The 57,671-nt window shown below is 55.1% G+C and carries 55 protein-coding genes and 2 pseudogenes (1 of these 57 running past the window's edge); 14 read left to right on the forward strand and 43 right to left on the reverse strand.

Annotation, left to right across the window (positions count from 1 at the left end; all coding sequences use genetic code 11):
* The 3 genes and pseudogenes from H5T67_08140 to H5T67_08150 form a co-directional block, all read right to left on the reverse strand.
* Positions 1–455 (reverse strand): annotated as a pseudogene (locus H5T67_08140) (transposase).
* A 61-nt stretch (positions 456–516) separates the two neighbouring features.
* The gene (locus tag H5T67_08145) at positions 517–936 is read right to left on the reverse strand and encodes a hypothetical protein (protein MBC7245289.1); all 420 of its coding nucleotides are present in this window, start codon (positions 934–936) and stop codon (positions 517–519) included.
* Positions 937–1,074: 138 nt separating this feature from the next.
* On the reverse strand, positions 1,075–1,251 hold the full coding sequence (locus H5T67_08150; GenBank protein MBC7245290.1) for a hypothetical protein: 177 nt from the start codon (positions 1,249–1,251) through the stop codon (positions 1,075–1,077).
* 347 nt (positions 1,252–1,598) lie between these two features.
* Here H5T67_08150 and H5T67_08155 point away from each other — a divergent pair, with 347 nt between their 5' ends.
* The 6 genes from H5T67_08155 (at position 1,599) to H5T67_08180 (ending at position 9,604) form a co-directional block, all read left to right on the forward strand.
* A complete protein-coding gene (locus H5T67_08155; protein ID MBC7245291.1) occupies positions 1,599–2,840 on the forward strand; it encodes an acyl-CoA/acyl-ACP dehydrogenase in 1,242 nt (413 codons plus the stop codon).
* A gap of 2 nt (positions 2,841–2,842) precedes the next feature.
* Positions 2,843–5,104, forward strand: coding sequence for a S8 family serine peptidase (locus H5T67_08160; GenBank protein ID MBC7245292.1), 2,262 nt, complete (start codon positions 2,843–2,845; stop codon positions 5,102–5,104).
* Positions 5,105–5,170: 66 nt separating this feature from the next.
* A complete protein-coding gene (locus H5T67_08165) occupies positions 5,171–6,277 on the forward strand; it encodes a hypothetical protein (GenBank protein ID MBC7245293.1) in 1,107 nt (368 codons plus the stop codon).
* A gap of 77 nt (positions 6,278–6,354) precedes the next feature.
* Entirely contained in the window at positions 6,355–7,383 is a 1,029-nt protein-coding gene (locus H5T67_08170) for a LysM peptidoglycan-binding domain-containing protein (GenBank protein MBC7245294.1), read from the forward strand.
* Between the two features lie 46 nt (positions 7,384–7,429).
* Positions 7,430–8,395 (forward strand): hypothetical protein, encoded by a 966-nt coding sequence (locus H5T67_08175; GenBank protein ID MBC7245295.1) that lies wholly within the window; start codon positions 7,430–7,432, stop codon positions 8,393–8,395.
* Between the two features lie 120 nt (positions 8,396–8,515).
* On the forward strand, positions 8,516–9,604 hold the full coding sequence (locus H5T67_08180) for a DUF763 domain-containing protein (GenBank protein MBC7245296.1): 1,089 nt from the start codon (positions 8,516–8,518) through the stop codon (positions 9,602–9,604).
* 86 nt (positions 9,605–9,690) lie between these two features.
* Here the strand turns inward: H5T67_08180 and H5T67_08185 are convergent, their stop codons facing one another.
* From H5T67_08185 to H5T67_08225, 9 genes are all read right to left on the reverse strand, one after another.
* Positions 9,691–10,299 (reverse strand): sugar transferase, encoded by a 609-nt coding sequence (locus H5T67_08185; protein MBC7245297.1) that lies wholly within the window; start codon positions 10,297–10,299, stop codon positions 9,691–9,693.
* Between the two features lie 350 nt (positions 10,300–10,649).
* Positions 10,650–11,165 carry a hypothetical protein gene (locus H5T67_08190; protein MBC7245298.1) on the reverse strand — a complete coding sequence of 172 codons (516 nt, stop codon included), beginning with the start codon at positions 11,163–11,165 and terminating at the stop codon, positions 10,650–10,652.
* Positions 11,141–13,174: a DUF11 domain-containing protein gene (locus H5T67_08195; protein ID MBC7245299.1), complete on the reverse strand. Its 2,034-nt coding sequence runs from the start codon at positions 13,172–13,174 to the stop codon at positions 11,141–11,143. The genes H5T67_08190 and H5T67_08195 overlap by 25 nt, the downstream gene beginning before the upstream one ends.
* A 142-nt stretch (positions 13,175–13,316) precedes the next feature.
* Complete coding sequence (locus H5T67_08200) at positions 13,317–14,054, reverse strand: HesA/MoeB/ThiF family protein (protein MBC7245300.1); 738 nt, start codon at positions 14,052–14,054, stop codon at positions 13,317–13,319.
* Positions 14,055–14,203: 149 nt separating this feature from the next.
* Complete coding sequence (locus H5T67_08205; protein ID MBC7245301.1) at positions 14,204–14,443, reverse strand: MoaD/ThiS family protein; 240 nt, start codon at positions 14,441–14,443, stop codon at positions 14,204–14,206.
* Positions 14,443–15,522 carry a butyrate kinase gene (buk, locus tag H5T67_08210; GenBank protein ID MBC7245302.1) on the reverse strand — a complete coding sequence of 360 codons (1,080 nt, stop codon included), beginning with the start codon at positions 15,520–15,522 and terminating at the stop codon, positions 14,443–14,445. Before buk ends, H5T67_08205 begins: the two co-directional genes overlap by 1 nt.
* Before the next feature lie 73 nt (positions 15,523–15,595).
* Positions 15,596–16,414 carry a bifunctional DNA-formamidopyrimidine glycosylase/DNA-(apurinic or apyrimidinic site) lyase gene (gene mutM, locus H5T67_08215; GenBank protein ID MBC7245303.1) on the reverse strand — a complete coding sequence of 273 codons (819 nt, stop codon included), beginning with the start codon at positions 16,412–16,414 and terminating at the stop codon, positions 15,596–15,598.
* The gene (locus H5T67_08220; protein ID MBC7245304.1) at positions 16,398–17,651 is read right to left on the reverse strand and encodes a hypothetical protein; all 1,254 of its coding nucleotides are present in this window, start codon (positions 17,649–17,651) and stop codon (positions 16,398–16,400) included. The genes mutM and H5T67_08220 overlap by 17 nt, the downstream gene beginning before the upstream one ends.
* Before the next feature lie 2 nt (positions 17,652–17,653).
* Complete coding sequence (locus tag H5T67_08225; GenBank protein ID MBC7245305.1) at positions 17,654–17,869, reverse strand: Trm112 family protein; 216 nt, start codon at positions 17,867–17,869, stop codon at positions 17,654–17,656.
* Between the two features lie 349 nt (positions 17,870–18,218).
* Here H5T67_08225 and H5T67_08230 point away from each other — a divergent pair, with 349 nt between their 5' ends.
* Entirely contained in the window at positions 18,219–19,412 is a 1,194-nt protein-coding gene (locus H5T67_08230) for an MFS transporter (protein MBC7245306.1), read from the forward strand.
* Between the two features lie 41 nt (positions 19,413–19,453).
* Here H5T67_08230 and H5T67_08235 read toward each other — a convergent pair whose 3' ends face one another.
* Positions 19,454–20,008, reverse strand: a complete 555-nt coding sequence (locus H5T67_08235; protein ID MBC7245307.1) for a hypothetical protein — start codon at positions 20,006–20,008, stop codon at positions 19,454–19,456.
* 2 nt (positions 20,009–20,010) lie between these two features.
* Positions 20,011–21,021, reverse strand: a complete 1,011-nt coding sequence (locus H5T67_08240; protein MBC7245308.1) for a radical SAM protein — start codon at positions 21,019–21,021, stop codon at positions 20,011–20,013.
* A 217-nt stretch (positions 21,022–21,238) separates the two neighbouring features.
* Between H5T67_08240 and H5T67_08245 the strand changes: the two genes are divergently transcribed.
* Positions 21,239–21,637 carry a hypothetical protein gene (locus H5T67_08245; GenBank protein ID MBC7245309.1) on the forward strand — a complete coding sequence of 133 codons (399 nt, stop codon included), beginning with the start codon at positions 21,239–21,241 and terminating at the stop codon, positions 21,635–21,637.
* A gap of 134 nt (positions 21,638–21,771) precedes the next feature.
* Here H5T67_08245 and H5T67_08250 read toward each other — a convergent pair whose 3' ends face one another.
* From H5T67_08250 to H5T67_08390, 29 genes and pseudogenes are all read right to left on the reverse strand, one after another.
* The gene (locus H5T67_08250) at positions 21,772–22,614 is read right to left on the reverse strand and encodes an MBL fold metallo-hydrolase (protein ID MBC7245310.1); all 843 of its coding nucleotides are present in this window, start codon (positions 22,612–22,614) and stop codon (positions 21,772–21,774) included.
* Between the two features lie 15 nt (positions 22,615–22,629).
* Positions 22,630–23,541 carry a pyruvate synthase subunit beta gene (locus H5T67_08255; GenBank protein ID MBC7245311.1) on the reverse strand — a complete coding sequence of 304 codons (912 nt, stop codon included), beginning with the start codon at positions 23,539–23,541 and terminating at the stop codon, positions 22,630–22,632.
* Positions 23,538–24,692 carry a pyruvate ferredoxin oxidoreductase gene (gene porA, locus H5T67_08260; GenBank protein ID MBC7245312.1) on the reverse strand — a complete coding sequence of 385 codons (1,155 nt, stop codon included), beginning with the start codon at positions 24,690–24,692 and terminating at the stop codon, positions 23,538–23,540. The genes H5T67_08255 and porA overlap by 4 nt, the downstream gene beginning before the upstream one ends.
* On the reverse strand, positions 24,680–26,440 hold the full coding sequence (locus H5T67_08265; protein ID MBC7245313.1) for an FAD-dependent oxidoreductase: 1,761 nt from the start codon (positions 26,438–26,440) through the stop codon (positions 24,680–24,682). Before H5T67_08265 ends, porA begins: the two co-directional genes overlap by 13 nt.
* 5 nt (positions 26,441–26,445) lie before the next feature.
* The gene (locus H5T67_08270) at positions 26,446–27,000 is read right to left on the reverse strand and encodes a pyruvate ferredoxin oxidoreductase subunit gamma (protein MBC7245314.1); all 555 of its coding nucleotides are present in this window, start codon (positions 26,998–27,000) and stop codon (positions 26,446–26,448) included.
* A gap of 85 nt (positions 27,001–27,085) precedes the next feature.
* A pseudogene (locus tag H5T67_08275) lies at positions 27,086–27,428 on the reverse strand (GxxExxY protein).
* A 137-nt stretch (positions 27,429–27,565) separates the two neighbouring features.
* Positions 27,566–28,468, reverse strand: coding sequence for a bifunctional enoyl-CoA hydratase/phosphate acetyltransferase (locus H5T67_08280; protein ID MBC7245315.1), 903 nt, complete (start codon positions 28,466–28,468; stop codon positions 27,566–27,568).
* 21 nt (positions 28,469–28,489) lie between these two features.
* Positions 28,490–31,432: a preprotein translocase subunit SecA gene (secA, locus tag H5T67_08285; protein MBC7245316.1), complete on the reverse strand. Its 2,943-nt coding sequence runs from the start codon at positions 31,430–31,432 to the stop codon at positions 28,490–28,492.
* A gap of 162 nt (positions 31,433–31,594) precedes the next feature.
* Positions 31,595–32,596 carry a ribose-phosphate pyrophosphokinase gene (locus H5T67_08290; GenBank protein MBC7245317.1) on the reverse strand — a complete coding sequence of 334 codons (1,002 nt, stop codon included), beginning with the start codon at positions 32,594–32,596 and terminating at the stop codon, positions 31,595–31,597.
* Between the two features lie 15 nt (positions 32,597–32,611).
* Positions 32,612–33,145, reverse strand: a complete 534-nt coding sequence (locus H5T67_08295; protein ID MBC7245318.1) for a GNAT family N-acetyltransferase — start codon at positions 33,143–33,145, stop codon at positions 32,612–32,614.
* 10 nt (positions 33,146–33,155) lie between these two features.
* Positions 33,156–33,770, reverse strand: a complete 615-nt coding sequence (locus H5T67_08300) for a histidine phosphatase family protein (protein ID MBC7245319.1) — start codon at positions 33,768–33,770, stop codon at positions 33,156–33,158.
* 14 nt (positions 33,771–33,784) lie between these two features.
* Positions 33,785–34,795, reverse strand: coding sequence for a methylmalonyl Co-A mutase-associated GTPase MeaB (meaB, locus tag H5T67_08305; protein ID MBC7245320.1), 1,011 nt, complete (start codon positions 34,793–34,795; stop codon positions 33,785–33,787).
* Positions 34,796–34,876: 81 nt separating this feature from the next.
* Positions 34,877–35,374, reverse strand: a complete 498-nt coding sequence (locus H5T67_08310) for a cobalamin B12-binding domain-containing protein (GenBank protein MBC7245321.1) — start codon at positions 35,372–35,374, stop codon at positions 34,877–34,879.
* Positions 35,375–35,392: 18 nt separating this feature from the next.
* Positions 35,393–37,072, reverse strand: a complete 1,680-nt coding sequence (locus tag H5T67_08315; GenBank protein ID MBC7245322.1) for a methylmalonyl-CoA mutase family protein — start codon at positions 37,070–37,072, stop codon at positions 35,393–35,395.
* 66 nt (positions 37,073–37,138) lie between these two features.
* Positions 37,139–38,206, reverse strand: coding sequence for a hypothetical protein (locus H5T67_08320; protein MBC7245323.1), 1,068 nt, complete (start codon positions 38,204–38,206; stop codon positions 37,139–37,141).
* A 33-nt stretch (positions 38,207–38,239) separates the two neighbouring features.
* The gene (gene cobO / locus H5T67_08325) at positions 38,240–38,767 is read right to left on the reverse strand and encodes a cob(I)yrinic acid a,c-diamide adenosyltransferase (protein MBC7245324.1); all 528 of its coding nucleotides are present in this window, start codon (positions 38,765–38,767) and stop codon (positions 38,240–38,242) included.
* Positions 38,746–39,273, reverse strand: coding sequence for a biotin/lipoyl-binding protein (locus H5T67_08330; GenBank protein MBC7245325.1), 528 nt, complete (start codon positions 39,271–39,273; stop codon positions 38,746–38,748). Before H5T67_08330 ends, cobO begins: the two co-directional genes overlap by 22 nt.
* A gap of 21 nt (positions 39,274–39,294) precedes the next feature.
* Positions 39,295–40,770 carry a pyruvate/oxaloacetate carboxyltransferase gene (locus H5T67_08335; GenBank protein ID MBC7245326.1) on the reverse strand — a complete coding sequence of 492 codons (1,476 nt, stop codon included), beginning with the start codon at positions 40,768–40,770 and terminating at the stop codon, positions 39,295–39,297.
* Positions 40,771–40,785: 15 nt separating this feature from the next.
* On the reverse strand, positions 40,786–42,336 hold the full coding sequence (locus tag H5T67_08340; GenBank protein ID MBC7245327.1) for a methylmalonyl-CoA carboxyltransferase: 1,551 nt from the start codon (positions 42,334–42,336) through the stop codon (positions 40,786–40,788).
* 51 nt (positions 42,337–42,387) lie between these two features.
* On the reverse strand, positions 42,388–43,476 hold the full coding sequence (locus H5T67_08345; GenBank protein ID MBC7245328.1) for a tetratricopeptide repeat protein: 1,089 nt from the start codon (positions 43,474–43,476) through the stop codon (positions 42,388–42,390).
* A 33-nt stretch (positions 43,477–43,509) separates the two neighbouring features.
* A complete protein-coding gene (locus tag H5T67_08350) occupies positions 43,510–43,974 on the reverse strand; it encodes a dCMP deaminase family protein (protein MBC7245329.1) in 465 nt (154 codons plus the stop codon).
* Complete coding sequence (locus H5T67_08355; protein ID MBC7245330.1) at positions 43,974–44,591, reverse strand: FAD-dependent thymidylate synthase; 618 nt, start codon at positions 44,589–44,591, stop codon at positions 43,974–43,976. The genes H5T67_08350 and H5T67_08355 overlap by 1 nt, the downstream gene beginning before the upstream one ends.
* 52 nt (positions 44,592–44,643) lie before the next feature.
* The gene (locus tag H5T67_08360; protein MBC7245331.1) at positions 44,644–45,783 is read right to left on the reverse strand and encodes an acyl-CoA dehydrogenase; all 1,140 of its coding nucleotides are present in this window, start codon (positions 45,781–45,783) and stop codon (positions 44,644–44,646) included.
* Positions 45,784–45,894: 111 nt separating this feature from the next.
* Complete coding sequence (locus tag H5T67_08365; protein ID MBC7245332.1) at positions 45,895–47,100, reverse strand: acetyl-CoA C-acetyltransferase; 1,206 nt, start codon at positions 47,098–47,100, stop codon at positions 45,895–45,897.
* A gap of 90 nt (positions 47,101–47,190) precedes the next feature.
* The gene (locus tag H5T67_08370) at positions 47,191–48,513 is read right to left on the reverse strand and encodes an MFS transporter (GenBank protein MBC7245333.1); all 1,323 of its coding nucleotides are present in this window, start codon (positions 48,511–48,513) and stop codon (positions 47,191–47,193) included.
* Positions 48,510–49,019, reverse strand: a complete 510-nt coding sequence (locus tag H5T67_08375) for an HIT domain-containing protein (GenBank protein MBC7245334.1) — start codon at positions 49,017–49,019, stop codon at positions 48,510–48,512. The genes H5T67_08370 and H5T67_08375 overlap by 4 nt, the downstream gene beginning before the upstream one ends.
* Before the next feature lie 78 nt (positions 49,020–49,097).
* Positions 49,098–49,745 carry a DUF2344 domain-containing protein gene (locus H5T67_08380; GenBank protein MBC7245335.1) on the reverse strand — a complete coding sequence of 216 codons (648 nt, stop codon included), beginning with the start codon at positions 49,743–49,745 and terminating at the stop codon, positions 49,098–49,100.
* A 9-nt stretch (positions 49,746–49,754) separates the two neighbouring features.
* Complete coding sequence (locus tag H5T67_08385) at positions 49,755–51,683, reverse strand: TIGR03960 family B12-binding radical SAM protein (GenBank protein MBC7245336.1); 1,929 nt, start codon at positions 51,681–51,683, stop codon at positions 49,755–49,757.
* Positions 51,680–52,090: a YjbQ family protein gene (locus H5T67_08390; GenBank protein MBC7245337.1), complete on the reverse strand. Its 411-nt coding sequence runs from the start codon at positions 52,088–52,090 to the stop codon at positions 51,680–51,682. Before H5T67_08390 ends, H5T67_08385 begins: the two co-directional genes overlap by 4 nt.
* A gap of 599 nt (positions 52,091–52,689) precedes the next feature.
* On the opposite strand from H5T67_08390, the gene H5T67_08395 reads away from it, so the two are divergent.
* The 6 genes from H5T67_08395 to H5T67_08420 all read left to right on the forward strand — a co-directional run.
* Positions 52,690–52,866: a hypothetical protein gene (locus H5T67_08395; GenBank protein ID MBC7245338.1), complete on the forward strand. Its 177-nt coding sequence runs from the start codon at positions 52,690–52,692 to the stop codon at positions 52,864–52,866.
* 77 nt (positions 52,867–52,943) lie between these two features.
* Positions 52,944–53,192, forward strand: a complete 249-nt coding sequence (locus tag H5T67_08400; protein MBC7245339.1) for a hypothetical protein — start codon at positions 52,944–52,946, stop codon at positions 53,190–53,192.
* Between the two features lie 154 nt (positions 53,193–53,346).
* A complete protein-coding gene (locus H5T67_08405) occupies positions 53,347–56,040 on the forward strand; it encodes an N-6 DNA methylase (protein ID MBC7245340.1) in 2,694 nt (897 codons plus the stop codon).
* Between the two features lie 139 nt (positions 56,041–56,179).
* Positions 56,180–56,989: a DUF559 domain-containing protein gene (locus H5T67_08410; GenBank protein MBC7245341.1), complete on the forward strand. Its 810-nt coding sequence runs from the start codon at positions 56,180–56,182 to the stop codon at positions 56,987–56,989.
* Positions 56,990–57,252: 263 nt separating this feature from the next.
* A complete protein-coding gene (locus tag H5T67_08415; protein MBC7245342.1) occupies positions 57,253–57,552 on the forward strand; it encodes a nucleotidyltransferase family protein in 300 nt (99 codons plus the stop codon).
* A gap of 49 nt (positions 57,553–57,601) precedes the next feature.
* On the forward strand, positions 57,602–57,671 hold the 5' portion of the coding sequence (locus H5T67_08420) for a DUF262 domain-containing protein (protein MBC7245343.1). Its footprint extends 1,592 nt past the window's final position; 70 of the gene's 1,662 nt are visible here — the first part of the coding sequence; its start codon is at positions 57,602–57,604; its stop codon lies off the right edge, out of view.

Consider the following 57,671-nt stretch of genomic DNA (forward strand, 5'->3'; position numbering starts at 1 on the left):
ATTCCGGCTCAAAACCCCTCTGCTTCGCCGTCTTCAGCATCGCTTGAAAGTGTTCGTTCTTGCTCTGCCCGCCTTGCGGCTGGTCGTAAACCCGAAAGTCGCAAGGGATGAGCGCTTTCCCGTCCAAAGCAAAGTCAAAAGAGCGATGCCTTTGACGACCCTTTGGTGTTCGCCACTCCAGTGATAGGTCACCAGTTCCATCTTCTTGGCATAGGGCTTGTCCAAGGTGGTGTCGTCCAAGACCAAAAGCCCCTCTTTTTGTCTACGAGCGCCTTCGCTTCCTGCCACAACGTCTCTGTGTCTAAAGGCTGTCTTGAAAGCAGTCGGGTAAAGGCATCGTGGGCGGGGGCTTTTTGCCCTGCGGGCTGGCATCTCGCCGCTTCCGTGCAGGTGAAGATCTTCTGGGCAGCGATGAGGAAGTGGATGTAGTCCAAGTCATCGCCTCCTCTTGACAGACTGCGTCTTTATATTAGTATTGTGTTGCAAGAAGGGGTTGCGCAGTCAACTGCGTAACTCCTAAAAAAGCAAAGTAGGTATGGACGGAAAAAGTTCTTGAAAATCCGTTTCTTTGCCTACTTTTATTGCGAAGAATGAATCAGCAATTTCTTCTCGGTATGATTTAAGAGCCTCGGCTGAAGAATCTAATCTCAAATTTGATATAGTGCCATCTTCGTCAAGCGGTTGCAAAAAGTATTGCTCGGATTTTTGGAGGCCTTGTTGCAAAAGGGTCAATCTCATGGTACAGTATAGGGAGACAACCCCTACTGTCCATGAAGTGATGGCCCATGAATATTTATCGAACAAGCCAAGGATTTTGTCAACCGCCTGCATGATCACCACGTAGGGGCCGTACTGCTCGATTATTCTCTTCATTGCCTGTACGTATTCTGGCTCTATCGCACCTGTTCGGAGCAAGAGACGTCCAGCTTCGTACACTACGTCAACCCAGCTTCTGGCATCCACCTGTAACCTGTAATGCTATAGTCTGAGCCTGAAGGAGCTCCGCCAGAGAGTATCCAACTACATCTCGTAAACGCGCCGGGGCCTTAGGAGTAGACACGCGAGGAGCAATCCTTATGGTTCAGGCCTAGAGCACAGCGCCAGCAATCGTTTTTGGTCAAGCGCCTCTAGGATAAGCTGCAGGAAAGAATTGCGCCAATCTGCTTCCGTGCCAACAACCATAAAGCCAAAGTGTGGTTTCTTGATTAAATGAAGCTTGCGCCGCTCAAACCATCTCTCTACAGTGCTCATGTCCTTCGTTTGTTTGACATTTATGAGAGCACGACTATACTTACTTTGTATCATCAAACGGAGTTCGCTGCTCCTGGCACCTGCATGGGAGATCGGCATTCCCAGAAAACTAACACCCACAAAGGCAACACGGAAGGATGAAATCCGATGCGCGAAGTGAGCATAGTACGATCACCTGGCTGATCCACAGGACGGCAATTGCGCCTTGTGTAAAGTGCGTTGCCGTCCTGATCTTATCCGACGAGAAATGTGGTGCTGGTCGGCACTACTACCTTTTGCAGAAAAGCCATAGCGGCCATAGAAAAGGCTATCAATACCAAGTGCAGCTTTGCTGAAAGGAGCCCAGAGTGCTAGAACCATTGTTGACAGAGCAACAACGCGCATTGCGCGATGAGGTGCGCGACTTTGTGAAGAGCGTGCCCCGGCAGTTGCTGCTGGATATGGACGCCGATCGCGTGCGCTACCCACGTGAGTACCTGCAAGAAGCCGCGCGGCGCAAATTGCTCGGACTACGCTTTGACTCGCAGTGGGGCGGGCGCGGTTTGCCTTGGACATCCGAAGTCGTAGCCATCGAAGAAGTGGGGATGTTGGGCACCAGCCTGGCTTGCCTGTACTGCCTCCCCAGCATCGTCGGCGAGGCAATCTCCGTCTTTGGCACTCCGGAACAGAAAGAGAAATACTTGCGTCCGACCTTGGAGGGCAAACTGACTTGCGCCGAGGCGCTTACCGAGCCGCGTGGAGGATCCGATTTCTTCGGCACGACCACGCAGGCACGCCGCGATGGCAACTGCTATGTCCTCAAGGGACAGAAACGCTTCGTCGTTGGGGCAGAAGGAGCGGATTACTTCCTGGTATATGCGCGCACTGACCCGCAGGCTCCACCCCATCGCGGCATCAGCGCATTTCTGGTGGATCGTGGCCCTGGCGTAGATGTGGAACATGTCTACGGTCTGATGGGCACGCGCGGTGGGGGCACTGGACGCATCTATTTCCGCGATGCACGCGTGCCGGCAGAGAACTTGGTGGGCGGCGAGAATGGCGGCGCGAGCGTATTCTACCGCATGATGGTCCCGGAACGGCTGACCAGCGCGGCTGGTGCAGTGGGGCTTGCCCGAGCCGCGCTCGAGGTCGCTGCACGCTACAGCGATCGCCGCAAAGCCTTTGGTGCCGTTATCCGTGCTTTCGAGGGCGTGAGTTTCAAAGTGGCGGACAGCATCACTCTGCTGGATGCAGCTCGGGGATTGATCCACGCCACCGCACACGCGGCAGATACAGACCCGAACGCCTCGCGCGTGAGACGGCTGGTCTCCGAGTCCAAGAAATTCGCTACTGACGCCGCTTGGCAAGTCGTAAACCACGCCATGCAAATCATGGGTGGCATTGGCTATACCAACATCTATCCCATCGAGCGCCTCTTGCGCGATGCCCGTCTGATCATGATCTGGACCGGCACCAACGAGATCATGGACCTGGTCATCCAGCACGAGTATTACAAAGAACTGCTCGACCGTGGTCCTGCTGGACGTGATGTGGAGCCTGACGCTGAGCAGGCAGAACGGGAAGAGGAAAAGGTCTACGAGGAGGGCTGAACATGGCGAAAAAGAGGGTAATCGCCCATTTCATGAACGAGCAGGAAGAGTCTGCTGCGCTGCGCAAAATGACCAATGTGCAGCGCACAGAGAGTTATGTACTTGGGGAAATTGACGAGGCGGATATACCCGCTCTGCGCCAAAAGGGACTCGTCATCCAGGTGCTGGAAGAGCAACCAAGAGCCGAGACACCGGGCAAAGGGGTGGAACCTATCCCTGGAACCGTTCTGCGACGGTCGCGAGAGGCACCTTCCGCCAAAGCACCAGAACCAACCATTGATCGGAGCAAGCCCAATTTCTATCTCATTCAATTGAAAGGTCCCCTGTTGGAAGAATGGCGGAGGCAGTTGCGCCAGTTGCGCGTACAGTTGCTCGAATACGTGCCGCGCGATAACTATACCGCCAGGCTGACTCCGCGCCAAGTTGACGCTGTATCTGCTTTGCCCTTTGTCAACGCCATACGCCTCTACGGCCCAGAGGATACTGGCCCCGTATCCGCCAAGGAAGTGGAGGAAGTCGAACCTCCCAGCACGACGCCCTCTCTGGGAGTCAAAATGGTCACTTTTGACGTTCGCTTGCATCGAGAAAGAGATCTCCCCAAAGTCCTGAAATGGCTGGAGAAGAGGAAAGTGAACATCGCTGGGGCCACGGGGCGGAAAATCCGACTCTACTTGCTGGAAGGCTCGCCTCTTGCCGATGAGATCGCGGCTCTGCCGGAAGTCGCTGTGATGGAGGAGTATGTACCGCCCAAGTTGCACAACGATGTGGCGCGCGTGCTCCTGGGGATTGATCGCCCAGCCCATCCCAACCCAACTGCCGATATCCCGCAGACCGGCGAGGGACAGATCGTGGCTGTAGCAGATACGGGACTCGATGCGCGCCACCCCGATTTTCAGGGGCGCATCGCCGGCGTCGTTGCATGGGGACGCCCCAATGACCCAAGCGATCCCCACGGTCATGGCACGCATGTTGCTGGCTCTGTGTTAGGGGACGGGTCTGCTTCAGGAGGACACATCCGTGGCACAGCGCCAAAAGCTAAGCTGTTCTTCCAGTCGCTATTAGATGCCAACGGAGAATTAGGCGGATTGCCACTCAACCTAGGTGACCTCTTTGAAGAGGCATATTGGGCTGGAGCACGCATTCACAACAACAGTTGGGGTGCAGCGACCGAATCCATGTACACCGCTAATTCCATCGAGGTGGATGAGTTTGTTGCCAAACGCCGCGACATACTGATCGTCATCTCAGCGGGGAACCAGGGGCAGGCTGCTCAGCGCCGACACAGCCTGCCTGGGTTCGTGGATTGGCTTTCCATTGGCTCACCGGCATCTGCGAAGAATGCCCTGACCGTTGGTGCGAGCCGCAGCAGCCGCACCGAGGGTGGCTATGCCACTCTCACCTACAGGCTGGCCTGGCCGGGAGAATTCCCCGACCCGCCCATTGCCAACGAAAAAATCTCGGGCAATCCCGAGGGCTTGGCTGCCTTTAGCAGCCGCGGGCCATGCGATGACCGCCGCATCAAACCAGATGTGGTCGCACCGGGCACGGATATCATCTCGACTAAATCATCCCTTGCTCCTCTGCGTAACTTCTGGGGGCCATACCCCGGAAGTGGGCACTATGCCTTCATGGGTGGCACAAGCATGGCCGCGCCACTGGTCTCTGGGTGCGCTGCATTGGTGCGCGAATATTATGTCAAAAAACACAAGCACGAACCCAGCGCCGCTTTGCTCAAAGCCACCCTCATCAATGGCACACGTTGGCTCACTGCTCCCGACGCTATCGCCGATCATCCTTACCTGCCGAACTACCATCAAGGGTTTGGCTGCATCCACATGCCCTGGACTATCCCAAATCCCGCCGAACCGACGCTCAAACTCGAATTTCAGGATACGTGGAAGCAGAAACGCTTGCAATTTACGCGCAGCGGCCAGCGCATTCGCTTCCAGTTCTCCATCTCCGGCGGCGCTCGGCTGCGCATCTGTCTGACCTGGACCGACCTGCCTGCCCGTGCCCTGCAGAACAACCTGAACCTGTTTGTACAACATCTGCCTTCCGGGCAGAAATGGATCGGCAATGAGAATCTGCCTATGGGGCTGAAAATCCCAGATCCAGACAACAACGTCGAGGTGGTGCGGCTGGACAATCCGCCAGCAGGGAATTACCTGATTCAAATTTCGGCCACGAACCTGCTCAAGGGACCACAGGATTTTGCTCTCGTAGTAACCGGGGAGCTGACTTCATCGCTCACGATTATCTCGTAGATTGCCGGGAGGCTTTCACCAAGGCAGTGGAATGTATTGCAACTCTTGCTAGGAAAGGAGACCACCTTGCTAAAATTGCGCATCGTACAGGCGGAATATGGCGATTGCTTCATCCTCGAGTTTGGCACGCCATCACAACCCAGGTATATCCTGATTGATGGCGGCCCGGCTGCTATCTATGAGCGCTACCTGCGGGGGGAGCTACAGAGCATCAAAACTGGCGGAGGCAAGCTTGACCTAGCCATCCTCAGCCATGTTGACAACGACCATGCTATCGGACTCTTGGACCTGTTTGCCGAGCTACGAAGTCAACGGGCAAATGGTCAGCCGGAGACCATCGCTATTGACGCACTTTGGCACAACGCCTTTCGCCAAGCCCTTGGCGACAACGTTGCGATTCGGTTAAAGATGTTTCTTGCCTCAGCCGGAGTCGCAGCCCAAGCAATGACCAGCACGAGCATGACTATCCAGGGCATCAGCGAGGGACATCAACTGCGGCAAACTGCCGTTATCCTGGGCATCCCAGTCAACCCTGGATTCGCTCATGACCTGATCTGTGCAGACGATGCACCGCAACCCATCACCATGGATAACCTGGTTCTGCATGTGGTGGGGCCAACTAACAAGAACCTGGAAGATCTCAGGAAGGAATGGCTTGCATGGCTCGACAAATATGGAGAGAGCATCGCATCTGGCGATCCTTTCCTGGCAGCGATGGCAGATCGCAGCATTCCGAACTTGAGCAGCATCATGGTCCTGGCTGAATCCGATGGGAAAAGGATTCTGCTCACCGGTGATGGGCGTGGCGACCACCTATTGCAAGGCTTGCGGCAGGCAAACTTGCTCGATGCCAAAGGCCGGTTGCACGTTGATGTGCTCAAAGTGCCTCACCATGGCAGCGACCGCAATGTGAGCAAGACGTTTTTCAAGAACGTCACTGCGGATAAGTATGTCATCTCCGCCAATGGCATGTATGGCAATCCTGATCTCTCCACTCTCATCTGGATCGTAGAGACAGCCAAAAATCAGAAACGAGCCATTGAACTCGTGGCAACCAATGAGACTCCCGCTACGGAGAAACTGCTACAAGAGTACAATCCAGCCAAATACGGCTATCGTCTAACGATCATGAAGAGGGGAAAGCGCTCCATGCGCCTGACGCTCGTACCTTGAGCCAGAAGACATCGGCAACACCCTCTTGCTCGCATTTCGAGGAGGGATTCCAAATCCACCAGAGTAGAGAGGAAGCCATGCAGTACAAGTTGCGAATGAGCCTGATTGCATCTCTATGCGCCATCCTCAGCCTGTGCGTTCCGTGGACCGCCGCAGGCTCCTGGCATTGGTCACTCGCGCAGGAACAGACCATCCACATCGTGCAGGAGGGCGAGAACCTCTTCCGCCTTGCATTGCGCTATGGCACGACAGTGGAAGCCATCATGGCTGCCAATGGCCTCACCGATCAGCACATGCTTTACGTTGGGCAACGTTTGATCATCCCCAGCAGCGCACGTAGCGCAGCAACGAGCGCCGCTGCCGCTACCACTGGTGGTACGTATGTCGTACAGCCAGGCGATACAGCGCTCAGCATTGCTTTCCGCTATGGCATAGGAATGTGGGAACTAATGCTGGCCAATAGCCTATTCAGTCCACACTTGATTCATCCAGGCCTGAAGATGGTCATCCCTGGCGCAGGGGGAACAGTGCCGGAGTCTGACCCAGAGACAAGCGAGACCTACATTGCACGCCCTGGCGATACGTTGAGCAGCATCGCACAGCGCTTCCACACTACTGCCTTTGCCCTAGCACAGTCCAATGGTATATCAGATCCCTCCATGATTCGCGTCGGCCAGGTGCTACAAGTACCGCGCATACCATCTGGGACACCCAGCTCCGCTAGTGACAAGCAACGCATCATCATTGACCTCTCGGAGCAGCACCTCTATGCCTTCCAAGGCAACCAATTGGTCTATTCCTTCATCTGCTCCAGTGGCCGTGCACCGTACTACACGCGCACTGGCGAATTCAAGGTGCAGAGCAAGATCCCCAATGCCTATGGCTCGGCCTGGGACATCTGGATGCCTCACTGGCTGGGCATCTACTGGGCCGGCTCAACGGAGAACGGCATTCATGCCCTGCCCATTATGTCCAATGGCCAGACCTTGTGGGCTGGCTACCTAGGCCAGCCCATCTCATATGGTTGCATCGTATTGGATACCGACGACGCAAAGGCGCTGTACGACTGGGCCGAAATTGGCACGCCGGTTACTATTCGTCCTTGAGCAGCAAGCGCTCACCCCACTTTGACTGAATTCGAAGGGATTGGGAATGTCCATAAGCCTCCTGGAACAAGTACGCACAAATTGCCAGTCTGTTGCCATGCGGGCCAGACACGTGCATATCAACTATGATTTGCTGCCTTCCTACGCAGTTTCTTTGCCGCTGGAACAAGTTGCACAACCGCAACATGACGCCAATAGCCACTTCCTCGGACACGGTGATGATACAGTCGCCTTCTTCCTCACTCTCGATACGATTAACTTTGGTTCAGGCTACTTCCCCCACCTGCTCAAGCGTCCCGGCATGTCTGGCTATTTCACCATAGCCAGTGCACTGAACAATTATTTCATGATGCATGGCCCATTCTCCGCAGCAGAGTTGACCCAACTTACTGCTGTGGACTGCATGCAGATATTCGGACAGGAACCCGACAATGCTCCCATCCGTGAATTGATGCATCTTTTCGCCACGGCGCTCAATGACCTGGGACGCTACTTGCTCCATCGCTTCGACGGAAGCTTTATCCAATTGATAAACAGTGCAGGCGCATCTGCGGAACGCCTGGTGCAACTATTGACGGCAATGCCCTTTTTCAACGATGTTTCCTCCTATGACGATCTACGGGTGCCCTTTTACAAGCGGGCGCAGCTCACCGCAGCAGATCTGTGGATTGCATTTGAGGGACAGGGGCCAGGCCATTTCGAGGACATAGAGCAATTGACCATGTTCGCCGACAACCTGGTGCCGCATGTCCTGCGTATGGACGGCATTTTGCTGTACGAAGATGACCTGGCAGCGCGCATTGATCGTGAGGAATTGATCCCTGCAGGTTCAGCTGAGGAAGTGGAGATTCGCGCTTGTGCCGTGCACGCTGTAGAACTGATGAGCATGGAGTTGCGTCGGCACGGACACCATGTGCCACCGATGAAATTGGACTACCTGCTCTGGAACCGCGGACAACAGCCCTTCTACAAGGCGCATCCCCGCCACAGAACACGAACGGTTTACTATTGAATGGTCGGCTTCGCTGTGCCGTAGCAGTGCTCGCTGAACCTAGATCGTTCTGAGCGCTTCCTACCTCCTTACATTCCTCATGGGGTATAATGTATCTAGCAACTCCTGCCTGGAGGGCACATGCCGAAAACAGGGACAGCAGACTTGCCTTTGCACTATGGAAAAGCGCCGCGCTGGTTGTTCCAGCGTATGGCCTTGTTAGCGCGCGAGGTGTCGTTGGCCATCGTAACCGAATTTGGCACACAGGAGATGCTACGCCGTTTGGCCGACCCGTTCTGGTTCCAAGCTTTTGGCTGTGTGCTGGGCTTTGACTGGCATTCAAGCGGTTTGACCACCACGGTCTGCGGTGCACTCAAGGTAGGGCTGAAGGATGTACAGAACGAATTGGGCTTGTACGTGGCCGGGGGCAAAGGAGGCACCTCACGCCAGACGCCACAAGAGATCGAAGCACAGGGAGCTAATCTACAGGTCGCTCCTGCTACGCTGATTTACGCTAGCCGTATGTCAGCAAAAGTGGACAACACCGCACTGCAGGATGGCTATCAAATCTACCATCACGCCTTCTTCTTCGATCGCACTGGCCGGTGGTGTGTTGTACAGCAGGGCATGAACGTGGACAAGCGCTATGCCAGGCGTTATCATTGGCTAAGCGAGGGCTTGCGCGACTTTGTCGTCGAACCGCACAGCGCCATCTGCTGCGATCAGCGCGGCGAGGTGCTGAACATGGTGGCTTTAGAAAGCGAAGGAGCACGCAAGGCAAGCGCTGTCCTGGCGCGAGAGATGCCCGGCAAACTGGTCAACGAATTACAGCGGTTGCAAGAATTGACCTTACCCAGCCGTCATCAGGTATGGCTGGCCGATGTGGATCCGACTCGCTTGGGAAAGGTCTTTCTTTCCACCTACGAACAGCAGCCAAAAGATTTCGAGACTCTACTAGGCATGCCTGGAGTAGGTCCTAAAACCATCCGCGCGCTAAGCCTGCTTGCGGAGCTCATTTACGGCGCTGAGGTCAGCACACGCGACCCGGTCCGTTTCAGCTTCGCCCATGGGGGCAAAGATGGCTACCCGTACCCTGTAGACCGTGCCACGTATGACCGCTCCATCGAAACCTTGCGCACTGCCATCTGCCGTGCTCGACTGGGACAGCGAGACAAGCTCGATGCATTCAGGCGCCTGTCTCTATGGGAGGAAAAGTCCAACGTTGGCTAAGGCGAGGCTTGAGATGCAGCTAGGACAACCCCATAAATGAAAAAGCGGGCCTAGGCACATTGCCCAGGCCCGCTCGAGGGAGACTCCTACGCTGCACACTTGGCGTTGAGAACCACCGGAATAGTCTTGAATAGGATTGCGATATCCAGTGCCAGACTGCGCCGCTGAATGTACTCGATATCCAGCCGCACAATCTTGTCGAAAGTGAGGCCACTGCGTCCGCTAATCTGAGCCAGGCCAGTGAGCCCGGGTGGAACAGTCAGACGCTGCATGTGCCACGGAGAATACTCTTCCACCTCATAACGCACTGCGGGTCTCGGGCCAACCAGGCTCATCTCGCCTCGCAGGACATTGATCAACTGCGGTAACTCATCGAGACTCGTCCGCCTTAGCCACTTCCCCACCCTGGTGACGCGTTTGTCTCCGTTCGGCTTGAACACAGTCCGCCCCTCAACGGAGGAACCCTCGGGTGTAAAACCGTTGATGTACTGCTTGGCGAACTGTCGATGAACCCGCTCATCAGCGTTCACGTGCATAGAGCGAAACTTGAGCATGATGAATGTGCGGCCAAACTGGCCGACTCTCTCCTGGCGAAAGACTGCAGGCCCTGGAGAATCAAGCCGGATCGCCAGTGCAATCAGCGCCATAATAGGTGACAGCAAGACTAGCAAAAGCGCTGCCATAATGACATCCATGCATCTCTTGGCCAGAGGATACAGCGAAGCCTCAGGCTCAGCAAGCCTGGTTCTGTGCACTGTCTCGACGGTGATTCTCGACCACGAGACAGGATTAGTTTTGACCTCAATCACCTACTAACCTCCATGCACAGTGCAGAATGTGCTGTTTCTACAAAATTATCATAGCATGAATATGTGAAAAGACGATGAAAAGAGAGGCAAAACAAGCTAACAATTTTTTCATCTACAATGCGTCGGTTTCAGAATGCCAGGGATAGAGAACTCACAGTAAAGGAGAGAGAAAGCATTAAGCGTTGTAGCGGACTGCAGTCCGCCAAAGACGAAGGGGACTTTTCAACAATCCGCGCCTATCTGGGCATATGTATCTTGGTTGGAGAGGGAACCGGGGTAAGCGTCCTGGTTGGGCTGGTCATGGATGACAGCAGTCCTTCCCCACTCACGATCAGGCGATGGATGTACTCATTCCCATCGTTGTTGCAATCAATGCGGAAATCCATCCCTCCAAGCAACCCATTGGCGAAATACGCATCGTTCACCTTCCACGTGTAATCCACCCACGTGTTCAACGGCCCAAGCCCTGCACCCTTGCTCACCCTCCGCTCCACCAGGTTGCCATAGTAATCCCGATACTCCAATGAAAACGTATCCGTGCCCTGATTCACCAACGTCACCGTGATCGTCCACGACACCGGCCCCCCGGCTGCCTTGGGAACATGCCCAGCATACGGATACCGATCATCCACATCAAAGGACATATAGGGATTGCCTGTAGCCTGATCCGTGCGTCGGGTGCTGTGCCAAGCATAGATATGGCTCCGCGCTTCGCTAGGCAGTTCTCTCAGCGCATCCCCAACCAGTGCCACCGTGCGGCTCCCAGGCGCCGTATCCCTTCGGTACAACCAGTACATGAAATCCCCGTGATGAGGGCCATAGCATTTGTAGATGCCATCGCTAGCCCTCCAGCAACTGTCAAGGGCAGAGTGCTTGGTCTCGCGCAGCACGATCCACACATCAGGCGCATCCCGCACTGATTTCCCCAGATGCTGACGTGCGAAATCAAGAATGGGAAAACCAATGATCTGTCCAGCGGTATAGGCTCAGCAATATTGGGATATTGTACGTCGAGGATGTAAGGATGTACACTGAGACCTTCCATGAACATCCAATAGGCACCATTTACACGCGGCACAGCACCGCCAGGCTCAAAGGCAGTCGGGATCAACTCGTGGTAAAGCTGGGAGAAGCCAGTAACACCGCCTACCAACACGCCATCGTAACGAATCTCGGCATTCGGGCTGTCTACTTCCCAAGCGTTGACTTTCACCCCAGTCATCTTGGAAGGAAAAGACGCCGCAAGAGCGCAGTGATAGTGAATACCATGCAAGGTGGACTGGATAAACTGCGGGGTGTTGGGGAAAGCAAGGTTATAAGTGCCCATCACACGGTCAACCCAATTGTTGAAAGCAGGGCTGTTTCCTATGTCGTAAGTGCAGCCATGCACGTTCTTGCGCTCCATGGTTTCTTCATCCACTCCGGTGGCTATGTTGATCCAGGCCAGGTTGTAAAAGTCTGGATTGTTGTCGTAATGCTGCCCCATGGCCAAAATGAACTGATCAAACCAATACTGCCACACCGTATTGCCAAAGTTCGGGGTACACATCGGCTTGCACGGTCCCGATGGCCCATCTGGGTCATAGCATGAGGTGATGCTGCCCCCACCCATAGAAGCGACCCAACTAGGCGTCCAGTTCACACCAATCTGCTCATCCGTCTCGTGAAACGTCCAGGTTGTCACCGCGATGCCTACCGGCTTCGCGATGACGCTTCCATCCGGCAATGTAACACGCATCCTCTGTGCTTTCAAGATATACTCATCCGTTTTTGTCCAGTCATAGACACCTTTGTATGGATTTAGATGAGCCCACACAAACTCCCACCATCCTCCCAATGCACCCCATTCTGGGTGACCGCGCACTTCTTCCCTGCCACCAAAGCGATTGATCCACGACATATAGTAGTTTGGATTGCTCCAATCACCGTTCATCCAATCCAGCATGACAAAGATAACGGGAGGAAAATGAACGGGAACTGAAGACACTGGGGTGAGACTAGGTAGAACCGGCGTGAATTCTGGTGTTGGAATGGACACATCAATAGGAGTTGGTGTCCATGTGGGCGTACGCGTAGGGGTCGAAGTAGGGATAGGCGTTGAGGTCGGAGTGGGCGTAGGCGTGCGTGTTGAGGTCGGAGTGGGCGTAGGCGTGCGTGTTGAGGTCGGAGTGGGCGTAGGCGTGCGTGTTGAGGTTGAGGTGGGTGTGTACAGCGGGTTGGATATCACAGCAGGCGTTGGTGTTGCTGCAACGATCGTCGTAGTCTCAGTATGGGTCACGGGCAGAGTGCCATCTGCAATGGCCACTACCGTATTGGTGATTACACCCTCCAGCCAGGAATACGTGCCTAATTCCAAATGCAAATCCACCGCAAAATCCCAAGCAAGGCTGGCTATGGTCCACGTGACTACGCCATCCCCATAAATCCCACCCGTATCAGCCGAGACGAAGTACGTCCCAATCGGCAGGATATCGGTCACCCACACACTGCTCAAGATGCAGGCATTGGGGTTCTCCACGCGGATTGTATAGCGAAGCCGCCACTGGGCAGGAACTGGATCCCTCTGGTCACTTATAGCGAGGAAAAGGGCAGGAAGTGGCGCAGGTGTTGGTGTCACAAATGCGATATCCTGGGCCCAACAGTGCTCTGACCCCACGAACTGCACTGTACACAGACCCAGCCAAAGAAGGCCCAGCAAGAGAGCAAAAAGACCGAGCCGTGAGAGGATGTACTTAGGTTTGCTGTAGCGGTCTGGGTGCATTGTACTTTCTACATGCGCCCATCAACGGGCTATAATACCTCGCCTTTTTCGATCCCGAATAAGAAAGCCTTTTCAAATTATGGCAAGCAAATATGAACAAATTATTAAAAATTACCCTGCCATCGCCCCTGGCTGATGAATGTTACACTTCCAGCACATCCACATGCCCAAGCTCGCTGTCCATAAACAGCAGCCGGCGGCGCAAAGGTTCGCCACGACCGGTCAGCAGCTTCACGACCTCCTGAATCTCCCAGGCAGCAATCATCATGGGAGTGGCAGCAGGATTCCCCCATTGCGCCTCAATACCGCGTTCGGGCACCCGATCGCCGCCATAAAGCTCTAATAATCCGGGATCGTCGGGGAAAATAGTCATTACCTGCCCCACGTAGCCAGCAATCGCTCCATGCACCAAGGGCACGGATAGCTTGCGTGCCGCACGCTGCAGTTCCAGACGCGTCGGCAAAGCATCTAATGCGTCCACCACTACCTGGGCTCCGCGTAGCAGTTGCACCATCTGTCCCTCGTCCACCCGCAATTGGTGCGCAACAACTTCTACCGCAGCATTGACCTCTGCTACGCGCTGCTGAGCCAGGAGCACCTTGGGTTGTCCTATGCTACGCTCTACACAGAATGCTTGGCGGTTTAGGTTGTTCTCTTCGAAAACATCGCCATCTATAATGATCAAGCATCCCACTCCCATGCGTGCTAGACCCTCAATGATCCAGCCACCCAACCCGCCCACGCCAACAATGCCCACCGTAGACTGCAGCAAGGCGAGCTGTCCTTCCCAACCGACTGTGCCAAAGTTGCGCAGATAGCGCGTGGGCAGCACACGCTGATGCAAAGCAGCAATCTCCACCTCCCGCCGTGACACTCTCATCTCCTCCGCAATCTGCTGCACTCCCTCCAACGGTATCACCCAGAGTGGTTCGCCACCAGGCCCCACCGTCTCCTTTGCCAGCGTCCGCAAGCGTGCGACCAATTCTGCCATCACACCCTCCTTTACGCTTTCCATTTTACGTTTCAGGACTACCCTCCTGCCACTGGTGGGAAGAGGTTCAGCGTATCGCCCTCGGCCAGAATGTAATCCATGCTCTTCACTTCGTTGTTGACCATAGGCACCAATGCGACTCCTTCAGGGATGCCCAATTGCTCCACGACCTGATTCACTGTCGCATCAGGAGGCACATCGAGTGGGAAACCAGCTCCAGGAGCCAAATTGGGTCTAAACCTGCGCAGTGTTGCATACAGTTTGACTGTGATGCGCATCAGTAATCCTTCGCCTCCTCCTCTCCCCGAAGCACACGCAATGCCCCCTGCGCCATGGCCAGCATTTCATCCTGACCTGGGTAAACCAAAACCGGGGCAATCCATTCTACACGTTCGCGTATCCAGCCGACTAGCATAGATGAATGCGCCAGGCCACCCGTTAGTACAATGGCATCCACCTGCCCCTTCAGCACCGTAGCCATCAGGCCGATTTCTTTAGCAATCTGGTAGGCCATTGCTTCGTAGACGAGTCGGGCGTGTTCATCGCCCTCTGCGATGCGCTTTTCCACTTCTATAGCATCGTTTGTGCCCAGATGGGCTACTAACCCGCCCTGTCGCGTGAAGCGCCGGAAAAGTTCCTCGTACGTGTATTTCCCGGAGAAAGCGAGACGCAGCACATCGCCAACTGGTAGCCCGCCTACTCTCTCGGGAGAAAATGGGCCAGTGCCATCGAGCGCCTGGTTGACGTCAATCATCTTGCCTCGCCGATGTGCACTCACCGAGATGCCCCCGCCCATGTGCGCCACGACAAGATTGATGTCCTCATAGCGACACCCCAATTCGCGCGCAGCACGCCTCGCTGCGCTCTTGAGGCTGAGCGCATGAGAGAGGCTTTTGCGTTCGATCTCCGGCAAGCCGGATACGCGCGCCAGCGGCTCAAACTCGTCCACACAAACTGGGTCCACGATGAACGCCGGAATACCTGCCTGTTGCGCAATCTCATTTGCAATGAGCGCACCTAGGTTCACCACATGATCCCGTTCCTTGTGCGGGTTGCGCAGTTCCTGCAACATGCGTTCGTTAACGCGATAGGTACCGCTGGCCAATGGGCGCAGAATGCCCCCCCGTCCGACCACCGCGTCCAGCGAATGCAGGGGGATATTGTGCTTTTTCAGGAAAGAAAGCACTGCCTCACGGCGGAATGCATATTGGTCAGGGATACGAGGGAAAGCAGCAAGTTCCTGCTGGGAATGAGCCATGGTCTCGCTGCAGACGGGCTTTTCATCCTCAAAGACGGCCAGTTTTGTGGATGTAGAGCCAGGATTGATCGTCAGAATACGCCATGATTTCTTCTCCATGTCAGACATCCTCACTTGTACGCGAATGTTCTACATCGAACGCGCGGAAATTTCGCATCCTGCATTGCACTCGTTAACACTGGCAACGCGGACAGAAATGCGTGCCGCGATTGCCGACAGTTATGCGCTCAATCGGCGTACCGCAACGGGGGCAGGGCTCGCCAACGCGCCGGTAGACGCACAGATGCTGCGCGTGGCTGCCTGGCCGCCCCTCTGCATCACGGAAACGTTCATCGGTCAGCGTAGTTCCACGGTTGTGGATTGCCTGCTGCAATACCTCTCGAATGGCCCAGTAGAGACGTTCGCCCTCCGCAGCAGAGAGCGTGCTCGCTTTGCGCAATGGGTGCAGGCTGGCGGCGAACAGTGCTTCATCCGTATAGATATTGCCCAATCCCGCCAGCACCGTCTGGTTGAGCAGTAAGGGTTTGAGCACTCCTCGATGCGCAGACAATAACTTCACGAAATCCTGGGCTGTAAAATCTGCGGACAAAGGCTCCGGCCCTAAATCACCCAGCACGAGATTGAGGTCTGTGGTCCAATAGACACGGCCAAACTTCCGTGGGTCGGAGAAAAGCAACCGCCGACCATCGGAGAGGTGGAAAATGAGGCGGGCATGGCCATCCACGGGTTCTGTGGTTGGCTCAACACGTACATGGCCGCTCATGCGCAGATGGATCAGCAAAAAACTAGGCCCAGATAGTGATAGAACGAGAAACTTACCCCTGCGGCTGACATCCAAGACCTTGCGACCTGGCACTTGGCGCACAAACTCATCCACCGCCGGCATGGCCACTGACTTTGGCCAGAGAACCTCGACATTGGCAAACTCGGCGCCTGTCAGCAAGCGCCGCAGATCCACAGCAAGTGTCTCCACTTCAGGCAGTTCTGGCATGCCTCCTCCAACCCGCAACGAGAGCAATCACCATGACAATGCCTAACCCTGCACCAGGACAGGGCACACATGGACGTGGAGCGGTGCGTGGCACTGGAGAGGGCGTTACGGTGGGCGTTCCCCGTGGCGAAAGCCCCAGGCTCTTGCGCCATTGAGCATCTAGTTCATCCAGCCCGAAGCCATACACACGCTGCAACGCCTCTTCTTGATAAAGTCCCTCGCGAATCGCAGCGAGCAACCCAGTCATTTTCTCTTTGCCGTAGGTACGCAGCATGAAATCAAGTAGGCTGTACACCTCGCCATAGAAGAGATCCACCTGGGTCGGATCGCCCGTGTAGCCAGAAAGAGAACGCACGGAAATCAATTGGTCGCGTCGAACGGCTTCTTCCAATGCCCTTCGATTGCCTGCAGGAAGCGCACCCTCCGCATACATCGCCAGTCCTTCATCGAGCCAGCGTGGTACTTCGGCATAGGGATTATCCGTGACCAATTCCACCACGACATGCGCCAGTTCGTGCGCGACCGTTTGCTCCACATCGGGGTGAGAACCCAGGAGCAACAACGTCCCCTCGTCCACCACTACTCCCAAGGTCACAACGCGCTCGTCATAGACCTCGCTTTTGCGGGGTAGCGCTAGGCTCATATCCGACTTGCTCTGATATACATAGATAGAAATCGGCCTGTCCAGACTGACGCCCATCTCATCCTGCAGACGAGCCAGTGACTTGGTGGCATAACCCAAGATGCGTCGCGCTTGCGCTTCATCGGCCCCATACCAGAAAAGGCTAATTTGGCCTTCTTCCAATGTCTTCCAGGTGAAGCGGTCATCTTCGTAGTGGAATGACACTACAGATGTCTTGATTTCGTTGCCCCCTTCGTCTACTACGCGCCAATAGTACTCGAGACGCGCACCCACAGGTATATCGCCAGGCTCGAGCTCCCAGGTATGGCTGAACTCGCTTTCGCCAGGCGCAACCGCAATCGGGATTTTGACGGTAACGCCCTCACCGACCAGTCGGTAATACAGGATCACTTCCCTGATGTTGGACTGTGCCTTCACCCGCAGGCGGAAGGTAATGCCCTGCGCGAATTGAACCTGGTATGTATTGGTCACAACCTGGATGGCCTCATCGGCATAGGTACCCAGGGCGCTCCCGAGGGGGAACAAGAAGAGAAGCGCCACAAGCAGTAGCACCTGCAACCGGTGTGCCGGGGGTGTGAACACGGTTGGCGCCATCATTACTCCAGTTGTTCCAAACGGACGTAGCGGTACCTATCCCCAATTTCAATCAGCATCTGTGGGATGTCATCTTCAACTGGATACTTACGCCCGCAATCGCGACACACCAGCCATTTGTTCTTGACCACATCCAGCCGGCCTGGGTCTTTCTTCTCCGGATCCCGCTCTGGCCCGCTGACACAGGCAGGGCAACGCAGGATATCCTCATCCAACATCCACTGAGTCGAAGGACCGATCATAGAACCTCCTCTTTCGTCGCACGAGTCAACCAGTGCGGATTTGCCTACTAGTATACTCGAAACCGAGCACAATCCAAAGTAGAGGGATGCTTAGCTACAAGGAGGCAGATTATTTAGTGGCAGCCATCAACGAATGGACTGCACTGGCATTCGTTCATTCGTATCCATGCTCGTTGATGGCCATCCTTCGCGTACTAGGCTACGCTTCTTCTGCGGGTTGGATCGCACATTGCCTTGCTGGCGTCATTTTGTCACAAGAAGCCCCAGGGATATAATAACCCCAAAATTACCACAGAAGATAACTCGGTACAAACGACGAGACCTAATGACTGACCAACAACGACCCGATCAACCAATCGGCACTACATTCCAAGCCGACCGCGTGCTCACCATCGCCGCCGGGCACATGCTGCACGATACCTACACTGGCTTTTTGGCCCCACTCCTGCCCGTCTTCATCGCCAACTTGGGCCTGTCTAAGGCACAGGCTGGTGCATTGACCATATTCCAGCAAGGGCCATCCTTGCTCCAGCCTGCCATTGGGCATTTAGCTGACCGTTTCAACTTGCGTCACTTGGTCTTCCTAGGACCCGCCATTGCCGCAGTGATGATGAGCTTACTGGTTATTGCACCCAGCTACATGGTGCTAGTCTTGCTGCTGACCGTGGTGGGCTTGAGTTCGGCCGGTTTCCACGCTGTAGGACCAGCCGTGGCGGGCCAATTATCTGGCCGGAGATTGGGTCAGGGGATGTCTTTCTGGATGGTCGGCGCAGAAGTGGCGCGTACCTTCTCCCCACTGATCGTTGTTACAGCGCTGCATCTCCTGACCATTCGCCGCCTGCCCTGGCTCATGCTCATTGGGCTGCTTGGTGCAGCGCTGCTCTATGCGCGCTTGAAGGATGTGCCATTCCAGCTAACAACGACCGAACAGCCGGCACCTTGGAAAGAGGCATTGTTGAGCATGCGCAGGGTAATGCTGCCCCTAGCCGGTGTCCTCACTTTGCGCGCCTTTCTCGTGGCGGCATTGACTACCCACCTGCCCATCCTGATCAGCGAAGAGGGCAGCGACCTGTGGCTAGCAGGTGCATCCCTCTCGCTAGTGCAAGGAGGAGGAGCTATAGGAGTGCTCGTGGCTGGTTCGCTTAGCGACCGCCTGGGTCGCAAGCCCACAATCCTGGCTACTTTGCTCATCGCACCACCGTTGTTGCTTCTGTTCCTGGCAATCAAGGGCTGGCTGCGATTGCCTCTCCTCTTCCTGCTCGGTTTCACTACGTTGTCCAACAACCCGGTAATGATGGCCATGGTCCAAGAGAGCTTCCCCAGCAACCGCGCCATGGCTAATGGCATGTATCTGGCAATGACCTTTGTCAGTAGTTCCATCATGGCAGTATTGGTGGGAATGCTGGGCGACCTGTTCGGCCTGCGCCTAGCTTTCACGATCAGTGCCCTTGCCCCACTGCTGGGAGTGCCCCTGATATTGCTGCTGCCAGGAGGCAGAGAACAGGTCAGCCGGGCTTGAGAGTACAAAAAGGCCAGCAGGCTTATGCGCTTGGAATTGCCTCAATTAGGGTGCTCTACCTTTCTGGCCAAGCGGCTTTTCAAACGCTGCGCGAGGAAAAAGCAAACCACCAGCAACGAGAAAGCGATAATTCCCCACTTGATCGCCGCGGCAAGCGAAGCAATCAGAATAGGCAGCGGCGAAAGGCGGTTAAGGTCACGGAGGAGGATCAAGTGCAACGCATTCTCCAGCCAGTCCAGCAGCATGGCAACAAAGGGCAGCACCATCAAAAGGAGGTGAAACTTGCGGGCCGCTTTACCTGCTTTGTGGGTCAAAAAGGCGATCAGGCTCGCAAGGAGCAACGCATACACAATAGGGAACCAGGAATCCACATAGAGCGTGCTCACCCGATAGGCTTGCACACCTAATGCACCCCATTGGTTGATAATGGACTGGAAAGTTCCCGCTGAGAAAGCTAGTTGCAGTGCAACGACCCCTGGGGTGCCAGATGGCCGTGCCTGGTCAAAGTAAGCAAATGCTACAAACGCCAGGACGGTCAGCACTAGCGCCAATCCCACCACGGACGCACGTGCCATTTTCTGATATAGAAGCGCCATCCTCAGTCCTCCAAGTGCTCATAGAATTCCCGTGGCTTGAGTTCTTGGAAATCGCCGACTCTAGCCAGATACCTCCGAATGTCTGTACAGAGATGGCATTTGGAGACATAGCCATCCCGCTCCTCATAGCCATAGGTTTTGCCCAAGCGATAGAGTTCCTCCAGACTCGTCAACAAGGCGTGTAGGACGGGAAGCTCATCCAAGTTGATACCCCGCAAGAGTGCATTCAAGTCACGTGCATCGCCCAGGGACAGACCACCGCAGTAGCCAGGCACGTAGTTGCCATAGTTGTCCACGTGAACGTGCCAGTCGCGCACCAACTCGTGACGACAAGAGGAAGAGAAGAAATGTTGTGCCGGGTATTTCTGGAAGAGGTGCGCCAGAGCATAGGAAACTCGCCCTCCTGGCAACAATTCGGCATAGTGCAGGCCATAGCCTCCTCTTTGCAGGTACTCCTCAAAAGGCAAGGTACCCTTCAATCCCATCTGGCGGAACTGTTCATAGAAGAATCGCTGGTACATCATCACGTTGCCCGGGAAGACTTCTGCACTGATGCGTACAGCATATTGGATGCGCTCGAAAGGCACTTGCTCGATGATAAACGGGTTCACACTGATGAGGATGCCGTCCAGCCCTGCTTCCTTCAGTCGAATCAGTTTCTCCCTGGTCTTGGCATCGTCAGTACACCAGAAGCAATTCGTCTCGACGAACGTACCGCGAATGCCCAGCCGGCGTGCCAAGGCAGTGACTTCGAGCAGCAAGTCGAAATGGAGAAAAGGCTCGCCGCCCGTGAAATGCAATCCTTCGTTGATCCCTACCCTGCCGGGATATCCATATGTACTTCGCATCGTGGCGGCAAGCTGCGTCAGAATGGTCTCCGCGTCATCTAGCGTGAGCCAATCTGCCTTCCACCGCGGAGAACAGGCGTAGAGGCAGTGCCGGCAAGCGCTGGTGCATTTGTAGGAAAGGAGAATGCCGGCAGATAACGGCGCAGGAATAGAAAGCCTGTTCATGCAAAGACCTCGGTGTTACATTACTGCAAATCGGCTGCGATGTCAATCTGGACCTGAGCGCTCGCCTGTCCCTCTGCACCTCAGGCTACGCAGGATGCTGCGCTTCGGGATGACATTTGACCAAAAAGCAAGCTGCCTCCCCTGTGCATGTACTTGGTGAAATTTAGGATATGTGGTATACTAATTCCTAGTCTGAAAAACGCGAAGGAGGAGATCCATGAAGTACTATTCCCGAAAAGTGCTTTGGCAGGCCACAACGCTACTGGTGGTATCGCTGCTGATTTTGCTATCCCTGCCTCTATTGACCGCTTGTAAGAAAACCACCGCGCCTACCCCAACTCCCACTCGTACACCGGGGATTGTGCCAGTAACGCCTTTGCTCCCGCTGACTCCAACGACAGAGGTAGAGCCAGCGACGCCAACCCCGACGCCAACAGCGACTGCGATGCCACCAACAGAGCCACCCGCTACAACCCAGCCAACGCTTGTGCTTCCTACAGCAACGCTTGTGCCTCCTACGCCAGCGCCTGTGCTAACAGAGCCATATCCGGTGGTTTTCACGCCAGTTCCTATCACCCCGGCACCGTATGAGCCGTACCCATCTCCTTCTCCCTAGCGTGATGCGAATAAATTGAACAAGACAGGGGAAGGCTTATCACCTTCCCCTGTCTTTTTGGCACAAAAGTGTTTCTGCTAATACCATGCAGTCGTACCAAGTCCATGCGCTAAATGTACCAACAAACGCGAGGATTAACCCGGTGGAGCGACCACCCGGAAGCTATCCCCGTCCTTGACCAGGTAGCCCATGGGCATGCGCAAGTCGTGCTCAAAGATCAACAACGCTCGTTTTTCCCACGCCCAATTCCTGATGGATCGCTTTGTTTCGAGCGTCTCCATTGGCTCTGCGTCAAAAGCCGATATCCACCCCAACCGCTCCATTTTGATGGCCATAGACGCCAGATCGCCCAAGAAAATCGCTGCTTCCCCTGCCGATTCGATAATGACACACTGATGCGCCCGGGTATGCCCTCTGGTCACCTGGCAACGCACCTCGCTGGTAACACGGGTATCTCCGAAGAGCAGGCGAAGTTGACCCGCCCCCTGAATAGGGAGCAGATTTTCCGGGAGGTAAGTATTGCGCGTGCGTTCATTGGGATAAAGCGCATCGGCCCACTCCAGGCGCTGAATCCAGTATTGTGCATTGGGAAAGGTAGGCACTGCCACGCCATCGCGCAGGATGGTGTTGCCGCCACAGTGATCCGAATGCAAATGGGTATTGATAACAATGTCAATGTCGGCCGCTGTATAGCCCAGACGCTGCAAATCATCCAGTAGATCGCTACGTGCCGGCTCAAGGCCATTGATTTCGAGGTCCTTCGGCGATAGCTTGCGGCCAAAGCCCGTATCAACCAGGATGCGTTTGCCTTCAGAGAGGATCAGCAGGCAATTCAAGGCTGTTGTCACACGGTTGAGTTCATCTGCTGGGAAGAATTTTTGCCACAGCACCTTGGGCACTAGGCCGAAATGCCCACCGCCATCTATGCGGCACTCGCCATCACTGACAAGGAAGCATTCCACATTGCCTACTCGCATTTTGCTCCCTCCCCATCAGGCAGATGGAATAATTGGAATTTCCTGCCCACTTGCCTTGGCTTTTTCCACCAGCCTTTCCCACTCGCGGTCCACATTCTCTTGGATGTAACGCAAGTCTTCCGGCTTGAGATGGGCAAAACGCCCTTGCAGTCGCAAATAGCGCTCCACGGGAACCTTTTCTCGTGGCCACACGGTGATGGTGTACTTTCCCCCATGTTCCACTTCATAGAGTGGGAACACACAACTCTGCACCGCCAGCCGCGACAAGAGCACCGACTGCGCCGGTTCGGATTTCCAACCAGAGGGACAGGGAGAGAGCACATGCAGGAACTTGCTGCCGCGGATATCCTTGGCCTTCTTCACCTTGCGTATCAGATCCTCGGGATAGGCAACGGTAGCTGTGGCTGTGTAAGGGATACGATGTGCTGCCATGATAGCCACCATATCTTTCTTGGGCTGCTCCTTCGGGTGTTTCACCGGCGTAGTCGTCGTCCAGGCGCCCCACGGGGTAGCCGAACTGCGCTGAATGCCGGTGTTCATGTATGCTTCATTGTCATAGCACATGTAGATGAAATCTTCGTTGCGCTCCACTGCCGCTGAGAGGGCTTGAATGCCGATGTCAAAGGTCCCGCCATCACCAGCCACCGTGAGGACCGTGGTATCCTTGTAGCCACAAGCCTCCAGTCCAGCCTTCACGCCCGAAGCGACTGAGCCACCAGTGGCAAAGAGAGTGTGTAGCAAAGGCACCTGTACCGCCGTATAAGGGAATGGTCCGGCAATAATGGACCAGCACGAAGCAACAATAATCACCACTGTGTTTTCGCCCAAAGCCTTGAGCGCATAGCGCACTGCCATAGGAGCCCCACAACCCGGACAGGCTACATGGCCTGGCGTCATCAATTCTTGTTCTGGCACATCGTAACTCATCGTTTGACCTCCATCCAGACAATCTCTTCAGCTGGCTTGTCATATTGCTGGGTATACTGGACAATCTTGTGGATAGACTGCGGTGTTACATCGCGTCCACCCAAGCCAATGACAAAGGGAAAGATGATCGGTGCATCAGGTATGCCATACAGCGCTGCCTTCACTTCGGAGGCAAAAATCCCCCCATAGCCATAGGAGATGTTGCGGTCAATGACCGCTACCTTCCTCACTCCAGCCAATGCCTGCCGCATGGCAGCGAAGGGGAAAGGACGGAACATGCGTATCTTCAGCAGTCCCACCCTCTGTCCCTGCGCACGCAGTTCATCCACAACCTCGCGCGAAGTGCCAACAATGCTGCCCGATGCCACTAAGACGATCTCCGCATCCTCCATGCGGTACTTTTCTATGACGTCGTACGGGCGTCCAAAGACCTGTCCAAACTCTGCACCCACTTGCTGGGTGACCTGCACTGCTTGCTCCATGGCGCGCTGCATTTTGTAGCGCAACTCCATCCAATGCTCCGGACCAACGAGGCCATAGAAAGAGCAAGGATTGCCTGGCTGCAATCGGAATTTCGGCTGATAGGGCGGGAGGAAACGATCCACGGTGGCCTGATCCGGGATGTCCACTGGCTCTTCCGTATGAGAGAGCACAAAGGCATCCAGCACGAGCATCACCGGCAATAGGACCGTCTCAGCAATCTTGTAGGCTTGTATCACCATGTCCAGCACTTCCTGGTTGGTCTCACAATAAAACTGTATCCAGCCCGTGTCACGCTGCGCTAGGCTGTCCGTCTGTTCTGTCCACACATTCCAGCCAGGCCCCAGAGCGCGGTTGACATTCGCCATGACAATAGGCAACCGTCCACCCGAGGCCCAATGCAGCACCTCGTGCATCAACGCCAGGCCATGGGAAGAAGTAGCCGTAAATGCCCGCGCTCCAGCAATAGATGCGCCAACAACTGCGGCCATGACCGAATGCTCGGACTCGACTTTGATGAATTTGGCATCCAACAGTCCATCCGCGCAGAATTCGGAGAGTATCTCCACCACCTGTGTCTGCGGCGTAATGGGATAAGCAGCAATAACCTGCACACGGGCAAGCTGTACTCCATAGGATACAGCGTGGTTGCCCATGATCACTTTTTCCATTTCAATTCCTCCTCGATGGAAATGGCTTCGCGGGGACACTCCTCTACACATACACCACAGCCCTTGCAGTAATCGTAATTCACTTCATACTCCGTATGGTTGTGCCGGCTGATGGCGACATCAGGGCAATACAGCCAGCAAGTGTCGCACGCATTGCATGTGCCACAACTGAAGCAGCGCGCCGCTTCACGACGTGCATCCCCTTCAGCGAGACAAAGATTTACCTCGACGAAATCTTTGGTTCTTTCTGCTGCTGTGCGCTGTGGCAATGGTATGCGTGGTTCCTCCGTGAAATACGCCAAGTTGATATCCTCAAAGTGCACTACTGTCGGATCCATTTCCCTGGGTGCCGCATGCACTTGCTCCGTCAGCGGTGGGAAGCTTGACAAAGGCTCACCACGTAGATAGCAGTCAATCGCTAAGGCTGCCCGCTTGCCGGAGCCAATGGCATGAGCCACTGTACCAAAGCCAGTGGCTGCATCCCCGCCAGCAAAGATTCCTTGCGCCGAAGTAGCCGCCGTTTCTTGGATGACAATCCGATCCCTCTCCACCTGCACGCCTTCAGGCAAGCAGGAGAGGTCCGCATCCTGCCCCAAGGCAGCAATCACAGAGTCTACCTCCATGACGTACTCCGAGCCGGGAATAGGCTCTGGACGACGTCGCCCACTTTCATCCGGCGCTCCCAACCGCATGCGCACACAGCGCAGGCTGGCGACCCTTCCATCTGACCGCAGCACCTCGACCGGCGCCGTGAGGTACTCTATTCTAATACCCTCCTGTTCTGCCTCGTCAACTTCCTCGGCAATAGCTGGCATCTCCTGGCGTGAACGTCGGTACAAGATAGACACCTGTGGCGCACCGAGCCGCAGCGCGGAGCGGGCAGCATCCATAGCGGTATTACCCCCGCCAATGACGGCAACTCTCGGACCAACCTGTACTTTCTCACCCAAGTTGACCCGACGCAGGAAATCCAGTCCTGCCAGCACACCTGGCGCATCCTCGCCATGGATGCCCAGTTTATGGCTGCGGTGCTGACCAATGGCTAAGAATATCGCCTGATAAGGCTTCAGGTCCTGCCAGCTCAAGTTGTCGCCCAGACGCATGCCAGTGCGAATTTCGATACCCAGTGCTTCGATAGCCGCAATTTCACGATCCAGTACCTCACGAGGCAGGCGATAAGGAGGAATGCCTACCCGCATCATGCCACCTGGAGCAGTTAGCGCCTCAAAGACAGTCACTCGATATCCCCGACGTGCCAATTGGTAGGCGCAGGATAAGCCGGCTGGCCCCGAACCGATCACAGCCACTTGCGCTGCCGAAGATGCCACCGGCTTCAGGATGGGCAAGGTGCGTGCCCGAGGCAGATCAGCCAGGAAGCGCTCCAGAGCATGGATAGCAATTGCCCCACCCAACTGAGTACGGTTGCACTCGTGTTCGCACGGATGGGGGCATACACGGCCGCATACTCCGGGGAATGGATTTTCCTCCAGAATCCTCTGCAGCGCTTCTTCATAATTCCCTTTGTTCACCATACCCACGTATTGGACAATATCCTCTCCAGCGGGACAAGCACGGTTACAAGGGGGAGTCTTGTTGCGATACACCGGCCGAAGGTATCGCCACGAGCCTGTCTTATTGTATAAAGTGGTGCCCAAAGACATGGTCACTTCAGGCATTTCGGCCTCGCTTTGGAAAACGATGACCAGATCCTGGTCTGATGGTTTTCTAGTTGGTTGGTCATTTTTCATGTAGCCTACTCCTTGCTCACCACCATCTCATATGCCTCTTGTGTGGCAGCTACATTATCTTCGGGTTTGACCGGCACGGCTTCGCGCACTGCCTCCATCACTGCTTTCAGACCGACGATGCCTGTGATACGCGCAAAAGCGCCCAAAATCGCGGTATTCACAATGGGCGCGGTACGCGGCCCAAGGCGATGTTTGATGGCAATGCGGTTTGCATCCACCGTGGCCACGCGAAATTTGGATGACAGATTGAAGGATTCTGGAGGCTCCTCGGTGTTGATCAGAATCCAACCGCCTTCTTTCAGTCCTGCTGTGACATCAACCACCTGCATCAAGCTGGGGTCAAGCACCATCACGTGATCCGGGTTGTAAATCTGGCAGCGAATGCGCACTGGCTTGTCGTCAATGCGCGTGAATGCAGCTACCGGTGCACCGCGCCGCTCCACACCAAAAGAGGGAAAGGATTGCACATAGCGACCTTCTCGGAAAGCAGCATCCGCCAGCACTTTCGAAGCGATGACTGCTCCTTGGCCACCACGACCGTGTATTCGCACTTCAATCATAAATATTCCCCTTTCAGATGTGATTTCTAAAACGCAGAGACCGCCGAGAAAGCAGAGAATGTTATCAATCCGGCACAAAAATTGCTTAGCAAGTACCGGGAAAATGGTTCACAACCCGGGAAATGCCATCTCTTAGCACCTTAAGTTAAAACTGATCTGCAAGCCAACTCGGCAACCACAGAGCCTGGGATAAGAAAATAACTGGACATGATGAATAGGCGTCAGGAAATCTACGGATTTAACTTCAATTATGCCCCTTCAACCAGCAAGTCAAGCCGATATCCACAGTCTAGCTTAACGTCTTTGTACACCACAGGCAATGGCTTCTGCTGCTCTACTTTTAAGCCTCGCTGCGCAATTTCGTATGCCAAACAGGTCTCATACGCGCTTTCCAAAAGCCCGGGACCTAAAGCCTTGTGCACTGCTATAGCCGCACCTATAATTTGCTCTGTAATCTGATTAAGCCTCTTTGCTTCTAACGAGCCCGGAGTTTCAGACCCGCTACCTTGCAATAAATTTTTATCATTTCTCCGCGCTCTCTGCGTACTTGGCGTTGCATCATAACCTAAGAAGCCAGCAATACGCCCAAGCCCATGGAGACCAGCTTGGTCTCATGAGGATCGGAGCGCGAAGCCACGATCAATGGGGACTTACCTCCCACTACCACGCCGGCCATTTTGCCCTTGGCAAAGTAGGTCATCGCTTTGGCCAGCATGTTCCCGGCTTCAACATCGGGAGCTACCAGGATATCCGCATATCCTGCCACGGGGCCCTTGATGCCTTTAATCGCTACCGATTCGGGTGAAATGGCGTTGTCCAATGCCAGAGGGCCATCTACCAACCCGCCTTGGATCTGCCCACGATCAGCCATCTTAGCCAAGTTCGCTGCATCCATGGTCGTTGGGATTTTGGGGTTGACCATCTCTGTTGCTGCGAGAATCGCCACTTTGGGCTCCGTCACCCCCAAGCGCTGTGCGACCATGATAGCATTCTGCACAATTTCAACTTTCTGCTCCAGCGTGGGGGCAACCACAACGCCTGAATCCGTGACAAACAACAGCCGATCGAAGCCCGGGAGCTCAAAGACAGCGATGTGCGTGAAGAGGCGGCCAACACGCAAACCCATCTCCCGATCCAGAGCTGCACGCAAAAAATCCCCTGTTTCCAGTTTGCCCTTCATAGCGAGATCCGCATGTCCCATGCGCAGCAATTCCATCACCTTGCGCGCTGCCGCCTTCGGCTCCGGCTCCTGGATGATCATCATTTTAGTTATGTCAATTTTATGCTCCGCAGCCAATCTGCGAATCAGATCGCGATCCCCAACCAGCGTACAGTTCGCAATGCCCTCACGCTCAGCGTCTTGAGCTGCCAGCAAGATCTCTGGCTCGTGTGGAGCAACGACCGCCACCATTTTGGGGCCTACTTTTTTTGCTTCCTCCATCAACTCGGAAAATTTTCTGATAGCCATATGTTTCCTCTTCTAGCGTGTTTATTTGCGCTTCTTCTTCCGTGAGCAGTGCTTAGCGCTGCTCTTGGCTACCTGTTGAGCACCCGCAGCCTGCTTCGTGATCGCTGCTTGTCCTCCAGCCACGTTCTTACGCATACAGCAGTTCTTATACTTCCGCCCGCTGCCACACGGACACGGATCATTACGGCCTATAGGACGACCCCGCTCAGAACCAGCCCGTACTGGGGCTGCACCGCGGCTTGCACCTGGGTCCATAGAGCCAGGATGATAGGCCTGCACCGGACGCTGTACCGGCTGCCGAACAATGGTGGTGAAATAGATCCTGCGCGCAATGTCATGAGCAATGCTTTCCTTCAGCTCCTCAAACATGTCAAATGCTTCGCGCTTGTACTCGATAAGAGGATCGCGCTGCCCAAAAGCGCGCAATCCGATCCCCTCACGCAACTCATCCAGAGCGGTCAGATGCCTGACCCAGTGACTATCCACCACATGGAGCATGAGCAATCGTTCCAACTGGCGCATCATCTCCGCACCCAATTGCCGCTCCTTGGCCTCGTACAGTTCGACCGATAGATTCAGCAGTTGCTCCTCAATCTGCTCTGCGTTCAGACTTTCCCAGTGGGGCCTGGTTTTCTCAGGCAGTGGTAAAATCGCACGAACCGCCTGCCATAGCCCCGGCAAATCCCACTCGATGGGATCGCCGGTCGTGTATTTCATGACCATCGCGCTCAACTCATCCTGAACCATGCCCAGGATAGTATCTTTGAGCGTCTCCGAGGTAAGGATCAAACGTCGCTGATCGTAGATGAGCTTACGCTGCTGGTTGACGACATCATCGTATTCCAGCAGGTGCTTGCGCAAATCAAAGTTATAGCCTTCCACCTTAATTTGCGCATTCTCGATAGAGCGTGTGATCAACTCGTGCTCAATGGGGATGTCCTCATCTACTCCAAGACGGTCCATCAGACCTGCGACCGCTGAGCCACCAAAGCGCTTCATGAGGTCATCCTCAAGGGACACATAGAATCGCGAAGAGCCTGGGTCTCCCTGCCGACCCGAACGACCACGCAATTGATTATCAATGCGGCGCGCCTCATGGCGTTCTGTGCCAATGACATGCAGCCCACCTAGCGCCAGGACCTTTTCCCTGTCTGCAGCGCAGATTTGCCTAGCATGCGCCAGCGCTTCAGCCCACGTTTGCGCATCTACCTGCGTTAAATCCACACCCTGCCGACGCAATTGGTCGCGAGCCAATCCTTCCGGCTTGCCACCCAGCAAGATGTCCACGCCACGACCTGCCATATTGGTTGCAATGGTCACGGCTCCCGAACGCCCAGCCTGGGCGATGATCATGGCCTCCTTCTCATGTTGCTTGGCGTTGAGGACTTGATGGGGTATGCCTTTGCGCCGCAGCATCTCGGAAAGCATCTCGGACTTTTCCACCGAGGTCGTGCCCACCAACACCGGACGACCTTGGTGGTACAATTCTTCGATTTCGCGCACCACGGCTCGGAACTTGGCGTTTTCGGTCTTGTACACCTGATCGGGATAATCTACTCGGATCATCGGTTTGTGCGTTGGAATGACGACGACATCCAGGCCGTAGATACGCTGAAACTCCTCTGCCTCGGTAGCTGCAGTTCCCGTCATTCCTGCCAGTTTGTTGTACATGCGGAAGTAATTCTGGAACGAGATGGTCGCCAAGGTCAGGCTCTCCCGTTGCACACGCACGCCTTCCTTAGCTTCAATAGCCTGATGCAATCCTTCGGAGTAGCGACGCCCAAACATGAGCCGCCCGGTGAACTCATCTACAATGATGACTTGGCCATCCTTCACGATATAGTCTCGGTCGGCTTTGAAAAGTACCTCCGCTTTGAGCGCGTTTTCCAGATAAGGTGTGAGGCCGTAATGCTCAGGGGAATAGAGGTTGTCAATGCCCAAGGCACGCTCCACTTTTGCCGTACCTTCCTCGGTGAGGGTCACAATGCGCAGTTTCTCATCCACAGTGTAATCAATCTCAGGACGGAGCTGCTTTACCAGCCTGGCAAAACGGATATAGTTGTCCGTTGACTCTTCCGCCGGTCCTGAAATGATCAAGGGGGTCCTGGCCTCGTCAATGAGGATATTATCCACCTCATCCACAATCGCATAGTGCAATTCGCGCTGCACGCACTGTGACAGGTCCCAGACCATGTTGTCGCGCAAGTAGTCAAAGCCGAATTCATTGTTGGTGCCATACGTAATGTCGGCGAGATAGGCTTCGCGTCTAGGCACAGGACGGAGATTCTGATAACGGTCATCAGTGGCTGGGTACTCGGGGTCATAGACAAAGGAACTCAACTGTGGGTTCTCTGCTGCAGTCTGAATTACGCCCACGGTCAAACCCAGCAGATGGTAAATAGGCCCCATCCATTGCACGCCGAACTTGGAGAGATAATCATTGGGGGTTACAAGATGAGCACCTCGCCCAAGCAAGGCATTCAGATAGAGCGGGAGAGTAGCAACAAGGGTCTTGCCCTCGCCTGTTTTCATCTCGGCGATCTTGCCCTGATGCAGGACAATACCGCCCATGAGCTGCACATCAAAGTGCCGTTCTCCCAGAGTGCGTTTGGCCGCCTCGCGCACCACAGCAAAAGCCCTCGGCAGCAGCGCATTCAACACTTCCTCTTCGGCTTCTCTCAAACGCTTTGTCAGCGCCTGCAACTGGATTTCCAGGTCGCGCCGTCGATCGGCGTCTGGTGTTGTCGCCACCTGCTGCTGGAGGTCAGCAACCTGGGCCCTTAACTCTCTAACTGCGGCCTCTACCTTCTGTTTGAAGGCCTCTGTGCATGCTCGTAGCTCCTCATTAGAAAGTCGCTCGTACTCTGGTTCAAGAGCATTGATTTGATCTACAATGGGCTGAAGCCGTTTCAGTTCTCTGGCATTGGCATCGCCCACGATTTTACCGAACAAGCCCTTCAGCATGAAGCAAGTCGCCCTCTAGATAACTTGATAGTTGCATTATACCACAGAAGGAAAGGGATGAAAAAGACGGAAACCTTGTCCATTATCCACATCCCATCGCTGGGCATGCAGAAATCACGGCGGGACAAGCACATGAAGCAACGGTGATCTTACGTCATGAAATCATAGATCTTTAGGCAGAACCCGGTAGATACCGCAAGCCTTCTCATACTTATCGATCGCAAGGCCAACTGACTGGCCACGATGGATGCTGTCAATCACGTCTGCCAGCAATGGAGCTACGGAAAGGATGGTAATCTTATCAAGGCGTTTCTCGGGCGGCAGAGCAATAGTGTTGGTCACAACCAGCTCACGAATACTGCTCTCTCGAATGCGCTCTACTGCAGGAGGAGAAAGCACGGCATGTGTCACACAGGCCCAAATGTCCTGAATGCCGCGCCGTTCCAACGCATGCACTGCCTCGATTAGTGTGCTGGCAGTATCCACTTCGTCATCAAAGATAATGGCATTTTTACCTCGTACATGACCAATGACATTCAGGGCCTTACTGGTAGGACGGTTATCTGGGCGGCGCTTCTCTATGATGGCCAGCGGGACATTCAACGCCTCTGCGAAATTGCGCGCACGCTTTGCCGCACCCACATCCGGCGCCACCACTACGCTGTTTTGCAGCCCTTTTCGCATCCAGTACTGTGTCAAAATAGGAAATGCAGTAATCTCATCCACAAAGATGCTGAAGAAGCCCTGAATCTGCTGTGCGTGCAAATCTACTAGCAGCACCCGATCGGCTCCGGCTACGCCGATCATATCCGCAATGAGCCGGGCAGTAATGGGCACACGTGGTTGGTCCTTCTTGTCCGTGCGACCATAGGCATAGTAAGGGATAACCGCAGTAATACGACCAGCCGATGCACGCTTGACTGTATCAATCATAATCAACAATTCCATAATATTGCGGTTCACCGGTGAGGAAGTAGGCTGTATGATAAACACGTCCTGAGAGCGGACACTGCGATGCAGCCGAATGAAGATGTTTTCATTGGGATAATCAATGATGTCACGACCCACTAGAGGCGTATTGAGATACTCACTGATCTCGCGCGCTAACGCTTCGTTTGCTGTACCGCTAATCAGAGCTAGTTCTCCATAGATCGTGTGCGTCACATCTTCCTCCCCATATCACTGCTGACTAGCCAGAAATTCATCGCGTAGGATCCCCATAATAAGCTCATCATAATACTTGCCATCATAGAAATGTGCCTGGCGCATACGACCTTCGTGCTTAAAGCCGCATTTCTCGTAGCAGCGTATCGCTCGTTGGTTGTACTCGTACACCATCAAATAGAGGCGGTGCAGGTTCTTCTGTGTGAAAGCAAAGCGCAGAAGGGTAGTTATTGCTTCGGTGCCATAACCCTGATCCCAGTACTCCTTCTCGCCAATCAATATGCCCAACATCGCACGACTGTCTTTCCACATGATGTCGTGAAGTCCTATATTCCCGATTAGTTTCCCATCGAGTGTCTCGATACCAAAAATGCAGTTACGCTGGTCTTGCAGATGGGCTTCAAACCAACGTTCCTCCTGCGCATAGGACATAGGCATATATATCTGCAAGTACTTTCTGACCTCTGGGTCATTGAACCAACGAACAAAGGTAGGAATATCACTACGTTCGATTGCCCGCAAGCGAAGCCTTTTCCCAGGAATGCTCACAATATTCTCCTCAACGATGATTCAGATGACAAGTGTCATTGAGCAGGACGATGCGTGGGCGAATGCCGCCCAAGAGAATAATGCTCAATGAAGCGTTGTCAAACACCCAGGGTTGCCGTCGGCGATAGTCCAAACCCAATAAATGAGCCAGGTATACACTCCATGTTCCGCCATGCGCAACAACTGCCACGGTATCCTCTTCCTGATGGCGAGCAATGATATCGTTCATCACAGACACCACACGTTGTTGGAAGACCTCAATTCCTTCTTCGCCCGGAATGGGTACTCGCCAGGAGTCCTCGGCCCATCTCCTGGCTATGTCAGGATACTGAACTGCTATTTCTTCGAAGCGCAATCCTGTAACGACACCGCAATCGTACTCCTTGAGGCGATCATCACAAATGACGGAGAGCCCCAGACTTTCCGCGATGATTTCCGCTGTCTGGAGAGCGCGCGACAAGCTGCTGGCATAAACCGCGCAAATATTATAGCCATCTTGCAGGCGTTTAGCTAGCGCCTCCGCCTGCTTCCGGCCCAAAACAGTCAAGGGTTCATCGTTCCAACCCTGAGCGCGCTGAGCAGCATTACCCTCTGATTCAGCATGTCGTATCAACAATATCCTCATTCCCTCTCCTCATCTCAAACTCGCTGGCTTGATAGGCGGGCTTTGGCAATAAGCGCCTCCGCTGCGGAATAGGGATCCTGTTCCCGAGCGACGATGCGTTCCACCGTCTCCTGTAGAGCAGCCTCTGGAATCTGCGCCAACAATTGCTCCAATAGGGCATAGCGCAATATGCGCTGAAGCTGTCCTGCAGCACGTTCGCGTTCGCGCTGCTTTTGCAACCCACTGTCATGCTGGTACTGGCGATGCGCGGCAATGGCCGCTAACAGCTCCTCGATGCCCTCGCCGCGCAGCGCGCAGGTTTTCAACACAGGTGGCCGCCATGGCTGCTGTTGGCCTGCTAGCACGCTCTCAACACGCACTAACTGCCCATGGTGCCACTCCGTCTGCCCAGAATTCAGGTCGAGCATGGCTTGCAGCGCTGCGACAGCCTGATCTGCTCCGGGCAAGTCCGCCTTGTTGACCACGATGATATCGGCAATCTCGAGAATGCCCGCCTTGATAGCCTGAATGTCATCACCGGAGGCAGGCATCTGGACTACCAGAGTAGTATGCGCCATGCGGGCAATGTCCACTTCGCTCTGACCTGCTCCCACAGTCTCTACCAAGATAATGGGATAGCCAGCCGCATCCAAAACATGTGCTACATCGGCCGTAGAGCGCGCTAGACCGCCAAGGCTGCCCCTTGTGGCCATGCTGCGGATAAAGACTTGTGGGTCAGTAGCCAAATCTCTCATGCGGATACGATCCCCTAGGATCGCTCCGCCTGAGAATGGGCTTGTGGGGTCTATGGCAATAATGCCCACAGGGAGACCTTGCTTGCGATAGGCTTTGGCCATTTCGCTCACCAGCGTGCTCTTGCCCGTCCCTGGTGCACCGGTTACGCCCACAATGTGCGCCTTGCCAGTGTGAGGATAAAGGCAAGAAAGAGCTTGTCGCGCCTCGGTGCCTCCCTGCTCCACGACACTGATCAGTCTAGCGATGGCCCGACGGTCTCCAGTCAGTGCCTGTGTCACAAGCTCGTTCATAGGCGATACTCTAAAGAACGATTTAGGCTGCCCAGAGGCAAGCATATCGAAAGTGGGATACGCCATACAAGACGCGCATGCTTAGCCACGGCTTTCTACCTCTTGCCGAATAGCCTGTATGATATCCCAAAGAGCCGCGCCCGGGCCATAGATGCCCTTGACCCCGAGCTGTCGCAGGGCTGGGACATCCTCATCGGGGATAATACCACCGACAAAGACCACTACATCCTCCAGCCCATACTGCTTGAGCAACTGCATCACGCGCGGAACCAGCGTCATGTGGGCGCCGGACAGGATGCTCAACCCCACCACATCCACATCTTCTTGAAGCGCTGCCTGAGCGATCATCTCTGGAGTCTGGCGCAGTCCGGTATAAATGACCTCCATACCTGCATCGCGCAAAGCTCGGGCTACCACCTTTGCGCCTCGATCATGTCCATCCAACCCCGGCTTTGCGATCAATACGCGGATTTTTCTCTCACCCACTATGAAACCTCCGATAGCAAATGGCTGATGGTTGTCATGTTTCAACCTGTAGCCGATCGCTTCCCCATGCCAGTGGCTCTGGCCAAAAAGCATCCTTGCTACATCGGGGAGCTAGATGATAACCGGCTCGCGGTACTCTCCGAACACCTCGCGTAATACGTCGCAGATTTCCCCCAACGTCCCATAGGCACGAACCGCATCCAGGATATAGGGCATCAAGTTCTCCGTGCCCTTTGCTGCACGGCGCAGAGCTTCCAACCGCTGCTGCAGCAATCTGTTGTCCCGTTCACGACGAACTCGTGCCAGACGTTCCCGTTGACGCCTCTCACCCTCTGGGTCTAGCTTCAGCAGGGGAATAGATAGTGGTTCGTCCATCTGATACTCGTTGACGCCTACTACAATGCGCCTGTGCTCTTCGATCTCGCGTTGGTAGCGGTAGGCGCTGGCAGCTATCTCGCGTTGGAAGAAGCCTTGCTCGATAGCCGGGATTACCCCACCAAGGGCTTCGATCTTGTCAAAGTATTCATAGGCCTCTCGTTCAAGCCGGTTTGTCCAGGATTCAACCAGATAGCTGCCGGCGAGTGGATCCACCGAGTTGGCCACACCGCTCTCGTGCGCAATGATTTGCTGCGTGCGCAGGGCAATCCGTACGGCCACCTCAGATGGCAGGGCCAGCGCCTCGTCCATAGAATTGGTATGCAGGCTCTGTGTTCCGCCCAAAACAGCCGCAAGCGCCTGGATCGTGGTACGCACGATGTTGTTTTCCGGTTGCTGCGCCGTAAGGGAACAGCCTGCTGTCTGTGTGTGAAAGCGCAGCCACCAGGAACGCGGGTCTTTGGCTTTGAAACGTTCTCTCATCACACGCGCCCAGATGCGTCGTGCGGCACGGAATTTGGCGATCTCTTCAAAAAAGTCATTATGCGCGTTGAAGAAAAAGGAGAGACGCGGGGCAAAGGTATCCACGTCCAACCCTCGGTCAATGGCAGCTTGCACATAGGCTATACCGTCTGCCAGTGTAAAAGCCAGCTCCTGTGCTGCAGTAGCACCAGCTTCGCGGATATGATAGCCGCTAATGGAAATGGTGTTCCACTTGGGCAGGTATTTGCTGCCAAACTCAAAGGTATCCACGATTAAACGCATAGATGGCTCAGGCGGGAGCAACCATGATTTCTGGGCAATGTACTCTTTGAGGATATCATTCTGAATGGTGCCACCGAGTTTCGCCATGGGAATCCCACGCTTCTCTGCAGCGGCAATATACATGGCCCAGATGACCGCAGCCGGTCCGTTGATGGTCATCGAGGTGGTAATCTCATCCACTGGTATGCCGTCGAACAGGATCTCCATGTCGGCCAGAGATGAGACCGCCACCCCGCATTTGCCAAATTCCCCCTCTGCCAGCGGATGATCGGTGTCATAGCCGTACAAGGTGGGGAAGTCAAAAGCAACCGAGAGACCAGTTTCCCCATGGGCCAACAGGTACTTATAGCGCGCATTGGTCTCCTCAGCGCTGCCAAATCCTGCGAACATGCGCATCGTCCACAAGCGGCCCCGGTACATAGTGGGATGTACACCACGGGTGAACGGATATTGACCTGGGAAGCCCAAGTCACGCTCGTAATCCAGGTCAGCGATATCCAGCGGCGTGTAGAGCCGTTCCACTGGCGCACCGGATGTGGTGATGAACTGCTCATAGCGTTCCGGCCACTTAGCCAACGTGTCGCGCAATGTCGTGCGCTCCCATTCATCCTTTGCCTGGGCAAGTGACGCCATTGTCTCTTGATCTTGCATATATCCCCTCCAGACTACGATGCATAAGGGCAACAAGTGCTCCAGAAGGGAATGTCACTCGTCACCCTACAATCGTATCACCTTACCGCAATATTCACAGCGGATGCTGTCCATGCCGCGCAGCACCTGCACTGTGATCGCAGCACCACAATGCGGACAGGCAGTAGGTGCAGACCTGACCTTTTCCACAGCAGCCTGATCCAAGGCAACCGCTCGATCCTGATCGAACTCCCCTGCCTTTGCCCGTCCAATCAACCCCTGCCATTCATTGCAATCCTGTCCATAAATGTGGAAATGGATCATCCTCGCGGGCGCATCAGGGGCAAAAGCCAATTCGAGGTGATCCTCGTGCCCCAACAACCCCTTCTTGACCGCCTTGGCGCTCTCCACCAGTGCAAGGGGCACCTCGAACAACAACTTTTGAACTTTTTCTTTTGCGGTGGTAATGAAGAGCATCTTTTTAGTGGCAATTTCTTGCTTTTGCTCGAAGAGCATGCGTTGGTCCGTTAGATAGAGGACGCCACTAGGATCCTCCTTGTCCTCTTTTTCCCCTTTAACCCAAGTAGCCTTTACGGCCATGATCCCTGCCTCGGTCGGTAGCAGTTGAAAAGTCGCCTCCGCCAGTTGCTTGAGCATCCAGTCCACTTTCTGCAAGTGTGTGCCAAGTTTTCTGACCTGTCGCTCCAATCCATCGTACATGCCCCGAATCGAACTTTGCACGGCAGAGACTTTGCTCTCCAGAGAGCTGATAGCAGCCTTCAGTTTGGTTACCAGCGGTTGCGCCTCGGATGGGGTTGCTGATGCAGCCACCAGATGTCTGAACTGATCCTCAACGGGGCGCAAAGTCTGCTCTAGCACCATTGCTTGCCGCTCAATCTGAGCAAGCAGCGAAGGCTTCAGCGCAGCCCACTGTTGAGCTAGATCAGAAGCCTTGTTTTCCAAGCCCTTCTCAAAAGGATAGCCACGTGCGCGCAACTCACTAATCTGGTTTGTCAGGTTGGCAACATCCGTTTGCAAGTCCTCAACCGCATCCCGCAGATCGTTCAAGCGTACTTTTGATTGCAGTTGGTTAATTTCCTGCTGGACGGAATCAATGTCCTTCCTCAGTTGCTCAAGAGGTTCTTTGGTTGACAATTTGGGTCCCCTTTCTTAGTTTTTGCCTCTCACCTAGTACTCAATACCTTTCCTGCCCTCAATTCCCAACCGGTAGGGATGCTTCACTTCACGCATTTCTGTCACCAAATCTGCTCGCTTGACGACCTGCGGATGCGCGTTTCGCCCCGTCAACACCAACTCCACGTGAGGCGGCTTGGCATCGAGTAGCGCTAACATTTGTTCTAACGAGATCAAGCCGTAATCCAAAGCTACGTTGATCTCGTCTAGAATCACCACATCATACTGTCCATTGGCAAGAACGTCAAGGCTGTGCTGATATGCCTCCTGGGCCAGGTGGATATCCCGAGGGTCTGGATGCTCTCGATCCACAAAATCGGGCCGGCCAAATTGCACTAGGGTGATGTTAGGTAGAGCAGCCAGACTTACCAATTCACCGTAATGAGGCCAGCCCTTCATGAACTGCACGATATAGATTCGTAATCCATGACCGGCCGCACGCAATGCCAATCCCAATGCAGCCGTCGTCTTGCCCTTGCCATCTCCTGTGTATACCTGTATCAGGCCTCGCTTGAGAGGCATGCTGCCTCCTCAAATAGGATCAAAAGCTCACCTGCCTTCACACTTTGCCCTGGTTTGACCAGCACTTGCTGCACGGTACCTGCTGCCTGCGCACGCAACTCGTTCTCCATTTTCATGGCCTCGAGCACACAAAGAACGTCACCAACCTGGACATCATCCCCCTCTTTCACCAAGACACGCAGGACTCTGCCCGGCATGACGGCAGTTAGTGCGTGGTTGCTTTGCATAGCAGGCTGAGATAACGCCATGGCTGCCGCATCATCCTGAGCCATTAGCTGCACGAGCTGCGCAAGCGCATCGCAGCCATCACCTAACGAGAAACTATACGGAAAGCCATTGACCCAGGCAATGCTCTCTCCCAGTTCAACTTGGTATTCTACGCCATTCACAACTACCTCGTGTTTATTGGTCTGCACACGAAAAGTCCGGCCATTGATCATCAGAGCATCCTCGCTCACTTCAATTGGATATTCTACCCCGTCAACCGTGAGCACGAAATGCTTCATCCACACCCCCAAATGCTATGCCTATCTCCACCTATGCCACATCCGCCCCGCCAGCTTCCACTGCGACACAGACGGTGAAGAAGCCGTCGTCACAGGTTCAGCCTTGCGCCGGGACAGAATGGCTGCCGCAATGGCTGCTACGGTTTCTTCATGGCTCTCGCCACGAGCACGACGTTCCAGAAAAGCACGTGCCACGCGAGGAAAGAGCGCGTAGGAAAGTATATCCTCTTCGCTTTGGGCCAAATCACCGATCTCCGCCACTGCTTTTTCATACCCAGGTTCTAGTAGGTCTGCTGGCCGGCATTCGATGGGCTGCTCGTCACCAAGGATGCGCTTCTTAACCTCCTCATCTATTGGCGCCGGCGGGCGGCCATACAAGCCCTTTACATACGCCTTCACTTCCTCTGGCACGATTTTATAACGTTCGCCAAGCAATACGTTCAGTGTAGCTTGCGTACCGACAATTTGGCTGGTCGGCGTCACCAGCGGTGGATAACCCAATTCGGCGCGCACACGTGGTACCTCGGCCAGGACTTCTTCGTAGCGGTTCAACGCATTTTGCTCTCGCAACTGCGCAACCAAGTTGGAAATCATGCCCCCTGGAATCTGGTACTGCAACACGCGCACATCTACCCCAGCCACTCCTCCTTCGAATTTGCTGTATTGCTTGCGCATTTCAGCAAAGTAGTTCGCAATCCTCGCCAGGAGCCCCAGATTGAGTCCAGTATCCCGTGGCCCTCCTTGGAGAATGCTAACCAGCACCTCAGTCGGCGGCTGAGAGGTGCTCAAAGCAAGGGAAGAGATCGCCGTATCCACAACGTCCACGCCAGCCTCGGCCGCCTTCAGATAGGCACTTGTGCCCATACCACTGGTGTAATGCGTATGCAGTTGCACAGGGACACGGAGCGCAGCCTTCAACCGACTAACCAGCTCAAAAGCAGCATATGGCGTGATCAAGCCAGCCATATCCTTGATGCAGATAGAATCGGCGCCCATGCTTTCCAACTCAATAGCCAACTCAACGAACCTGTCCAACGTATGAACGGGGCTTATGGTATAGCAAATGCTGGCCTGTACGTGCCCACCTACGCGCTTGGCAACGGTCATGGCCCAGGCCATGTTTCGTACATCGTTCAAGGCATCGAAAATGCGAAAAATGTCAATGCCATTCGCCTTGGCACGTACGATAAAGCGCTCCACGATGTCATCAGGATAGTGCCGATAACCAACGAGGTTCTGCCCCCGCAGCAGCATCTGGCACGGCGTGTGGGGCAAGTAAGCCTTGATCGTTCGCACCCTTTCCCACGGGTCTTCGCCCAAAAAGCGCATGGCTGCATCGAAAGTAGCGCCACCCCACATCTCTACAGAGTGATAGCCTACCGCATCAATCTGCTCCAAAACGGGCAACATATCCTTGAGCCGCATGCGCGTAGCCAACAAAGACTGGTGCGCATCGCGTAGGGTAGTATCGGTTATGTATAACGGTGCAGAACTCATCACTCTCCAAACTATTTACAGCGGGATATTGCCGTGTTTCTTGGGCGGATTGTGGTCGCGCTTGTTCTGCAGCATGTTGAGAGCATCAATGAGGCGAGGGCGCGTTTCGTGCGGTTCGATGATGTCGTCAATATAGCCACGCGCTGCCGCTACATAGGGATTGGCAAATCTGTCGCGGTACTCCTGTATGAGCACCTCACGCTTGGCATCAGGGTCTTCCGCTGCTGCAATTTCCTTGCGAAAGATGATGTTCACTGCCCCATCGGGCCCCATTACGGCGATCTCCGCACTGGGCCAAGCGTAGTTGATGTCCCCACGGATGTGTTTGGAACTCATGACATCGTAAGCGCCACCATACCCCTTGCGCGTGATCACCGTAATCTTGGGCACTGTAGCCTCGCAATAGGCATAGAGCAACTTGGCCCCATGACGGATGATACCCCCGTGTTCCTGGGCTATTCCCGGTAAAAACCCAGGCACATCTACGAAGGTGATCAGCGGGATATTGAAGCAATCGCAAAAGCGGACGAATCGTCCCGCCTTGACCGAAGAATCAATGTCCAGCACCCCAGCCAAGAAGGCTGGATTCTGCGCCACGATACCGACAGAATGGCCATTCAGCCGAGCGAAGCCAATGGTAATATTACGCGCCCAATGCTCTTGCACTTCGAAATAGTCCCCGTTGTCCACGACACGACGGATAATCTCGCGCATATCATAGGACTTGTTCGGGTTGTCCGGCACAATGGTGTCCAGTTCATCGTCCATGCGCAAAGGGTCATCCATCGGTCGCACCATGGGTGGATCCTCCATGTTATTCTGCGGAATAAAACTCAGCAGGCGTCTGACCAACTGCAGGCAATGCTCTTCATTTTCAGCCGCAAAGTGCGCCACGCCGCTTTTGGTATTGTGTGTCATCGCTCCGCCGAGTTCTTCAAAGGGGACATCTTCATGCGTGACCGCTTTGATTACCCCTGGCCCAGTAATGAACATGTGGCTGGTACCCTTCACCATCAGGATGAAATCGGTCAATGCAGGAGAATAGACCGCACCGCCTGCGCACGTGCCCATAATGGCAGAAATCTGGGGGATGACGCCAGAGGCCAGGACATTGCGCAGGAAAATCTCCGCATAACCACCCAGCGCCACCACGCCTTCTTGGATACGAGCGCCCCCGGAATCGTTGAGTCCAATCACTGGCGCTCCCACCTTCAGGGCCAAATCCATCACCTTACAGATTTTCTCGGCGTGAGCCTCGCCTAGCGAGCCACCAAACACGGTAAAATCTTGCGAGAAGACATATACCAACCGGCCATCAATCGTACCGTATCCTGTGACGACACCGTCGCCATAGGGACGCGTCTGCTCAATGCCAAAGCCAACTGCGCGGTGCCTCACGAACATGTCCAGTTCGCGGAAGCTGCCATGGTCCAGGAGCAAATCCAACCGCTCCCGTGCGGTCAACTTGCCTGCTGCATGTTGCTTGGCGATGCGTTCCTCTCCACCACCCTGCTTGGCTTCTTCCCTAGATTTGCGTAACTGTGCTATCTTAGGATCTACCGACATCGTCCCATGTCTCCATTTGCTGTCTATGACCCTGCCAGCAGTCAGGACCTTCTACTTCTCTTCTTCTTTCTTCCCTTTGGCTGTCGCGCGTTCAATATCACGGAATGTCATCTGGCCAGCAGTGGCACGGCGCTGCATCATGATGCTTAATCCCATAAGCGCCCGACCTACCTGGTCAACACCTGACTTGTCCTGCGCCTGCCGGAACAACGCTATGCTTTGCTGCAGGTACTCTGCTGCCTTGTCCAATTGCTCGGCGCTCATGTAGTGACAGGCAATATCATAGCAATGTTGCGCCTGGCCGCGCTTGTTCTGGAGACGTTGCTCAGCCCACAGACAGGTATGAAACCATTCCAGCGCTTTGTCCAACTCTGCGCAAGCCTGATACAAACGCCCAATGTCTTGTTCCACCATCAAAGCAGCATTGGTATGACCCAGTTTACGGTACAAATCTAGGCTCTGCTCATAATGATGCAATGCCTCTTCCGGTTGACCAAGCGACAGATATGCATCACCTGCTAGGTCCAAAAAGAGTGCCATCATCGCTTCGTTCATCGCGTTGCGTGCCAGACGCAAACCTTCCTGTGCGCAAGAGAGTGCCCGGGCATGATCGCCCTTTGCCCGATAAACGCCCAAGAGAATGCGCAGCGTGGTCAACTGAAGTTCTGGCATCGGGAAGCGCCTAGCCTCAGCAATCACTGACTGCAATTTCTCCGCAGCCTCATCCCACCGCTGCAGTTGGGTCAGGAGATAACCATGGCGAAAGGCAGCATGGCGGAAGTATTTCCTCTCTGCTTGTCCGACTTCTGCTATCTGGCATTTCTGGTACGCCTGCGCAGCTTGCTCAAGTTGCTTCATTTGCTCCAGTGCATAGCCTTTATAGTAGTACAGCTCTGCTTGCCGCGACGGATCATAGATGGCAGCCAGAGCTAGCACGGCATCCACAGTGGCTACTGCATCGGACCAATTTTGCCTTTTCAGCAGGTCGAGGACAGTCGCTAGCCCTTGCTCAACAAGATCTCGTTGGCTTACACGGAGTTCTCTCTGCCTGCGCTGCACTCTCTGTCGCATGAGCAGGAATAAGCCACAACCCAGCGCCAGAAAAGCCAGAACCACGAGCACCAGCCCCAGTTCACTCATAAACGTACCTCAGCAATAGCACGCGCGAGTATTTTACGCCCCCTTGTTTTTCTCTTGCCATAGCACAAGCTCGATTCCAGCCTGCTCCAGAAAGGAACGCGCTAGTTCGTCCGGATACGAATCAAAAGCAATCACCCTCTTGATGCCAGCATTGATGATCATTTTGGCACAAGTGATACAAGGCTGATGGGTGATATAGATATCTGCGCCAGCGACTGAAACGCCGTGCAGCGCCGCTTGAATGATGGCATTCTGTTCGGCATGCAGGCCTCGACAGATTTCCTGTCGTTCGCCCGAAGGGATGTGCAACTGCTCGCGCAGACAGCCTGTCTCGCTGCAGTGTGCAAATCCACTGGGAGCGCCATTGTAGCCCGTGGATAAGATACGCTTGTCTTTGACTATGACTGCTCCCACCTGGCGTCGCAGGCAAGTGGAACGCGTGGCCACCTGTCGAGTAATCTGCATAAAATACTCATCCCACGAGGGACGACCAGACATTAGGTCACCTGCTTCAGCACAAATTCTTTGAATGCTTGCGCCGTGATGGGCATTACTTCTTCGTACAACTGTAAAACACTCAAAGCGTACTGGCGATGCTCCCATTGGGCTGATGGGTGAATGCGTTTGGTCAACCAGTTCATCAAAGACCAGGCATTTACCGTCCAGATGAACTCGGTATACACTCCTAGCCCCAGGACAGCGCGCGCCCGTTCCTTCTTCCAACCTGCTGCGATAAGCCTCTCGTACAGGTCGAAACTGGCTTCCATGTGCCGTACATACTCTTCTACGTTCGACTCGTCAGAGGGCACATAGTACTCGCGACTGGCAGCGCAGTAGCGCAAGCTCCTCTCATTAAAGGAGCCAATACGGTGTCGCATCCATTGCCGGGCGACGAAAATAGGGCATTTGACTCCCCAACGGAAAACGGCATGCTCAAAAACCGTGTTGTGTTTCGGTTCGCTTCGCATCAGCCGCCTGATGAGGCGTATGTCATCCTCTGGACTTTGCGCGTGAGACTGATAACAAATTCGTGCCCCTCGGATAACGGCCTCATCGCCTCCCATGCAATCTTCCAGTTGTACCCAGCCTTTGTCTAGAACAGCAATACGCCTCATGATACACCTCCCAGGAGCCCTAAGGGTATGGAACAGCCCCTAGGGCCACACTTTATCCCAGGATAGCGCGTGCAATCACCATGCGCTGCACTTCGCTCGTCCCCTCATAAATCTCGGTGATCTTGGCATCGCGGTAGTTCCTCTCCACCGAGTACTCCTTCATGTACCCATAACCGCCATGAATCTGCACGGCACGATCAACTACCCAGACCGCCGTTTCCGAGGCGAACAGTTTGGCCATGGAAGCTTCCTTGCTGAACGGCTCACCGGATTGCTTCTTCAGGGCAGCGTTGTATGTTAGCAGGCGAGCTGCTTCAATGCGTGTGGCCATATCCGCCAACATCCACTGGATAGCTTGGAACTGGCAGATAGGTTGACCAAACTGCATGCGCTCCTTGCTGTACTTCAGCGCTGCTTCATAGGCTGCCTGGGCAATCCCTACCGCCTGCGCTGCTACGCCGACGCGACCGCCATCGAGCATGGTCATGGCGATCTTAAATCCCTGGCCCTCCTCACCCAGACGGTTGGCAGCAGGCACCGATACATCTTCGAAAATCAACTCACAGGTGTTGGTGCCGCGGATGCCCATTTTGTGCTCTTCTTTGCCTACGGAAAAGCCCTTGCTTCCTTTCTCCACGATAAAAGCAGTGATGCCACGATGCCGCTGAGCCTTGTCGGTCATGGCAAAGAGGATCACAATATCAGCAAAGCCCCCGTTGGTGATAAAATGCTTCCGCCCGTTGATCACATAGGCATCACCACTCCTCACCGCTGTCGTTAGCATTGCCGCGACATCGGAGCCTGCTCCGGGTTCGGTGAGCGCAAAAGCGCCGAGTTTTTCACCGCGAGCCAAAGGCCTCAGGAATTTTTCTTTCTGCTCCTCTGTACCAAATTTCTCGATCCCTGCGCACACAAGCGAGTTTTGCACTGCCATGACGATAGCCGTGGAAGCACAGGCTTTGGCCAATTCCTCGATCGCGATGACATAGCTGATGGCATCTGCGCCGCCACCGTCGTATTTCTCCGAAACTGTAAGCCCTAACAGCCCCAACTGCCCCATTTTCTTGATATTCTCGAAAGGCACAATGCCCTTTTCGTCTATCTCGGCAGCAATGGGCGCTACCTCCTTCTGGGCAAAATCCCGTACCATCTTGCGTATCATCTCTTGTTCTTCAGTGAACTTGAGATCCATGTTCTCCTCCTTGTGGTAATGAATGATAAATAACGAGTGAGAAGTGAAACTTTGGGCTACGCATTACGTTGTATGTATTGCGTTTTGCGTAATGCGTTTTTACGCTTTATCTCACACTAACTCGACCACCATGGCCACTGCCTCGCCGCCACCCAGGCAAAGCGTGGCCAGGCCAGTCTTCAGCCCCTGATCCTTCAAGGCGTAGAGCAGCGTTACCAGCACTCGCGCACCGCTGGCGCCAATGGGGTGGCCAAGGGCAATTGCGCCTCCATGAACGTTCACCTTATTCCAATCTAGCCCCAACGCCTTGCCATCGGCCAACGTCTGTGCAGCGAAGGCTTCATTGATCTCGATCAGGTCCATGTCTGCCAATTTGTAGCCCGTCTTGCTGAGCAGTTTCTGGACAGCGAAGATCGGAGCTGTGAAAATGCGCAGCGGTTCGACTGCCGCTTGATCGTATCCGGTGATGCGCGCCAGTGGCTGGATACCAAGCCTGGCTGCCGTATCCTCACCCATGACGACAACGGCTGCCGCTCCATCGGTAATGCCTGGAGAATTGCCTGCAGTAACCATGCCTCCCTCCTGAAACGCAGGGCGCAGTTTGCTCAATGCTTCAAGCGATGTGTCTGCGCGGGGACATTCATCCGTATCGAAAATCACTGGTGGACCTTTCCGCTGCGGGATCTCCAAAGGCACAATCTCCGCCTTGAACTTGCCTGCTTGAATGGCTGCGATGGCTTTTTGGTGGCTTTTCAAAGCGTATTCGTCCAATTCCTGGCGTGTCAAGCCATATTCGCGTGCGATCCACTCGGCAGCATTGCCCATGTGCTGGTTTTCGAATGAACACCATAGCCCGTCATGTACCGTCGCATCAACCAGGACACCATGCCCCAGTCGGTAACCTTGCCGTGCCTGTGGCAGCAAGTAGGGTCCCAAGGTCATATTCTCCATGCCGCCTGCGACGATGATGTCAGCATCACCAGCGACGATGGCCTGAGCAGCGAACATCACCGACTTTAGACCAGAACCGCAAATCTTGTTGATCGTTGTCGCACCAACCGTTGGCGGCAAACCTGCCTTGATGGCTGCCTGGCGTGCTGGTGCCTGCCCCTGGCCTGCTTGGACGACATTGCCCATCAGTACTTCATCAACCCACGCTGGCTCGATGCCGGAACGTTTAACGGCTTCCCGAATGACCACTGCTCCCAGTTCAGATGCCGGAATAGTACTCAGAGCACCCTGAAACCGCCCAATGGCTGTGCGTACTGCACTGGTGATCACAACCTGCCGCCGCGAAGCCTGCTGTTTTGTCGCCATGTTGACCTTCCTCCTTGAAGTGTGTAGTGCTTACTGGTGATCACGAGGCATACCTGCCTTCGAGATTGTACTCGAAAAACAACAATTTGCCTATTTCACGTCCGTCAGTGTCTGCTGAAAACGGCGCACGAGAAGACGTGGAGGCGCCAAGATCAAATAGGCAAAAGCCAGGAACACGGCTATACGTGCCGCCCCGCCAATCCAGAGAGCAGTGCGAACTCCTACCCATCCTGCCACTGTGGTGCCCAGGATAGGAGCGGCAAAGGCTGGGATGTTCATCATCGTATTGAAGATAGCGATGTAGGTAGCTCGCCGCTCGGACGGCACGACCTCCAACAAACCGTTGAAAAGACCCAAGTTGAATGCTGGCGAAGCGAGGCCAGCGATGAAAGATACCAGCAATAAGGGCATGACGCTTTTGCTAAGGGCCGTGCCTATGGGATAGAAACAAACGCCAAGCAGCCCTAGCAACAACAACAAACGCGAGCCACGCCTTTGCGCAAACCTACCCCAGGCATAATAGGCCACAATGGTCACACCTGACTCAACCATAGCCAGAATGCCAATCCAACCATCTGAGATCTGTAGCATTCGCACCCGGTAAATGGCATAAAGGGGAATGGGGAAGTAGAGCCCCCAATGATAGAGAAAAGCTCCCAAAGTAAACCGCACATAATCACGGTGCGCCAGAATAGCTTGCAGCAAATGCCTGGTGCCAAGACGCTGGCTAGACTGAACCTCTACCTGTTGCATCCGCTCAGTACCCGGGATAACCACACGTCCTAGGTAGTACAGGCTTAACACAGAAGCCAAAAATGCTAATGTAAAGATCAATTGATAGCCAAAAGGAAAGGGCAGCACATCCAGTGCCTTGCCTGTTAATAGGACAGCCGCCGTGCTCATCGCAGAGAGAGCAACATTGCGGATGCTCACCACGCGAGCTCTATCCTGAGGAGCGACCACTTCGGCCAACATGGCAGTGAAGGAAACAGTGCTCACCGCAGTGGGAATTGTGCCCAACGCAGTGATATAGACGATAGCACTTGCCTGGATTCCCTTGCCCAATAGGGGCACCAACGCAATCAGAAAAGCGGGAAGACGCATCAACAAGCCCGATACAAGCAAAGTCCTCTTCTTGTCGCTCTCGCGCTCAACCAGACGGGCGGCAGGAATCTGGAAAAGGACGTTCATCAGCGCCGGCAAGGAGGTGAGCAAAGCAATGAGGAAATTGGATGCTCCCAGCCGAAGGGCAAAAATGCTGGTGAAAGTCGCATTCACGCCAGATAGTATCCCGTACCAAGCCACCTCACGGTAGAGATTCAGATAATTCCAGCGTTCCGATATTTCACCAGGCGCGAACCAGCGTATCGCAACGACACGCGCTCTGCGCAAACGCAAACCGATTTTTCTCACCGGGAGGTTGAATTGCCTCCTTCCACCTTGCGTAGTACTGCTAACAGCTTATTGTAGGTGTCATCCAGCGACTCGGGAATGATGCGTACGTCGGCAAGGACGGGCATAAAGTTGGTATCGCCTTCCCAGCGCGGCACGATGTGAATGTGCACATGATCCTGAATCCCGGCCCCAGCCACTCGTCCCAAATTGATGCCCACGTTGAACCCATGCGGATTGTTCATTGCTCCGCGAAGTGCCTGCAAGCCTTTTTTGGTCAAGAGCATCATATCGGCCAAGGTTTCATCGTCCAATTCTACCAAGTCACCCACATGCTCATAAGGTACAACCATGAGGTGCCCGTTGATGTATGGGTATAGATTGAGCATCAGGACAGCCTTTGTGCCCCGGTATAGGATGTAGCGCGCTGCATCATTACCTGCTTGCAGTGCTTCACAAAGCACGCAGTTATGTGGTTTCTCTCCTGCGATATATTTCATGCGCCACGGAGCCCATATGCGTTTCACCACTTACCTCCTCATAATAGGGACAATTCCATCCATAACAATAGGTTGATTCTAATGGCAATGAGCAAGTTCAGCAAGTTAATCCTGCGCGAGCAAAAGCCGCACTCGCTCAATGCTATGCACGGCATCTGCCAGACCCAGCGCCGCGATCACGTCGTTAGGGCGACCTGTGCCTCGCTCATCTGCTTGCAGACGCATGCCAATGACATACGCTCTTTCGCGCCGACCGACGATCCACAACGCTCGGATAAGCGGCCGCAGGTCATATTCCCGCACCCCATTGGGGCGCTCCCGGCGCCAGGGCAGACTTGGCACGACCAACAGGTCATCCAGTCGCGCTTGCATTTCTTGTGGGGCATCCTGGCTCTCCACAACCACCTCGTACTCTGCTGCCACAACCTGCGCAGGCAGGGGCGGGAGGGTCATGGGAACCTCCATCACGTTCTCAAGTTGCAGGCCAGGCGGCAGTTGCCCCTTCAGACGGGATGCAAACTCATGCAGCTCCATGTGCTTTTGCAGAACCACATCCAGCATCTCCGCACGCCCGGTAAAGCCCACAGGCAATGCCGCGGCAAAGAACAGCCTGGGATGCGGGTTAAAACCCTGCGAATAGGCCAAAGGGATTTTAGCGCGGCGCAAAGCGCGCTCCCAGGCACGCATCAAATCCAGATGAGAGATGTACTTGACTTCATCCCCTTTGGCAAAAGTAATTCTGAAACGTTGCATCGTCTCGCCTTACTCGCTGTCCATCATGTGGGAACGTCCAGCAGGCGCTACTCTATCCGCTTTGTCACGCGCATGCTCTGATGCGATCCTTACCGTGTCATCTGCCAGACTGGGGCAGCGATCCAGGTCAAAAGCAACCCGTACACCGCAATCCTGACAGCCGCCGCGACAGTCAATGCTGCTCTCGCCGCGCAGGCTGCGCTGATACTCTTCCCACAGGAACGCAGTGCTGACTCCAGTGTGGATGTGAGTCCAAGGCAAGACCTCAGCGAAGGAGCGCTGCCGTGTGGCGTAGAAACTTGCATCAAGACCTGCCTTGGCAAAAGCCTGCTGCCAGAGTTGCGGCTGAAAAGCCTCCGCCCAGGCATCGAAACGCGCCCCCAATTGCCATGCGCGCAAGATGACCTGTCCCAGGCGGCGATCGCCTCGTGAAAGCACTGCCTCCAACCAGGCTGTCATGGGGTCTGACCAACTCAATTCTATGCCGCGTCCAGGCAGGGCGCGACGCAGTGCCTGCTGTTTGGCGGCAATCTGCCCCGCGTCTTCTATAGGAAGCCACTGGAACGGGGTGTGGGCTTTGGGGATGAAGGTAGCCACGCTGACGCTGACCTGAGCCCGAGGGCCATGCCAACACCGCCCGATGCCGCGCACTGCCTTGACCAAATCCGCAATTGCCAGCACATCCTCCAATGTCTCCGTAGGCAGCCCGATCATGAAATACAGCTTGATGCGCAGCCAACCGCTGGCATAAGCCGCTTCAGCCGTGCGCAGCAGATCATCTGCGGTGACGCTTTTGTTGATGACCTGCCGCAGGCGCTCGCTCCCTGCTTCCGGCGCAAAGGTCAATCCAGTCTTGCGCGTGCGCTGAATCATCTGCGCCAGCGCAACGGAAAAGGTGTCCGTGCGCAATGAGGGCAGAGAAATCGCCAAGCGCTGCTCGGCATAGCGCTGGCTCAATTCCCGCACCAGGGGCTCGATGCCGGTGTAATCCGTACTGCTCAGCGATACCAGTGCAATCTCCTCATAGCCGGTGTGAGCAAGCAGTTGGTCTATGGCGTCCAGAACCTCCTGTAGCGGGCGCTCGCGCACCGGACGGTAAATCATCCCCGCCTGGCAAAAGCGGCAGCCCCGCGTGCAACCGCGCATGATCTCCACCATGCCACGATCATGCACCACGTTCAGAAAAGGCACCACCGGCTTGACCGGCGGCGGTGGCAGGACAGGGACAATGCGCTTTTGGACACGCGCTGGCACCCCCGCTTTCGCGGGTTCGATGGACGATACCGTTCCATCCTCGTGGTAAGCCACGCGGTACAAGTGGGGGACATAGACGCCCTTGATGCTAGCTGCTTGCTGCAGGAATTCCTCTTTCCAAGGGGCATGGCTTTTTCTGCACTCCAGATACAAGCGGAGCAATTCCAGGAGCACCTCTTCCCCCTCCCCGATGACAAACAGGTCGAAGAAATCCGCCAGTGGCTCGGCGTTATAGGTGCAAGTGCCGCCAGCGATGACCAATGGACAATCCTCATTACGCTGCGATGCCAGCAAGGGGATCCCAGCCAAATCCAACATGTTTAACACGTTGGAATAGTTCAACTCGTACTGCAGGCTGAAACCAAGGATGTCGAAATCGCGCACAGGATGATGCGATTCCAGCGAAAAGAGGGGCATCCCTGCCTGGCGCATGGCACGCTCCATATCCAACCAAGGCGCATAGACCCGCTCGGCGAGCATCTCCGGCTGCTGATTCACCAGGTCGTAGAGGATAGCCAAGCCGAGGTTGGACATGCCCACTTCGTACACATCGGGATAAGCCAACGCCACTCTGACCTTTGCCTGCGCCCAGTCCTTGCGCATGCTGTTCCACTCGTTGCCACTGTAGCGTGCTGGTTTCGCCACTGTGGGCAGGATGCGATCCAAAAGTGCGGTAGAGATCATGCTCTCTCAGCGTCAGAGATGATGCGTACCAGGACCTCCCTGCGGCGAGGCCCATCGAATTCGGCTAGGAAGACACCTTGCCAGGTGCCTAGCACCAGCTGCCCTTTCTCGATAAACAGCGTTTGTGAAGAACCCAGGAGGCTTGTCTTGATGTGCGCTGCGGCATTGCCCTCGGTATGGTGATAGTTCGCCTGCCAGGGCACCAGACGATCCAAAACAGCGAGGATATCCATCTTGACCGATGGATCCCAGTTTTCATTCACCGTCACGCCAGCCGTGGTGTGAGGCACAAAAATGACGCATAGCCCCTCCTGCACACCACTTTTCTGGATGCATTTTTGCACTTCCATAGTGATATCCACCAACTCGGCTTTTGTCTTGCTGCTCACCTGGATTTCGAACTGCATGGTCACACTCCTTGCTCGTGATGCGGAGATGCTTTAAAAATGACGAGGTTCGACATAGTATAGCACAGCAGGCAGGCTTTGGCAACCGACTGCTGTGCCAGCAACGAATAGGGCACGAATGAACGAATGTGTCGCATCATGCATTCGTTGAATGCCCCTGAGTTGGACTACACCCGTACCACGGCACTGTTTGACGGATAACTTGACTTGCCTATAAAATATGGACGACATCCAGTTGGAAGAATGTGGACAATCTTGACAAGCTGTTTGTCCCACCTCCTTGCGACGCTGTGCTGATAGCGCAAAAACGCCTCTCAGTACAACTGCAGGAGAGCACGGAACGGTCAGGTCACCGCATGTCAAGGGATCTTGCAACAGTCCGGGGGATACAGGGATATACGGATTCCGCATATCCCTCCAGAATGGGGCAGATTAAGGATTCCGTCTAATCAATAGTTAGCGCGGACGCTGCGCGTCCGCGCTAACGGCGCCGCTGATTTGTGCTTCGGTGTTTCGTTGGCTCGTCGCGGCCTCGAGGCCCGCAGGTTCCAGGGCCTCGCGAGTGGTCGCGCTGGATAAGACCACACTGTGAGGCTGTTGTGATCACAAAGACCATCTACGAAGAACGATTGTCATCGCCCAGGACAGAGGCGCTGTTTGTCGTTCTGACGCTTCTGTTTCTCTCGCTCTCAACGTGGCGAGTCACAGGGCGCGGCCTCGACGGGTGGGGCATCGTCTTGCTTTGTCTATTCGCTGTGTTTCTGTTCTACTCCTGAACTACAGGACACTCGTCATTCGTCTCACAGGAGAGTCTCTGAGGCTCACGTTTGGCATCTTCACATGGGCAGTTCCATTGGACAACATTGAAGGGTGCCAGCTCGATGATTCATCCCCGCTGGCGAGATATGGCGGGGCCGGGATACACTTCATGTTCATAGGTCAGAGATATTGCGCTTCGTTCAACTTCCTGGAGTATCCCCGGTTGGTGCTGGGGCTGAAGGTCAAGAAGGGTTTGGTGCGGGACATTGCATTCTCAACGAGAAGGCCAAACGAGGTAATGAAGCTGCTCCAGGAGGTCATAGCACAGGAGCGCGTCGCCTAACCTGCGGCTGCACCTGACGCGGCTATCATGCTCGGTTGTGAAGTCGGCTGGGCCTGCCGCCGAGGTCAGTAGCGGAGGCCCATCGCCCGAGCCGCGGCGCAGGTGAGCCGCCATCCGTTAGGCGGAAATATCTGGACGAGTAATGATACAAATGATGGCCCAAAAAGCCCTTTTGAAAACGTATCTGAAGCAACTGACGGATGTGATCCGTGCGGGTGATGCCCGCGAGGAGAGTTTCTACCCTGCGCTGGCCGACCTGATCCGGCAGGTGGCCCAGGCAACTGGACGCCCCGAAATCCAGGTGACAGTCCTGCCTCGCCCCACCGAAGCCGGCAACCCAGATTTCCGCGTCTGGGATGGCACCAGCCGCATCGTCGGCTACCTCGAAGCCAAGCCTCCCACCGAAGAGTTTTTGGATCGCTTCGAAGACTCCGAACAGTTGCAGCGCTATCGGAGCACCTTCCCCAATCTCATCCTGACCAATTTCCTGGAATTCCGCCTCTACCGCAACGGTGAACGCATCATGACGGCGCAACTTGGCCGGCCAAGGGTGCTGACAGCGCTTCAACAGACTCCGCCAATGGAGCACGCCGAGGAGGTCTGGTCGCTGCTGGAGCAATTCCTGGCTTTCTCCCTGCCACGGCCACTCACTGCCGAGAGCCTGGCTGTTGAACTGGCCAAGCGTACCCGCTTCCTGCGGGATGTCGTGCGCCAGGAACTGGCCATGGAACAGGAAGCAGGCAAGGGGCGTCTCCGTGGTTTTTACGAAGCCTTCCAAAAATTCCTCATCGGCAGCCTCACCCCCGAGGAATTCGCCGACCTCTACGCCCAGACGGTCACTTACGGCCTATTTGCTGCTCGCACACGTGCCACCGACGGGTTCTCACGTGTGGCGGCTTTCCACCATATTCCCCACACCATCGGCATCCTGCGCGACCTGTTCCGCTTTATCTCGCTGGAGGACCTGCCGGAGGAGATGGCCTGGATCGTGGATGACATTGCCCACGTGCTGGCGGTGGCCGATGTCTCCGGGATGATGTCCCAATTCTATCGGGAAGGCAAGGGGGATGACCCCATCGTGCACTTTTACGAGACCTTTCTGGCCCACTACGACCCCGAAGAGCGCGAACGCCGGGGTGTGTACTATACGCCCGACGCGGTGGTCTCGTACATCGTGCGCTCGCTGCACCTTTTGCTGAAAACCCGATTTGGCAAGTCCGATGGCCTGGCTTCGGACGGCGTGACCCTGCTCGACCCGGCCGCCGGCACGATGACCTTCGTCGCCCGGGCTGCGGAACGGGCCGTCCAGGAGTTTGTCGCCGAGTACGGTTCGGGCGGACGCGAGGAGCTCATCCGCAAGCACATCCTGGGCAACTTTTACGCTTTCGAGTTGATGATGGCGCCCTATGCGGTGGGGCACTTGAAAATGGCCTTCTTCCTGGATGAATTGGGGCATCGGTTGCGGGAGGACGAGCGCGTTCCGTTCTACCTGACGAACACCCTGGACATGAGCGAACTGCAAGCCAGCCAACTGCCGGGTCTCTCCTCGCTGGCGGAGGAATCGCACCTGGCCGGACGGGTGAAGCGAGAGCAGCCCATCCTGGTCATCCTGGGCAATCCGCCCTACTCCGGCCACTCGGCAAATAAGGGCGAGTGGATCCTGCGCCAGATCGAGACCTACAAGCAGGTGGACGGCAAGCCGCTGGGCGAAAAGAACCCCAAATGGCTGCAAGATGACTATGTCAAGTTCCTGCGCTTTGCCCAATGGAAGATCGAACAGGCCGGGCGCGGCGTGGTGGGGATGATCACCAACCACGGCTATCTGGACAACCCCACCTTTCGTGGCATGCGCCGCAGCCTGATGCAGACCTTCGACGAGATCTACCTTCTGGACCTGCACGGCAACGCCCTGAAGCGAGAGCGCTGTCCCGACGGTAGCCCCGACGAGAACGTCTTCGACATCCGCCAGGGGGTGGCGATTGCCCTTTTTGTAAAGCTACCCCATACCCCCTCCGAGCTTGCGGGGAGAGGGCTGGGAGGAGGGGTCTACCACGCCGACCTGTGGGGCCTGCGGGCAGACAAGTATGGTTGGCTGAAGGAGCACGATGTAACCACCACGCCCTGGGCGAAAATCCACCCCCGCCCGCCGTTTTACCTGTTTGTGCCGCGGGAAGAGGCCGAACTGGAGCGCTACAACGCCTTTCCTAGCGTGACGGACATCTTCGAGAAGTACAGCGTGGGCATTGTTACCGCCCGCGATAAGCTGACCATCCGCTGGACACCACAGGAAGTATGGACGACGGTACTCAACTTCTCCCGCCTGGACCCGGAACTGGCCCGCCAGGCGTATGGGTTGGGCAAAGATGCGCGCGACTGGAAGGTAACTCTGGCTCAAAAAGACCTGCACGATTCCGGCCCGGAGCGGGACAAGGTGGTGCCCATCCTCTATCGGCCTTTCGATGTGCGTTATACCTACTACACCGGCCGCTCGCGCGGCTTCCTGTGCATGCCCCGCCCCGAAGTCATGCGCCACATGCTGGCGGGGGAGAATGTGGCGCTGTGCATCGGGCGGCAAGGGCAAGCAGTAGGTGGAGAGGTATGGAATCTAGCCTACTGCTCGGCTCATGTTGAGGACCTCAACCTGTTCTACCGCGGCGGGAATGTGAATTTCCCTCTGTATCTCTACCCGCGGCGGGAATGTGAATTTCCCTCTGTATCTCTACCCGCAGCCGGAACGTCAGAGCACCCAGCTAGGTCGCCAGGAGGAAATGTTCAGCGACTCAGCACCGCAGGAGCGCCGGCCGAATCTGAAGGCGGAGCTGCTGGCGATGTTGCAAAAGGCGTATAACCCCACCCCCACACCCCCTCCCCGCTCACGGGGAGGGGGCCAGGGGGAAGGGTCAAGATGGCGTACCCCGCCGCACCTCTGGGGAAAGCTCAAACCCCTCGCCCAGGAGATGCGGCAGCATCCCACAACCGCGGAGGAGATGTTGTGGCAACACCTGCGGCGTAAACAGCTCTTGGGATACAAATTCCGGCGTCAACACGCTATTGAGCGCTTTATCGTGGATTTCTACTGTCGGGATGCAGGGCTGGTTATCGAGGTGGATGGGCCCGTCCATCAATACACCGCAGAGGAGGACGCCATTCGCCAGGAGTTCCTGGAAAGCATAGGACTGCGGGTGCTGCGTTTCACTAACGAACAGGTGATGACCGACATCGAGGGGGTGCTGGGGACGATTGCCCGCGCCCTCCAGGAAGCGCAACCGGCGACATTTACGGCCATAGCCCCGGAGCAGGTATTTCACTACATTTACGCCGTGCTCTACGCGCCCACCTATCGGGAAAAGTACGCCGACTTCCTGCGCCTGGACTTCCCCCGCATCCCCTTCACCAGCGAGGCGGCGCTCTTCGCCGAACTGACCGCGCTCGGCGAGAGACTGGTCGCCCTGCATCTGCTCCGCTCGCCCGACCTTGACCAACCCACCTGCCGCTTCGAAGGGACAGGAGATGGCCGCGTGGTCAAACTCGCCTATGATGCCCTCACGGAACGGGTGTCCATCAACCCCACGCAGTACTTCGCGCCGGTTCCCCTGGAGGTGTGGGAATACACCATCGGCGGCTACCAGGTGTGCGAGAAATGGCTGAAGGACCGGCAAGGGCGGAACTTGACGCTGGATGAGATCCGTACCTATTGCCGCGTCGTGACCGCTCTGAAGAAAACGATCGAGGTTCAGGAGGAGATTGACGGGCTTTATCCGCGAGTGGAGCAGGCGCCGCTGTTGCTGAAAATCTAGGCAGGAGTACAAGCGCCAAACAAGCGCTTCCACCTGACGCTGCTCTGCTGCGCTTTGCGCAGGATTTGAGGCGTGATGGAGCGCTGGATGCGAATCAACAGAGAAGGGCTAAGTGGACCAAAATGAGATTGCGCTTGCGTTCGATATCGTCCTTGAGGAAATAGAGAAGGCTATTGCGGCACTTGATCAAAAAGGAGCACTAGCGTTCCAAACCGGTTTATTCACCATCGCGAGTGCCCTTGGAGAAAGCGAGGATACCAATAATGGCGACGGTAAAAGTAGAAGATTACCTGGCAACCCTCAGAACACTGAAACCCGAATTGGCTGTGCGTTATAAAGTCAGGTCAATCGGGCTCTTTGGTTCCGTCGTTCGCGGAGAACAGGATCAAGCAAGCGATATAGACTTATTGGTAGATTTTGAAGAGGATGCGGACTTGCTTGACTTGACCGGGTTAGCCCTGTTTCTAGAGCAAGTGTTTCAGCGGGAAGTAGACATCGTTCCCCGAAGGGCATTGCGGGTGGAACTACGTTCAGCAATTTTGCGTGAGGTTATACCCGCATGAGAGATCATCGGCTCTACTTGAAAGACATCCTAGCAGCAAAGGAGGATATGTGATTTCCAAGGTTAATCCACCCAAGACAAATCCCGAAAAACTTCTCACAATTATCGAGGACGCATATC

The organism is Chloroflexota bacterium, from assembly GCA_014360905.1.
Taxonomy (GTDB): Bacteria; Chloroflexota; Anaerolineae; order UBA2200; family UBA2200; genus JACIWX01.

Coding starts and splice junctions, on each gene's coding strand:
- meaB (MBC7245320.1), bottom strand. CDS start 34,795: ATGAACGAGCTTGTGACACAGGCACTGACTGGAGACCGTCGGGCCATC.
- H5T67_08195 (MBC7245299.1), bottom strand. CDS start 13,174: ATGCACCCAGACCGCTACAGCAAACCTAAGTACATCCTCTCACGGCTC.
- H5T67_08205 (MBC7245301.1), bottom strand. CDS start 14,443: ATGCGCATCACAGTCAAACTGTATGCAACACTGCGCAGGTTTAGACCC.
- H5T67_08365 (MBC7245332.1), bottom strand. CDS start 47,100: ATGGCGACAAAACAGCAGGCTTCGCGGCGGCAGGTTGTGATCACCAGT.
- H5T67_08270 (MBC7245314.1), bottom strand. CDS start 27,000: ATGATTGAAGTGCGAATACACGGTCGTGGTGGCCAAGGAGCAGTCATC.
- H5T67_08255 (MBC7245311.1), bottom strand. CDS start 23,541: ATGAGTTACGATGTGCCAGAACAAGAATTGATGACGCCAGGCCATGTA.
- H5T67_08300 (MBC7245319.1), bottom strand. CDS start 33,770: ATGAGGATATTGTTGATACGACATGCTGAATCAGAGGGTAATGCTGCT.
- H5T67_08235 (MBC7245307.1), bottom strand. CDS start 20,008: ATGGCGCTTCTATATCAGAAAATGGCACGTGCGTCCGTGGTGGGATTG.
- porA (MBC7245312.1), bottom strand. CDS start 24,692: ATGGAAAAAGTGATCATGGGCAACCACGCTGTATCCTATGGAGTACAG.
- H5T67_08350 (MBC7245329.1), bottom strand. CDS start 43,974: ATGTCTGGTCGTCCCTCGTGGGATGAGTATTTTATGCAGATTACTCGA.
- H5T67_08390 (MBC7245337.1), bottom strand. CDS start 52,090: ATGCAGTTCGAAATCCAGGTGAGCAGCAAGACAAAAGCCGAGTTGGTG.
- cobO (MBC7245324.1), bottom strand. CDS start 38,767: ATGCCTCTCAAGCGAGGCCTGATACAGGTATACACAGGAGATGGCAAG.
- H5T67_08360 (MBC7245331.1), bottom strand. CDS start 45,783: ATGGATCTCAAGTTCACTGAAGAACAAGAGATGATACGCAAGATGGTA.
- H5T67_08265 (MBC7245313.1), bottom strand. CDS start 26,440: ATGAAAAATGACCAACCAACTAGAAAACCATCAGACCAGGATCTGGTC.
- H5T67_08330 (MBC7245325.1), bottom strand. CDS start 39,273: ATGAAGCATTTCGTGCTCACGGTTGACGGGGTAGAATATCCAATTGAA.
- secA (MBC7245316.1), bottom strand. CDS start 31,432: ATGCTGAAGGGCTTGTTCGGTAAAATCGTGGGCGATGCCAATGCCAGA.
- H5T67_08185 (MBC7245297.1), bottom strand. CDS start 10,299: ATGGATGTCATTATGGCAGCGCTTTTGCTAGTCTTGCTGTCACCTATT.
- H5T67_08160 (MBC7245292.1), top strand. CDS start 2,843: ATGGCGAAAAAGAGGGTAATCGCCCATTTCATGAACGAGCAGGAAGAG.
- H5T67_08355 (MBC7245330.1), bottom strand. CDS start 44,591: ATGAGGCGTATTGCTGTTCTAGACAAAGGCTGGGTACAACTGGAAGAT.
- H5T67_08310 (MBC7245321.1), bottom strand. CDS start 35,374: ATGCTTTTTGGCCAGAGCCACTGGCATGGGGAAGCGATCGGCTACAGG.
- H5T67_08175 (MBC7245295.1), top strand. CDS start 7,430: ATGTCCATAAGCCTCCTGGAACAAGTACGCACAAATTGCCAGTCTGTT.
- H5T67_08415 (MBC7245342.1), top strand. CDS start 57,253: ATGGCGACGGTAAAAGTAGAAGATTACCTGGCAACCCTCAGAACACTG.
- H5T67_08250 (MBC7245310.1), bottom strand. CDS start 22,614: ATGCGAGTAGGCAATGTGGAATGCTTCCTTGTCAGTGATGGCGAGTGC.
- H5T67_08380 (MBC7245335.1), bottom strand. CDS start 49,745: ATGCAACGTTTCAGAATTACTTTTGCCAAAGGGGATGAAGTCAAGTAC.
- buk (MBC7245302.1), bottom strand. CDS start 15,522: ATGGAGAAGAAATCATGGCGTATTCTGACGATCAATCCTGGCTCTACA.
- H5T67_08340 (MBC7245327.1), bottom strand. CDS start 42,336: ATGTCGGTAGATCCTAAGATAGCACAGTTACGCAAATCTAGGGAAGAA.
- H5T67_08170 (MBC7245294.1), top strand. CDS start 6,355: ATGCAGTACAAGTTGCGAATGAGCCTGATTGCATCTCTATGCGCCATC.
- H5T67_08245 (MBC7245309.1), top strand. CDS start 21,239: ATGAAGTACTATTCCCGAAAAGTGCTTTGGCAGGCCACAACGCTACTG.
- mutM (MBC7245303.1), bottom strand. CDS start 16,414: ATGCCAGAACTGCCTGAAGTGGAGACACTTGCTGTGGATCTGCGGCGC.
- H5T67_08200 (MBC7245300.1), bottom strand. CDS start 14,054: ATGAGAGTGTCACGGCGGGAGGTGGAGATTGCTGCTTTGCATCAGCGT.
- H5T67_08240 (MBC7245308.1), bottom strand. CDS start 21,021: ATGAACAGGCTTTCTATTCCTGCGCCGTTATCTGCCGGCATTCTCCTT.
- H5T67_08225 (MBC7245305.1), bottom strand. CDS start 17,869: ATGTTGGATGAGGATATCCTGCGTTGCCCTGCCTGTGTCAGCGGGCCA.
- H5T67_08315 (MBC7245322.1), bottom strand. CDS start 37,072: ATGCAAGATCAAGAGACAATGGCGTCACTTGCCCAGGCAAAGGATGAA.
- H5T67_08385 (MBC7245336.1), bottom strand. CDS start 51,683: ATGATCTCTACCGCACTTTTGGATCGCATCCTGCCCACAGTGGCGAAA.
- H5T67_08180 (MBC7245296.1), top strand. CDS start 8,516: ATGCCGAAAACAGGGACAGCAGACTTGCCTTTGCACTATGGAAAAGCG.
- H5T67_08280 (MBC7245315.1), bottom strand. CDS start 28,468: ATGGCTATCAGAAAATTTTCCGAGTTGATGGAGGAAGCAAAAAAAGTA.
- H5T67_08335 (MBC7245326.1), bottom strand. CDS start 40,770: ATGAGTTCTGCACCGTTATACATAACCGATACTACCCTACGCGATGCG.
- H5T67_08410 (MBC7245341.1), top strand. CDS start 56,180: ATGTTGTGGCAACACCTGCGGCGTAAACAGCTCTTGGGATACAAATTC.
- H5T67_08220 (MBC7245304.1), bottom strand. CDS start 17,651: ATGGCGCCAACCGTGTTCACACCCCCGGCACACCGGTTGCAGGTGCTA.
- H5T67_08230 (MBC7245306.1), top strand. CDS start 18,219: ATGACTGACCAACAACGACCCGATCAACCAATCGGCACTACATTCCAA.
- H5T67_08345 (MBC7245328.1), bottom strand. CDS start 43,476: ATGAGTGAACTGGGGCTGGTGCTCGTGGTTCTGGCTTTTCTGGCGCTG.
- H5T67_08150 (MBC7245290.1), bottom strand. CDS start 1,251: ATGAGCACTGTAGAGAGATGGTTTGAGCGGCGCAAGCTTCATTTAATC.
- H5T67_08405 (MBC7245340.1), top strand. CDS start 53,347: ATGGCCCAAAAAGCCCTTTTGAAAACGTATCTGAAGCAACTGACGGAT.